This is a genomic window from Idiomarina sp. OXR-189, from assembly GCF_034373425.1.
Classification (GTDB): Bacteria; Pseudomonadota; Gammaproteobacteria; order Enterobacterales; family Alteromonadaceae; genus Idiomarina; species Idiomarina zobellii.
In genome coordinates this window covers 2529304-2586974 of sequence record NZ_CP139706.1, presented here as the reverse complement: position 1 = coordinate 2586974, position 57671 = coordinate 2529304, and the positions used below count along the sequence as shown (strand labels likewise).

The 57671-nt window shown below is 48.2% G+C and carries 48 protein-coding genes and 2 rRNA genes (2 of these 50 only partly in view); 29 read left to right on the top strand and 21 right to left on the bottom strand.

Translation table 11 applies throughout. The annotated features are described in order from the left end of the window. The 4 genes from UM402_RS12675 to UM402_RS12660 form a co-directional block, all read left to right on the top strand. Nucleotides 1-1679 (top strand): 23S ribosomal RNA (locus tag UM402_RS12675); it begins 1205 nt to the left of the window's first position. 108 nt (nt 1680-1787) lie between these two features. Next, nucleotides 1788-1903 (top strand): 5S ribosomal RNA (gene rrf / locus UM402_RS12670). A 364-nt stretch (nt 1904-2267) separates the two neighbouring features. Further along, nucleotides 2268-2816: a cytochrome b gene (locus UM402_RS12665; protein WP_058578610.1), complete on the top strand. Its 549-nt coding sequence runs from the start codon at nt 2268-2270 to the stop codon at nt 2814-2816. A gap of 2 nt (nt 2817-2818) precedes the next feature. Beyond that, nucleotides 2819-3400 carry a YceI family protein gene (locus tag UM402_RS12660; protein ID WP_058578609.1) on the top strand — a complete coding sequence of 194 codons (582 nt, stop codon included), beginning with the start codon at nt 2819-2821 and terminating at the stop codon, nt 3398-3400. Between the two features lie 15 nt (nt 3401-3415). Here UM402_RS12660 and UM402_RS12655 read toward each other — a convergent pair whose 3' ends face one another. Genes UM402_RS12655 through hemC form a run of 3 tightly spaced genes read right to left on the bottom strand, consistent with a single transcriptional unit; the run spans nt 3416 to nt 7393 of the window. Continuing rightward, on the bottom strand, nt 3416-4579 hold the full coding sequence (locus UM402_RS12655) for a heme biosynthesis HemY N-terminal domain-containing protein (RefSeq protein ID WP_058578608.1): 1164 nt from the start codon (nt 4577-4579) through the stop codon (nt 3416-3418). After that, the gene (locus tag UM402_RS12650) at nt 4576-6468 is read right to left on the bottom strand and encodes a uroporphyrinogen-III C-methyltransferase (RefSeq protein ID WP_322295355.1); all 1893 of its coding nucleotides are present in this window, start codon (nt 6466-6468) and stop codon (nt 4576-4578) included. The genes UM402_RS12655 and UM402_RS12650 overlap by 4 nt, the downstream gene beginning before the upstream one ends. After that, entirely contained in the window at nt 6455-7393 is a 939-nt protein-coding gene (gene hemC / locus UM402_RS12645; protein ID WP_058578607.1) for a hydroxymethylbilane synthase, read from the bottom strand. The genes UM402_RS12650 and hemC overlap by 14 nt, the downstream gene beginning before the upstream one ends. A gap of 90 nt (nt 7394-7483) precedes the next feature. Between hemC and lptM the strand changes: the two genes are divergently transcribed. The 8 genes from lptM (at nt 7484) to UM402_RS12605 (ending at nt 14785) form a co-directional block, all read left to right on the top strand. Beyond that, nucleotides 7484-7630, top strand: a complete 147-nt coding sequence (gene lptM, locus UM402_RS12640) for an LPS translocon maturation chaperone LptM (protein WP_273270352.1) — start codon at nt 7484-7486, stop codon at nt 7628-7630. After that, entirely contained in the window at nt 7627-8889 is a 1263-nt protein-coding gene (gene lysA / locus UM402_RS12635; RefSeq protein ID WP_058578606.1) for a diaminopimelate decarboxylase, read from the top strand. Before lptM ends, lysA begins: the two co-directional genes overlap by 4 nt. A 2-nt stretch (nt 8890-8891) precedes the next feature. Further along, on the top strand, nt 8892-9719 hold the full coding sequence (gene dapF / locus UM402_RS12630; RefSeq protein WP_058578605.1) for a diaminopimelate epimerase: 828 nt from the start codon (nt 8892-8894) through the stop codon (nt 9717-9719). Then, nucleotides 9716-10411 carry a DUF484 family protein gene (locus UM402_RS12625; protein WP_053953471.1) on the top strand — a complete coding sequence of 232 codons (696 nt, stop codon included), beginning with the start codon at nt 9716-9718 and terminating at the stop codon, nt 10409-10411. Before dapF ends, UM402_RS12625 begins: the two co-directional genes overlap by 4 nt. Beyond that, complete coding sequence (locus UM402_RS12620) at nt 10398-11294, top strand: tyrosine recombinase XerC (RefSeq protein ID WP_058578604.1); 897 nt, start codon at nt 10398-10400, stop codon at nt 11292-11294. The genes UM402_RS12625 and UM402_RS12620 overlap by 14 nt, the downstream gene beginning before the upstream one ends. Before the next feature lie 18 nt (nt 11295-11312). Further along, the gene (locus tag UM402_RS12615; RefSeq protein ID WP_058578603.1) at nt 11313-12023 is read left to right on the top strand and encodes an HAD-IA family hydrolase; all 711 of its coding nucleotides are present in this window, start codon (nt 11313-11315) and stop codon (nt 12021-12023) included. A 93-nt stretch (nt 12024-12116) separates the two neighbouring features. Next, nucleotides 12117-14288: a DNA helicase II gene (gene uvrD, locus UM402_RS12610; RefSeq protein ID WP_053953468.1), complete on the top strand. Its 2172-nt coding sequence runs from the start codon at nt 12117-12119 to the stop codon at nt 14286-14288. A 74-nt stretch (nt 14289-14362) separates the two neighbouring features. Beyond that, nucleotides 14363-14785, top strand: coding sequence for an OsmC family protein (locus UM402_RS12605; protein ID WP_058578602.1), 423 nt, complete (start codon nt 14363-14365; stop codon nt 14783-14785). Here UM402_RS12605 and rarD read toward each other — a convergent pair. After that, complete coding sequence (gene rarD / locus UM402_RS12600) at nt 14762-15694, bottom strand: EamA family transporter RarD (RefSeq protein WP_058578601.1); 933 nt, start codon at nt 15692-15694, stop codon at nt 14762-14764. The two genes, UM402_RS12605 and rarD, sit on opposite strands and share 24 nt — an antisense overlap. A 22-nt stretch (nt 15695-15716) precedes the next feature. After that, nucleotides 15717-16181, bottom strand: a complete 465-nt coding sequence (locus UM402_RS12595) for a thioesterase family protein (RefSeq protein ID WP_058578600.1) — start codon at nt 16179-16181, stop codon at nt 15717-15719. Nucleotides 16182-16240: 59 nt separating this feature from the next. On the opposite strand from UM402_RS12595, the gene recQ reads away from it, so the two are divergent. Genes recQ through UM402_RS12580 form a run of 3 tightly spaced genes read left to right on the top strand, consistent with a single transcriptional unit; the run spans nt 16241 to nt 21132 of the window. After that, on the top strand, nt 16241-18103 hold the full coding sequence (gene recQ, locus UM402_RS12590; protein ID WP_416182881.1) for a DNA helicase RecQ: 1863 nt from the start codon (nt 16241-16243) through the stop codon (nt 18101-18103). After that, a complete protein-coding gene (locus UM402_RS12585) occupies nt 18048-18368 on the top strand; it encodes a DUF3630 family protein (RefSeq protein WP_286911396.1) in 321 nt (106 codons plus the stop codon). The genes recQ and UM402_RS12585 overlap by 56 nt, the downstream gene beginning before the upstream one ends. Next, nucleotides 18352-21132 (top strand): EAL domain-containing protein, encoded by a 2781-nt coding sequence (locus UM402_RS12580; RefSeq protein ID WP_058578597.1) that lies wholly within the window; start codon nt 18352-18354, stop codon nt 21130-21132. The genes UM402_RS12585 and UM402_RS12580 overlap by 17 nt, the downstream gene beginning before the upstream one ends. Before the next feature lie 41 nt (nt 21133-21173). Here the strand turns inward: UM402_RS12580 and UM402_RS12575 are convergent, their stop codons facing one another. Continuing rightward, entirely contained in the window at nt 21174-21650 is a 477-nt protein-coding gene (locus UM402_RS12575; RefSeq protein ID WP_053953462.1) for an Hsp20 family protein, read from the bottom strand. Nucleotides 21651-21877: 227 nt separating this feature from the next. Between UM402_RS12575 and UM402_RS12570 the strand changes: the two genes are divergently transcribed. Then, nucleotides 21878-22885: a hypothetical protein gene (locus UM402_RS12570; RefSeq protein WP_058578596.1), complete on the top strand. Its 1008-nt coding sequence runs from the start codon at nt 21878-21880 to the stop codon at nt 22883-22885. An 11-nt stretch (nt 22886-22896) separates the two neighbouring features. Continuing rightward, nucleotides 22897-23724, top strand: a complete 828-nt coding sequence (locus UM402_RS12565) for a mechanosensitive ion channel family protein (RefSeq protein ID WP_058578595.1) — start codon at nt 22897-22899, stop codon at nt 23722-23724. 8 nt (nt 23725-23732) lie between these two features. On the opposite strand, the gene UM402_RS12560 is transcribed toward UM402_RS12565, so the two are convergent. Continuing rightward, nucleotides 23733-24803: a transporter substrate-binding domain-containing protein gene (locus UM402_RS12560; RefSeq protein WP_058578594.1), complete on the bottom strand. Its 1071-nt coding sequence runs from the start codon at nt 24801-24803 to the stop codon at nt 23733-23735. Nucleotides 24804-24922: 119 nt separating this feature from the next. On the opposite strand from UM402_RS12560, the gene UM402_RS12555 reads away from it, so the two are divergent. Further along, nucleotides 24923-25351 carry a DUF6746 family protein gene (locus UM402_RS12555; protein ID WP_058578593.1) on the top strand — a complete coding sequence of 143 codons (429 nt, stop codon included), beginning with the start codon at nt 24923-24925 and terminating at the stop codon, nt 25349-25351. On the opposite strand, the gene UM402_RS12550 is transcribed toward UM402_RS12555, so the two are convergent. Both UM402_RS12550 and UM402_RS12545 read right to left on the bottom strand, forming a co-directional pair. After that, a complete protein-coding gene (locus UM402_RS12550; protein WP_058578592.1) occupies nt 25348-26454 on the bottom strand; it encodes a threonine aldolase family protein in 1107 nt (368 codons plus the stop codon). The genes UM402_RS12555 and UM402_RS12550 overlap by 4 nt on opposite strands. Before the next feature lie 7 nt (nt 26455-26461). Further along, the gene (locus UM402_RS12545) at nt 26462-26713 is read right to left on the bottom strand and encodes a hypothetical protein (RefSeq protein WP_053953456.1); all 252 of its coding nucleotides are present in this window, start codon (nt 26711-26713) and stop codon (nt 26462-26464) included. A 94-nt stretch (nt 26714-26807) separates the two neighbouring features. On the opposite strand from UM402_RS12545, the gene UM402_RS12540 reads away from it, so the two are divergent. Beyond that, the gene (locus UM402_RS12540; protein ID WP_058578591.1) at nt 26808-28661 is read left to right on the top strand and encodes a DUF885 domain-containing protein; all 1854 of its coding nucleotides are present in this window, start codon (nt 26808-26810) and stop codon (nt 28659-28661) included. Nucleotides 28662-28663: 2 nt separating this feature from the next. On the opposite strand, the gene UM402_RS12535 is transcribed toward UM402_RS12540, so the two are convergent. Together UM402_RS12535 and UM402_RS12530 are read right to left on the bottom strand one after the other, a co-directional pair. Continuing rightward, complete coding sequence (locus tag UM402_RS12535) at nt 28664-29314, bottom strand: response regulator (RefSeq protein WP_058578590.1); 651 nt, start codon at nt 29312-29314, stop codon at nt 28664-28666. Beyond that, nucleotides 29311-30456, bottom strand: a complete 1146-nt coding sequence (locus tag UM402_RS12530) for a sensor histidine kinase (protein WP_058578589.1) — start codon at nt 30454-30456, stop codon at nt 29311-29313. The genes UM402_RS12535 and UM402_RS12530 overlap by 4 nt, the downstream gene beginning before the upstream one ends. A gap of 125 nt (nt 30457-30581) precedes the next feature. Between UM402_RS12530 and UM402_RS12525 the strand changes: the two genes are divergently transcribed. Both UM402_RS12525 and UM402_RS12520 read left to right on the top strand, forming a co-directional pair. Further along, nucleotides 30582-31328: a hypothetical protein gene (locus UM402_RS12525; RefSeq protein WP_058578588.1), complete on the top strand. Its 747-nt coding sequence runs from the start codon at nt 30582-30584 to the stop codon at nt 31326-31328. Next, complete coding sequence (locus tag UM402_RS12520) at nt 31325-32185, top strand: hypothetical protein (RefSeq protein ID WP_058578587.1); 861 nt, start codon at nt 31325-31327, stop codon at nt 32183-32185. Before UM402_RS12525 ends, UM402_RS12520 begins: the two co-directional genes overlap by 4 nt. A 2-nt stretch (nt 32186-32187) precedes the next feature. Here UM402_RS12520 and UM402_RS12515 read toward each other — a convergent pair whose 3' ends face one another. Both UM402_RS12515 and UM402_RS12510 read right to left on the bottom strand, forming a co-directional pair. Beyond that, a complete protein-coding gene (locus tag UM402_RS12515) occupies nt 32188-33297 on the bottom strand; it encodes a sensor domain-containing diguanylate cyclase (protein WP_058578586.1) in 1110 nt (369 codons plus the stop codon). 84 nt (nt 33298-33381) lie between these two features. Continuing rightward, entirely contained in the window at nt 33382-33996 is a 615-nt protein-coding gene (locus tag UM402_RS12510) for a LysE family translocator (protein ID WP_058578585.1), read from the bottom strand. Between the two features lie 107 nt (nt 33997-34103). Between UM402_RS12510 and recC the strand changes: the two genes are divergently transcribed. The 5 genes from recC to UM402_RS12485 are packed head-to-tail and all read left to right on the top strand — an operon-like array spanning nt 34104 to nt 46510. Further along, nucleotides 34104-37559 (top strand): exodeoxyribonuclease V subunit gamma, encoded by a 3456-nt coding sequence (recC, locus tag UM402_RS12505; protein ID WP_058578584.1) that lies wholly within the window; start codon nt 34104-34106, stop codon nt 37557-37559. Then, nucleotides 37556-41245: an exodeoxyribonuclease V subunit beta gene (recB, locus tag UM402_RS12500; RefSeq protein WP_058578583.1), complete on the top strand. Its 3690-nt coding sequence runs from the start codon at nt 37556-37558 to the stop codon at nt 41243-41245. Before recC ends, recB begins: the two co-directional genes overlap by 4 nt. Continuing rightward, nucleotides 41242-43176: an exodeoxyribonuclease V subunit alpha gene (recD, locus tag UM402_RS12495; protein ID WP_058578582.1), complete on the top strand. Its 1935-nt coding sequence runs from the start codon at nt 41242-41244 to the stop codon at nt 43174-43176. Before recB ends, recD begins: the two co-directional genes overlap by 4 nt. Further along, entirely contained in the window at nt 43169-46327 is a 3159-nt protein-coding gene (locus tag UM402_RS12490; RefSeq protein ID WP_058578581.1) for a DUF3427 domain-containing protein, read from the top strand. Before recD ends, UM402_RS12490 begins: the two co-directional genes overlap by 8 nt. A gap of 60 nt (nt 46328-46387) precedes the next feature. Next, nucleotides 46388-46510, top strand: a complete 123-nt coding sequence (locus UM402_RS12485) for a hypothetical protein (RefSeq protein ID WP_322295352.1) — start codon at nt 46388-46390, stop codon at nt 46508-46510. 16 nt (nt 46511-46526) lie between these two features. Here the strand turns inward: UM402_RS12485 and UM402_RS12480 are convergent, their stop codons facing one another. Together UM402_RS12480 and UM402_RS12475 are read right to left on the bottom strand one after the other, a co-directional pair. Beyond that, nucleotides 46527-46847, bottom strand: coding sequence for a helix-turn-helix domain-containing protein (locus tag UM402_RS12480; RefSeq protein ID WP_058578580.1), 321 nt, complete (start codon nt 46845-46847; stop codon nt 46527-46529). A 101-nt stretch (nt 46848-46948) separates the two neighbouring features. Further along, a complete protein-coding gene (locus UM402_RS12475) occupies nt 46949-47614 on the bottom strand; it encodes a hypothetical protein (protein ID WP_058578579.1) in 666 nt (221 codons plus the stop codon). A gap of 175 nt (nt 47615-47789) precedes the next feature. On the opposite strand from UM402_RS12475, the gene UM402_RS12470 reads away from it, so the two are divergent. Continuing rightward, complete coding sequence (locus UM402_RS12470; RefSeq protein WP_322295351.1) at nt 47790-49064, top strand: anti-phage deoxyguanosine triphosphatase; 1275 nt, start codon at nt 47790-47792, stop codon at nt 49062-49064. 60 nt (nt 49065-49124) lie between these two features. Here the strand turns inward: UM402_RS12470 and UM402_RS12465 are convergent, their stop codons facing one another. The 3 genes from UM402_RS12465 to vapB form a co-directional block, all read right to left on the bottom strand. Continuing rightward, on the bottom strand, nt 49125-51074 hold the full coding sequence (locus tag UM402_RS12465; protein ID WP_058578577.1) for a S8 family serine peptidase: 1950 nt from the start codon (nt 51072-51074) through the stop codon (nt 49125-49127). A 205-nt stretch (nt 51075-51279) separates the two neighbouring features. Further along, the gene (gene vapC / locus UM402_RS12460; protein ID WP_058578576.1) at nt 51280-51729 is read right to left on the bottom strand and encodes a type II toxin-antitoxin system tRNA(fMet)-specific endonuclease VapC; all 450 of its coding nucleotides are present in this window, start codon (nt 51727-51729) and stop codon (nt 51280-51282) included. Further along, the gene (vapB, locus tag UM402_RS12455; protein WP_058578575.1) at nt 51726-51956 is read right to left on the bottom strand and encodes a type II toxin-antitoxin system VapB family antitoxin; all 231 of its coding nucleotides are present in this window, start codon (nt 51954-51956) and stop codon (nt 51726-51728) included. The genes vapC and vapB overlap by 4 nt, the downstream gene beginning before the upstream one ends. A gap of 140 nt (nt 51957-52096) precedes the next feature. Between vapB and UM402_RS12450 the strand changes: the two genes are divergently transcribed. Next, nucleotides 52097-52753, top strand: coding sequence for an epoxyqueuosine reductase QueH (locus UM402_RS12450; protein WP_053953439.1), 657 nt, complete (start codon nt 52097-52099; stop codon nt 52751-52753). Between the two features lie 63 nt (nt 52754-52816). On the opposite strand, the gene UM402_RS12445 is transcribed toward UM402_RS12450, so the two are convergent. The 3 genes from UM402_RS12445 to UM402_RS12435 all read right to left on the bottom strand — a co-directional run bounded on the left by UM402_RS12445 (nt 52817) and on the right by UM402_RS12435 (nt 56662). Beyond that, the gene (locus UM402_RS12445; protein ID WP_058578574.1) at nt 52817-54976 is read right to left on the bottom strand and encodes a TonB-dependent siderophore receptor; all 2160 of its coding nucleotides are present in this window, start codon (nt 54974-54976) and stop codon (nt 52817-52819) included. 70 nt (nt 54977-55046) lie between these two features. Then, nucleotides 55047-55517: a hypothetical protein gene (locus tag UM402_RS12440; protein WP_058578573.1), complete on the bottom strand. Its 471-nt coding sequence runs from the start codon at nt 55515-55517 to the stop codon at nt 55047-55049. Further along, nucleotides 55517-56662 (bottom strand): PepSY-associated TM helix domain-containing protein, encoded by a 1146-nt coding sequence (locus UM402_RS12435; protein ID WP_058578572.1) that lies wholly within the window; start codon nt 56660-56662, stop codon nt 55517-55519. The genes UM402_RS12440 and UM402_RS12435 overlap by 1 nt, the downstream gene beginning before the upstream one ends. 113 nt (nt 56663-56775) lie before the next feature. Here UM402_RS12435 and UM402_RS12430 point away from each other — a divergent pair, with 113 nt between their 5' ends. Next, nucleotides 56776-57671 carry the start of a TonB-dependent siderophore receptor gene (locus UM402_RS12430; protein ID WP_058578571.1) on the top strand. Its footprint extends 1246 nt past the window's final position, so only the first 896 of its 2142 coding nucleotides appear in the window; the start codon lies at nt 56776-56778; its stop codon lies beyond the right edge, outside the window.

The window sequence follows — 57671 nt, the reverse complement described above, 5'->3', positions numbered from 1 at the left end:
GAGAGGACTGCTGGACGTATCAGAAGTGCGAATGCTGACATGAGTAACGATAATGGGAGTGAAAAACTCCCACGCCGGAAGACCAAGGTTTCCTATCCCATGCTAATCAGGGTAGGGTAAGTCGGCCCCTAAGGCGAGGCGGAAACGCGTAGTCGATGGAAAACAGGTTAATATTCCTGTACCGATGTTCATTGCGATGGGGGGACGGAGAAGGCTAGGTGAGCGCGGCGTTGGTAGTCCGCGTGAAAGTGCGTAGGCTGAGGGTTTAGGAAAATCCGGACCCTTAAGGCCGAGACACGAGACGAGCATCTACGGATGCGAAGTCATTGATGCCCTGCTTCCGGGAAAAGCCTCTAAGCTTCAGATGAACATTGACCGTACCCCAAACCGACACAGGTGGTCAGGTAGAGAATACTAAGGCGCTTGAGAGAACTCGGGTGAAGGAACTAGGCAAAATAGTACCGTAACTTCGGGAGAAGGTACGCCGCTGATGGTGATTGACTTCGCGTCATGAGCTGTTGGCGGTCGCAGTGACCAGGTGGCTGGGACTGTTTATTAAAAACACAGCACTGTGCTAACACGAAAGTGGACGTATACGGTGTGACACCTGCCCGGTGCCGGAAGGTTAATTGATGGGGTTAGCTTAGGCGAAGCTCTTGATCGAAGCCCCGGTAAACGGCGGCCGTAACTATAACGGTCCTAAGGTAGCGAAATTCCTTGTCGGGTAAGTTCCGACCTGCACGAATGGTGTAACCATGGCCACGCTGTCTCCACCCGAGACTCAGTGAAATTGAAATCGCAGTGAAGATGCTGTGTACCCGCGGCTAGACGGAAAGACCCCGTGAACCTTTACTACAGCTTGGCACTGAACATTGAACCTACATGTGTAGGATAGGTGGGAGGCTTTGAAGCATTGGCGCTAGTTGATGTGGAGCCATCCTTGAAATACCACCCTTGTATGTTTGATGTTCTAACATTGGCCCCTAATCGGGGTTGTGGACAGTGCCTGGTGGGTAGTTTGACTGGGGCGGTCTCCTCCCAAAGAGTAACGGAGGAGCACGAAGGTTGGCTAAGTACGGTCGGACATCGTACGGTTAGTGCAATGGCAGAAGCCAGCTTAACTGCGAGACAGACACGTCGAGCAGATACGAAAGTAGGTCATAGTGATCCGGTGGTTCTGAATGGAAGGGCCATCGCTCAACGGATAAAAGGTACTCCGGGGATAACAGGCTGATACCGCCCAAGAGTTCATATCGACGGCGGTGTTTGGCACCTCGATGTCGGCTCATCACATCCTGGGGCTGAAGTCGGTCCCAAGGGTATGGCTGTTCGCCATTTAAAGTGGTACGCGAGCTGGGTTTAGAACGTCGTGAGACAGTTCGGTCCCTATCTGCCGTGGGCGTTTGAGAGTTGAGAGGAGCTGCTCCTAGTACGAGAGGACCGGAGTGGACGAACCTCTGGTGTTCGGGTTGTCATGCCAATGGCACTGCCCGGTAGCTATGTTCGGAATCGATAACCGCTGAAAGCATCTAAGCGGGAAGCGAGCCTCGAGATAAGCTCTCACTAGCACTTTAAGTGCTCTGAAGGGTTGTTGAAGACGACGACGTTGATAGGCGGGGTGTGGAAGCGTAGTAATGCGTTGAGCTAACCCGTACTAATTGCCCGTGAGACTTAACCATACAACACCGAAGTTGTTTGAGACGTTACGCACAAGCGAGCGACTCTGCTAAGCGGCAAGAAGAGTGGCGATTACTTAGAATCAGTTTTTTATGTTGTGACAGTTTATGTCTGGCGGCCATAGCGGTGTGGCACCACCTGAATCCATCCCGAACTCAGCAGTGAAACACACCAGCGCCGATGGTAGTGTGGGGTCTCCCCATGCGAGAGTAGGACACCGCCAGACTTCAAATAAAAGAGCCCCAGCCGATTTTGGCTGGGGCTTTTTATTTTGTGTGTTGTGCTACTCGAGCATGGGCATGTGACAAAATCGCCGGGAGCGATTTTGAACGCACGTTAGTGCGGCCCGAAGGGCGGAGGGCAGGAAGCCCGGAGTAAAGTAGGACACCGCCAGACTTCAAATCTAAGAAGCCCTCAGCTGACGCTGGGGGCTTTTTTTATGCCCGTCCTCCCGGAACTGCCATCACACCTGATGCAATAGCATTAGGCTACTTCATTCGAATAAATCGAAGATCGCATCCCATTTATAATTAATTTCTAAAACGAAATATTGAACTAGACTATTTGTAAGTAAATAAGGAAAGGTCTCTATGTTTCGAAATACGTCAAAACGTTACGGACTAGTGTCTATTCTCATACACTGGCTATCTGCACTTATAGTTTTCGGGCTTTTTGCGCTTGGCTGGTGGATGTTGACGCTTACCTATTACGATCAGTGGTATCGTCTAGGGCCTTGGTGGCACAAGTCTTTTGGTACTTGCCTCCTTATTCTGACTGTTCTGCGAGTGTTGTGGGTGATGGCAAACCCAAAACCAGCGGCTTTAGGCAATAGAATAGAAGTCATCGGCGCTAAATTGGGTCATGCCCTACTCTATCTACTGTTATTTACGGTCATGATAAGCGGCTACTTAATTTCGACGGCTGATGGAAGCTCTATATCTGTATTTGACGTATTTTCTGTTCCGGCGACGTTAACGGACTTGCCAAGTCAGGAGGATATAGCCGGGGAAGTACATTGGTACTCTGCATTGGCGTTGGTCATTTTAGCCGGAGGGCATGGATTAGCCGCATTAAAGCACCACTTTATAAACCAAGACACGACTTTAGTTCGTATGTTTGGAAAAACTGAGAGGAAATAGATATGAAAAAGACATTATTAGCAGCTGCAATTGCAGGTACAGCGATGTTTAGTACGTCAGCTTTAGCTGCGGATTATAAAATTGATACTGAAGGGCAACACGCCTTTATTGAGTTTAAAATTAATCACTTGGGTTACAGCTGGCTCTACGGCCGTTTTAACGACTTCGAAGGCTCCTTTAGCTATGACGAAGACGCGCCTGAAAATGCATCAGTTAATGTAACCATTGATACAGCAAGCGTTGATACTAATCACGCCGAGCGAGACAAGCACTTACGCGGTGAAGACTTCTTAAATGTGTCTAAGTTTCCACAAGCGACCTTTAAAAGCACCAAGTATGTGCCCGATGACGATGATGAAGGTGAAGGCACACTGTACGGTGACTTTACCTTAAATGGCGTAACCAAGGAAATTGCAATTGAAGTTGAGCATGTGGGTGCTGGTGAAGATCCTTGGGGCGGTTTCCGTCGAGGCTTCTCCGGCGAGGTCGACTTAACCTTGGCTGACTACAATATCGACTACAACCTTGGTCCGGCAGCTAAAGAAGTCGAGCTGGAGCTCTCTATTGAAGGCGTTCGTCAATAAGGAACGCCCTTTCAGTCAGTCTGCTAACGCTTGTTTATAAGCGTTAGCAGCTAATTGACTATCCCCTAGTGCATAATAAGCATCGCCCAGTAGGCGGTATGCTTTATCGTTCGGTTGAATATCAATGAGTTTTTTCAGCGCTCGCTGAGCCAGAGAATAGTCCTGGTTATCTATTGCTATCAACGCAAAAGCGTATAAATAGTCTTTGTCATCCGGGTTTTGCTTCAACTTTTCTTGCACGAACTCCACAAGCTTTCCGTGCTTACCGTTGAATAACTTCAATGCGTTAACACCCGCTGGGTGTATATCTTCACGTTTAAGCCCTTTTAATATTACTTTTGCCGACAGCTCTTGCTCACCTAAATGTCGCAAAGCACTCGCATAGGCCAAACGAATGGTCGCATCGCTTCTCTGTTTACTGCTTAAACTTTGCCAAGCATCCTTTAGCGCGTCGTTGCCGTTACGGCCAACAGATACGAAGTAATCGAAATATACGTCGTACTCCAGGCGTTCGAATTGAGCTGGGCTTAACTCAGAGTGCTGCTTCAATTTAGGAAGCAGATCCTTTAGTGCTTTATAGTTTCCAGAGGCTTTAAACGCTGTTTTCGCTAAAAATGCAACATGGGCGGAGTCAGGGTGTTTGTTTAACAGCTCCTGAACGGCTTTATCGGCATTATGCGGGTCGTCGCTGACTTGCTGAGACACCTTAAGAATATTCAGCAATGTATCGGAGCCTTTAACAAAGCCTCCTGCTTCATCATGCCAGTACTGAGCTTTTCCTGTATCTTTGGCTAAACAGGCAGCTAAAGCGGCCATGGCTGCTGTTTCCTGAGCACCACGTTTTTTGTATGCAGCTGAAAACTTTAACGAGGCGTCTTCAGGGGAGTCATCCAGTAACAAACGAATACCTTCTTCGTAAAGCTGTTTGGCTTTTCTGTCTGAGCGATTCGAAAACCAAGCTGCGCCTTTTTGAGTTTTGTTCAATAGACGACGCAGGACAGATACGACCACGGTAGTAATTAAAGCGATAGCGACAAGGACAACGATAAGCCCTACAACAGTGGCTTCTATTGACCAACCTGCAAACTGGATGAGTACGTAACCGGCGTTACCAGACGCCGTAGGACCCAAAATAGCGCCAACAATTAGTAAAACAACGAGAGCAATTAACCACTTCATAGTGCATCCCCTTGCTCAATTGCCCGGCTTATAAAGTCTAACGACTCAAGTGCGTCGACTGTTAAGCGTGTTTTCGGAGTCTGTTCAAGGCTCTTAAGTCTTTCGACCACATCAGAGGTTGCGGCATTATCGCCTTTTACCAGCATAATTAACTGAGGCAACTGATTGACGTATCGTTTAAGCAGCTCATTATTTCCTTTAAGGGCAGCGTCTTGCGCTAACGTGAATGTCAGCGAGATACGTGCATTAATGGCCGCTCTGTGCGACTTGTTTAATAAGGGCTCTGGGTCTGCTTCGACAGGTTGAATGCGAATAAAGTTATCCAGAAAGTCATTCCAGTTCGACTTCAAATTGGCTTGCCAGTTGTCGCCAGTTGCCGAACTTTCGGAGTTTTCACCTTCAATACGGTATTCGTTGTTGATGTTGTCCGGTAATTTACTAATACGATCCTGCAAACCTATTAGCGTCATAACCACATCGGTGTTATTAACAGACGACAACGCGCTGACTTTTTCGATATCTTTTGCAAGCAGCTCGCGCGTGCGCAGAGCCTCGCGGCTGTCCATACCTGAAAGCTGATTATCAGCTAAGCGAAGCAGTTTGCCGGCTAAATCGTAATCTTCCTGTACCCACAACATACGAGCCGCTGTTGCGAGCATTTGTTTTACTTCCAGCAAGCGCCAGTGGGCAGCGCGATCCGCCGGACTTTGGCGCACTTCATCGCGCAGACTTTCTAAGTCAGAACGAAGTGCAACATAATCCTTGCGCAATTGTTGAGCTGAGTTAGATAGTTTGTTTAAGTCTTGAGAATTAGGCGTTTCCTGCAGCTGTTGTTCAAAACTGGTAAGCGACTGCTCCAGCTGTTGAAGCCTCGTTTCAAGTGGATCTTGCTTTTCTTCCGGTTCTGTCTTTGCCGGTTGCTGTTCAGACGACGTTACTTGTTGGTCATTGTTAGCTGAGAACAGTCCGGGGAAACGCGTATAGCCATAATAGGCCGCGGCGACAATCGCAATTAGTATAACAAGCCATAGCAACCGCTTGAAAAAGCGTCTGCTGCTTTTGTTAGCCGTGACGACCTCGTCTTTTTCCTGCTCAGCCTGTGGCTCTACATTATTATCTTGTGTCGTTTCTTCGCTGTTCATGTGTGCGTTTCCGTTTGCTACAAGCGCATCTAGAATAATAGCATCTGATGCGCTTTCTGTGACTTCGATACTGTCTGATTGTTTAATAGGAATCAAACTTTTCAGGCGTTCGCTGGGTACTACCCACTGGCAGTTTTCCAGCCACGGGTTTGCGGACTCTGGTAATTCCGATAAAAAATGATTCAGCTGTTCAGCGCTGGTGACAACAATGGTATCGACAGAGGAAACCCAGTTATCCACAATGGAAGAGTCTGTCAGCGGAATAGGTTGCCGCTCATAAACTTCCCAGTAACTGACATCCGCGTTATTTTTTTTGAGGTGCTCAGCAAGTACTTCGCGGCCCCCAACGCCTCTTATTATTAACCACTTTTGTTCATGTACATTGCTGAATTCTTCCAGTGCCAGCAGCCCTTCTGAACGGTGAGCAAAAGCCGGGCTGGTCACCGGCACTTTTAGTGTATCGGCGGCGTATCTGGCCGTACCTGAACCAACGGCAAAAAAGCGACTCTTTTTCGGTTTAAAACCGTTATCCAATGCGTAATCAACAGCGGCCTTACTCACCAGGATAATACCGTCCCAAGTGGTTTCGTTAACGCGCTGCACCTCACTTTTATCCACTTGCCTGGGTCTTACCCGTACAAAACTGTGAATAAAGTGAGTTATTCCCGCTTTTGTTAGCCCCTCAGATATGTGCTGCGCACGCTCTTCGGGACGTAACAATAAAACGGTCTTATTATTTTTCCGCATTGCTGTCATATACCGCTGACAAAATGTCACCTGCGCCTTTCTTAAGCAAGCGCTCAGCTAACTCTGTACCAAGAGCCTCTGCATCATTCGCAGGGCCTTCTATTTCGTCACGCAGTACTTGCTGCCCGTCAGGGTCTCCAACTAAGCCTCGCAGATAAACACTGTCACCTTTAAGTTCCGCATAGGCACCAATAGGCACCTGGCAACCGCCTTCTAAACGACGGTTCATGGCTCGCTCAGCCAGCACGCGTATACGAGTTTCCTGGCACTGCAGAGGCTGAAGCAGTTGTTTCATCGCATCATCATCACTGCGGCATTCAATACCTAAAGCGCCTTGTCCGTTTGCCGGTAATGACTGCTCTACCGGAATGAACGAAGTAATACGATCACCGAGTTCCAGACGAATAAGCCCAGATGCGGCTAAAATAATGGCATCAAACTCACCGTTGTCGAGTTTGCGTAACCGTGTTTGTACGTTACCGCGTAAGTCCTTAATTATCAGGTGCGGAAACTGCTCCATAACCTGACAACGGCGGCGCAAGCTACAAGTACCGACAACTGCCCCTTCGGGCATTTCATCTAAGTTGTTGTACTTACCAGACACAAAGGCATCGCGAGGATCTTCGCGCTCGCAAATGGTGTGCAGCTCCAAGCCGTCAGGAAACTCAACTGGCAGATCTTTCATGCTGTGAACGGCAATATCAGCTCGGCCTTCAAGCATCGCAACCTCTAACTCTTTGACAAACAATCCTTTACCACCAATTTTAGCCAGCGGTGTATCGAGAATAACGTCCCCTTTTGTGGACATAGGCACGAGCTCTACAGTGAGACCCGGATGCAGCTCTTCCAGCCGTTGCTGAATGTGCTCTGCCTGCCATAACGCCAGCTTACTTTTACGTGTTGCGATTCTTACAGTTTGAGTCATGGTTTTCCTTACAACGCTTAATGACTTTTTCGGGCTTGAGTGCGATGATAGACACTATAAAACCCTTAAGAGAATAGTCATAGTTTAGCGATGTTTAGTCGAATTGTAATCAAGACGCTGGTATTAACCGCGGTTTTTATGATTGTGGTCGGGTGTGGTCAAAAAGGGCCGCTTGAACCTGCGCCAATGCCTGAGAAAAATGACGTGGAAACGGTGCCAACGGATAAAGACGAATGAGTGAGTCTATTTCTTACAAAAATAATCAGCTTCATGTTGAAGATATCGGCTGCCAAAGCTTGGTAGAGCGTTTCGGTTCACCCTTGTATGTGTACTCGAAATCTCAGCTGGTGAATAATTGGCAGCAGTTTCAGCGGCATTGGCCGAGCCCCCATAAACTGTGTTACGCGGTTAAAGCCAATAGTAACCTTGCGGTGCTGCAAGTCTTGGCTCACCAGGGGGCCGGGTTTGATATTGTGTCGGGCGGCGAATTACAGCGTGTGCTGGCCGCCGGTGGTAAGCCGCAAAGCATTGTTTTCTCAGGTGTCGCTAAGTCAAAAGATGAAATTATATTGGCGTTGGAGACGGGCATTGGCTGCTTTAACGTAGAGTCTGAAGCTGAGCTGGAACGCATTCAGGATATTGCCGCCGCCATGAATAAGCAGGCGCCGGTATCGCTGCGCGTTAACCCAGATGTCGATGCGAAAACGCACCCTTATATCGCGACAGGTATGAAAGCCAACAAATTCGGTATTGGCATGGCGCAGTCAAAGGCAGTTTTCAAAAAGGCGGCTCAGTTGGCCAATATTCACCTTATTGGTGCGGACTGCCACATTGGCTCACAAATTATGACGCCCGAGCCATTTTTAGATGCCGCCAAGCGTATGTTCGAGCTGCTTGTCGACCTTAAGAAAGACGGTATTGAACTGACACACTTAGACTTAGGCGGCGGTTTTGGTGTGTCTTATAAAAACGAAACACCATTAGACAAAGCGCAGTATCTGACTGAGTTGGTCGAAATGGCCAAAGACTTTCCCAACGTTACTCTAATGTTAGAGCCCGGCAGAGCCATAGCTGCGAATGCGGGGGTTCTTTTAACCTCTGTCGAATATATTAAACCGTCGGAAGATAAGCGCTTTGTTCTTGTTGATGCTGGTATGAACGATATGTTGCGGCCTTCGCTGTATCAAGCTTGGCATGACATTGTTCCGGTCAAAGAGAAAACTGACGAAGCACCGCAAATTAGCGATATTGTCGGGCCTGTTTGTGAAACCGGTGATTTTCTGGGGCATGCGCGACATCTGAATGTTGCCCAAGACGATATTCTTGCGGTAAAACACGCCGGCGCTTATGGTTTCACTATGGCCTCCAATTATAATTCGCGTGGACGCCCTGCGGAGGTTATGGTCTCCGGGAGTGACGCACGTTTGGTCAGGGAACGTGAAAGCTTCGATGACCTTATTCGCGGCGAGCATTTGCTAGATAAGGATTACATCTAATTATGTTATTGCACTTTTCTAAAATGCACGGGCTCGGCAATGACTTTATGGTCGTCGACAATGTCACGCAGAACTTATACGTAAATCCTGATCAAATTCGCCAATGGGCAAGTCGCCATACCGGTGTGGGGTTTGATCAGCTGCTGTTGGTTGAGCCGCCATACGACCCGGATTTAGACTTTCATTACCGCATATTTAATGCCGATGGTAGCGAGGTGTCACAGTGTGGCAATGGCGCACGGTGCTTTGCGAAATTCGTGAAAGCCAAAGGGCTGAGCAACAAAAATCACCTAAAAGTCAGCACGAAAGCCGGGAAAATGGTTTTGCACTTGGAAAAAGACGGTCAGGTGACTGTCGATATGGGTGAGCCTTTATTTGAACCCGCCCAAGTGCCGTTTAAAGCGCAAAAAGCGGAACAGACCTATGTTCTTCGCGTGAATGATGAAACCGTAATGTGTGGTGTTGTTGGATTGGGTAATCCACATTGTGTTATTGCTGTTGGTAACGTCGATACAGCGCCAGTGGACACCCTAGGCGCAGCTGTCACTGCGCATGAACGTTTCCCGGAGAGTGTGAATGTTGGCTTTATGCAGCAGCTGTCAGCCGATGAAATAAAGCTTCGGGTATTTGAACGTGGGGTTGGCGAAACCCAGGCCTGTGGTAGCGGTGCTTGTGCCGCCGCCGTTGCAGGTATACAACAAGGCTTATTGAATGAGCGTGTAAAAGTATCACTGCCAGGTGGTGACTTACTGATTCGCTGGCAACAAGGACAGCCTGTTAAAATGACGGGCCCGGCAGAGCTGATTTACGATGGACAAATGGTGTTATGAGTAACGAATTGAACTCGATGTTAAACGAAAAAATTGATGACAGCCTGATACGCGAGTATTTGCAGGAAAACCCTGACTTTTTCACGCGTAATGAGGACCTGTTAGCGCAGCTGCAATTTCGTCATAGCGAGAAAGGTGCCGTGTCGTTAATTGAAAGACAGCAGCAAAAACTCAGACAGCGAGTTCAGCAGCTGGAAGAAGAAATTACCGAGTTGATGATTAATGCTCGCCGTAACGAGGCTATTTTTAACGCCTATAGCAACCTCTATGTTCAGTTACTGCGCTGCGACAGCCTGAGCGACGTGCTCTCACAATTGAAAAACACCTTTGAAAATGAACTCGATATGCCGGTGTTAACGCTCAAGTTTTTTGAAAGCCCGGTAGAGCTCGATGAACAATACACGTTTGCGTCTGATACTCATAAACAACTACTGAGCAAGCGTTTTAGTGACGAGTCCATCTACTTAGGACGGTTAACCGAGCAAGAACATAAGCTGCTGTTTAACGACGAAAGTATTCAGTCAGTAGCCCTGCTGTTACTGGGTGAAAACGGTGAGCTAGGCATGTTGGCCGTGGGAAGTAGCAGCGCGGGCCACTTTGAGCCGGCAATGGATAAGCTGCTTATTAAACAGCTGCAAGCGCTGCTGGGTGCGGTTTTGCCGGAGCTTATTAAACGCCATGACGCTGCTTGAGTGGCAAGATAAGTGGCTAAAGCAACTGCGCGGCGAGCGCGGTCTCGCCGAATTAACTCTTAAAAACTATCAACGCCTTATAGCGGCCGATCTTCAAGAGCTCGAGCAGCAAAAAATAACTGATGCTAAGCAACTGAGAGTGCCCGTCATAGAACGGTTGCTCGTCGGTTGGCGGCGTTCTGGTCTGGGCGAGCGCAGTATTGCGCTAAAATTGTCGGCGTGGCGCACGTTCTGCCAGTTCCTTGTAGAGTTGGATGCTTTAGACGACAACCCCGCAAGTTCAGTTTCTGCACCGAAAGTGCCGAAAAGACTACCTAAAAACCTTGATGTTGACAGTATCTCCCATTTACTGGATTTACCGGCTGACGATGAAATAGCCATTCGTGATGCGGCTATGATGGAGCTTTTATATGCCAGTGGTATTCGTTTGGCTGAGTTGGTGAGTCTGAACCGAGACGACATCGACCACCGTATGATGCAGTTAAGAGTGACTGGTAAAGGCAGTAAAACGCGTATTGTGCCTTTTGGTCGGTGTGCGGAGAAAGCACTGAAACAGTGGCTTAAAGTTCGCCAGGTGTGGCTCGCCGATAAACCCGAGTTGGCGCTATTTGTCAGTAAACGATTACAACGGATAAGCCCCAGAACGGTACAGCAACGGCTAAACTACTGGGGGAAGCAGCAGGGCATTGTCGGGGACTTACACCCTCATAAACTGCGTCACTCATTTGCATCGCACATGCTTGAAGCAAGCGGTGACTTACGTGCTGTGCAGGAAATGTTGGGTCATGCGAACTTATCCACAACTCAGGTGTATACGCACTTAGATTTTCAGCGACTGGCCAGCGTTTATGACAGTGCTCACCCAAGAGCCAGAAAGAAATAGTATTGGGAGTTTAACTTTATGCAGTTTTTCCGCCGTTGGCAGCCGCCTAAAATCATCAGCTTCGACCTGGATGACACGCTTTATGACAATGTACCGGTGATGCAAACCGCAGAGCATTCGGTTCAACAGTACATTGTGGATAAGTTTCCGGAAACCGCTGCGTGGGATGTCAGCCATTGGCGCCAGTTACGAGACAAAGTCAGCCAGAGTGACCCGGCGCTTGCCAGTGACATGACAGAGCTGCGCATTCGCACGTTAAAGCATGGCTTAGAGCAGTTTGGTGTGGTGAATGCAGCGACCCATGCACACGACATTATGGATCATTTTCTACTGCACAGAAGTAACTTCGAACCGCCAAAAGAAAGCCTTGAGCTATTACAGCAATTAGCCGAGAGATATGAACTTATTGCGTTGAGTAATGGCAATGTTGATACCGGTAAAATAGGTTTGTCGGATTACTTCAGCCTAATAGTTCAGCCAGGCAACGGTGTTCGCGGTAAGCCATTGCCGGATATGTTCCTTAAAGCACAACAACGGTTCCCGGCGGTTAAGCCAGAGGAGTTTCTCCATGTGGGTGACCACCCCTATTCCGATGTGCTTGGTGCGCAGCGGCATGGCTGGCAGTCAGTATGGCTGACGTCTGGTTTAGGACGACCACAACATCTGTCGATATTACCGACCGTCAAAATTGACCACTTAGCCCAGCTTAAGTCGTTGCTGCTTTGGTAAAAAGCCCTCACGCGACACTACTGGTTGCTTATACAGTGATTCATTATTACACTGGCGACAGATCTTTGAATTGAATACATCAGGTGAACGTTAATGAGTACACACCCTCTTCTGGCAGAACTGAATGAAAGGCAGCAGCAAGCTGTATCGGCACCCGACGGACATATGTTGGTGCTGGCTGGCGCCGGGAGTGGTAAAACTCGGGTGCTGGTGCACCGTATTGCCTGGCTCATTCAACAACAAAACTATTCTCCGTTCAGTATCTTAGCGGTCACTTTTACCAATAAAGCGGCGGCGGAAATGCGTGGCCGGGTTGAGCAGCTAGTGGGCAGCTCCGTGCGAGGCATGTGGATTGGTACCTTCCATGGTTTAGCGCATAGGTTGTTACGAGCGCATTATATGGATGTCGGGCTGCCACAGAACTTTCAAATACTCGACAGTGATGACCAGCAGCGACTGATTAAACGCCTGATAAAAAGCCTCAACTTAGACGACAAACGTTGGCCGGCAAAACAAGCGCAGTGGTACATCAACGGCAAGAAAGACGAAGGGTTACGAGCCGAGCATATCGAAACTTACGACCCAACCGAGCAGACACTGAAAGAAATTTACCAGCTGTACCAGGAAAGCTGTGACCGCGCTGGCTTGGTGGACTTTGCTGAGCTGCTGTTAAGGGCGCACGAGCTGCTGAGAAATAACCGTATTGTGCGAGAGCATTACCAGAACCGCTTTCGTCATATTTTGGTGGACGAATTTCAGGATACTAACTCCATTCAGTATGCCTGGGTGAGGCTGTTAGCAGGCGCGCAGAACAGCGTGACTATTGTTGGTGATGACGACCAGTCTATTTACGGCTGGCGCGGCGCCAAAGTCGAAAATATTCATCAGTTCTTAGAAGACTTTGCCGGCGCACAAACCATTCGTCTGGAGCAGAACTACCGCTCAACCAGCACTATTTTGAAAGCAGCAAACTCAGTCATTTCTAATAACTCGGGCCGCTTGGGCAAAGACTTATGGACGGAAGGGAACGAGGGTGAGCCCATTAGCCTTTATGCGGGCTTCAACGAAATGGATGAAGCTCGTTATATAGTATCGCAAATTGAAGATTGGCGAGATAATGGCAATTCGCTGCAAGATGTCGCTATTTTGTATCGAAGTAACGCACAATCGCGTATTTTAGAAGAAGCTTTGCTGCATGCAAGGCTGCCGTATCGTATTTATGGTGGTTTGCGCTTCTTCGAGCGTCAGGAAATTAAGGACGCGCTGGCTTACTTGAGAATTTTAGGTAATCGGGACGATGATGCTGCGCTTGAACGTGTCATTAATACCCCTGCCCGTGGTATTGGCGGGCGCACTATGGATATTATTCGTCAGGCATCACGGGAGCGCGCTGAGTCACTGTGGAATGCGGCTAAGTACATGGTGAACGAAAAGCAGTTAGCCGGACGTGCGCGAAACGCAGTAGGCAGCTTCCTCGACTTTATTGAAGAGCTTGATGATGAAACCGAAGAATTCAGCTTAGGCCGCTTAAGTGACGAAGTTATAAAGAAAAGCGGCTTAATGGCCATGTACGAGGCAGAAAAAGGCGAAAAAGCAGAAACACGGGTAGAAAACTTGAAAGAGCTGGTTACTGCGTGTGAAAACTTCACACTGGATGACGCTGAAGAGGAAATGACGCCACTTAATGCATTTCTGGCGCATGCAGCCTTAGAAGCGGGTGAAGAGCAAGCGGATGAGTATCAGGATGCAGTCCAGCTCATGACATTACACAGCGCCAAAGGTCTGGAATTTCCTTTGGTGTTCATGACGGGCGTTGAGGAAGGTATGTTCCCGTCGCAGCAGTCGATGGATGAGCCCGGCAGGCTCGAAGAAGAGCGTCGTCTTTGTTACGTCGGCATGACTCGGGCCATGCAAAAGTTAGTGCTTACTTACGCAGAGCAGCGCCGTATTTATGGACAGGAGTTGTTTCACAGAATCAGCCGGTTTATTGCGGAAATCCCACCCGACACGCTACACGAAGTTCGTGCGCAAACCAGTGTTGAAAAGCCCTCGAGCTATAGCCGTTTTAATAACGCGGCCAGCCATGAAGCTTTTGATCAGACCGGTTACACACTGGGTCAGCGCGTTCGCCACCCGAAATTTGGGGAAGGCACCGTGCTCAATTATGAAGGTACTGGTCCGCAGTCACGTGTTCAAATTAACTTCGACAATGTGGGCAGCAAGTGGCTAGTCGTTGCTTACGCCCGGTTGGATCCTGTGTTCTAAGTGTAAAGTAGTGATCAAAAAGTGCATTCTTCAACTATGTTTATAGTACATACATGAAAATTTGGAGGTGCTTAATGAAACGCACTGCAAATGCACAGTGGAAAGGCAGTATTAAAGAAGGATCAGGTGTTGTATCAACACAAAGCGGCATATTGGACAAAACCCAGTACTCGTTTAAAAGTCGCTTTGAAGACGGTAAAGGCACCAACCCCGAAGAGCTCATAGGTGCCGCTCATGCGGGCTGTTACGCCATGGCGTTTTCCTTAATGCTGGGAGAAGCGGGTTATGAGCCTGACAATATTGATGCAAAAGCAGAGGTCTCTCTGGTAGAACAAGACGGCGGCTTTGCGATTGATAAAATTCATCTGACGGTAAAAGCCAGTATTCCGGATATTAGCGAGGATAAGTTTCAGGAGTTGGCAAACAACGCGAAAGAAGGTTGTCCGGTCAGCAAGGTGCTAAACGCTGACATCTCAATGAATGCCAGCCTCAGCTGAAGCTAATTTCTTCGCTTTTCTATCTCGCTGGCGCTGTATAATAGAGTCAAAGCTATACAGTGCCAGTGCACTCCAGATAATAATAAATGTGACCAGCTTACTTTCCTCAAGAGGCTCGCCGTAAATAGCAACTGCTAGTATGAACATAAGCGTTGGCGCAATGTACTGAAAAAAGCCTAAGGTCGCATAACGGAGCCGTTGCGCAGCTGCGGTAAAGCAAAGCAGTGGAATGGTTGTCACTAAGCCGGCTGCTACCAGCAATAAATTTAGTGTCCATGGGTTGGCCGTTAAGTCACTGGACGCCGAGCTGGCAAATCCGAACAAATAAATCAGCATAACCGGCAGTAATATGGCGGTTTCCAGCCACAATCCACTAATTGAGTCGACAGGCAAACGCTTACGAATAGCGCCGTAAGTGGCAAAGCTGGAGGCCAATGCCAAAGCAACCCAAGGCACCGAACCGAAGGTAATAACCTGAATAGCCACACCAACCACGGCTAAACCAATAGCAACCAGTTGCAGGCGACGCATACGCTCTGAGAAGAAAATCATGCCTATGGCCACATTCAGCAATGGGTTTATGTAATAACCAAGGCTGGCGTCCAACATGTGGTCGCTGTTAACTGCCCAAATAAACAAGAACCAGTTACCACCGAGCAGACAAGTGGCCAGAGTGAGCCGAATGACGAGCTTGCGGCTTTTTAAAATGGGGCGAATGCGGTCTAGTCGCTTCATAGCAACAATTAACACAAAGACCATCAAAAAAGCCCAAATGATACGATGAGCGAGTATCTCAAAAGCCGGAACTTGCTTTACGAGTTTGAAGTAAACAGGTGCAACACCCCAAAATGTGTAGGCAGCAAGTGCGAAGAAAACGCCTTGCCGGGCCCGAACAGCGTCATCGGACATACTGGCTTTCCTTAATCAGAGCTTAACCGACCAGGTAGGTGCCGGTTCCAAAAGCGATGTGCGTGCCTTCTTCGTTATGCAGCTCCATACGAGCAACGGCCACTTTGTTTCCTGAACGAATAATAGTGGCACTGGCGATAAAGGTTTTACCCCGGCCTGGGCGAAGAAAATCAACACGCAAATCAATTGTACCACAACGACTAAGGCGCTCCATAAGGTAACTTTCACTGGGGTCTTCTAATCGGTCAACCATGCCTGCTATTGCAACCAGGCCACCGGCGGTATCTAACGCTGTTGCAGTGACACCACCGTGCAAAATACGTTGTGGAACATTACCTAATAACTCGTCTTTCCATTGGAACTTTAGCTCGCCCCGGGCCGGGTTAAACTCCGTAATTTCAAAGCCAAGTAACTGTTGAAACGGCACCCGCGTGTCCATAAAGTCGGAAACTTTTGTCAGTATTGTTTGTGTATCCATTTTGGGCATGGTTATTAATGAACAGGACGCTTACAATAAGAGGATGTTACTTAATAAGTCAATAAACGATGCCGACCATGAGTAGTAGCGCAGTCAGCACTGCAGAACAACTGTCGCCAAATCCGCTTCAGTCCAAGCTTGAATCTGTCTTTGGCTATCACGAATTTCGTGAAGGTCAGGAGGCGATTATGCAGGCGGCACTGGAAGGACGAGACTCGCTGGTGCTCATGCCAACGGGCGGTGGTAAGTCATTATGCTACCAGCTGCCGGCTATTTGCAGCGATGGCGTGGCTGTGGTTATTTCTCCGCTATTGTCGCTGATGCAGGATCAGGTCGAGGCATTAAACGCGCTGGATATAAAAGCAGCGACTTTGCATTCAGGCGTGTCATCAGAACAGTCGATGAATACATTGCAGGCGTTGCAACGAGGCGACATTAAGCTGCTTTACGTCAGCCCCGAACGCATATTACAGCCGAGTTTTATTGAGCGCTTACAAACCCTGAACCTGTCGTTTATTGCTGTTGACGAAGCGCATTGCATTAGCCAGTGGGGACATGACTTCCGGCCTGAGTACGGGCAGCTGGGTGTGTTACGCAGCTATTTGCCCAACACTCCTTTTATGGCGTTAACCGCCACAGCGGACTCAGCCACCCAGCACGACATTATTGAACGACTGCATTTGAATGCGCCATTGGTTCATCGCAGCTCGTTTGATCGCCCCAATATTCGCTATGTTGTTCAGGAAAAGTATAAGCCGCTAAAACAGGTTAAAGACTACGTCAAAAAGCAAAAAGGCGCGGCCGGTATTATTTATTGCGGTAGCCGAAAGAAGACTGAGGAATTGGCGGAAAGTTTGCAGCAGTCCGGTGTTCGGGCAGCACCTTACCATGCCGGCTTAGAACAAAAACTCAAAGAAACGACGCTACGGCAGTTCCTGCGTGACGATATTGATGTTGTTGTGGCGACGGTTGCGTTTGGTATGGGTATTAACAAGCCAAATATCCGTTTTGTCGTGCATTTCGACATTCCGCGCAGCGTCGAGTCTTACTATCAGGAAACCGGGCGTGCCGGGCGTGACGGCCTTCCTGCTGAAGCGATGATGCTTTACGATCCGCGAGATGCTCAGTGGATCCGGCGCATGATAGACGAGCACGATAATGAACAGCGTCGAGCCGTGGAAGCGCAGAAATTCTCAGCCATGCAGGCCATGGCGGAAGCTCAGACCTGCCGCCGCTTAGTAGTACTGAATTATTTTAATGAGTACTCCGACAAAGAGTGCGGAAACTGCGACTTGTGCTTGGACCAGCCGACTCGATACGAAGCACTTGAAGACGCCCAAAAAGCGCTCAGCTGTGTCTACCGGGTCGGACAACAGTTTGGTATTAACCATGTCGTTGAGGTACTGCGCGGCTCAAAGGCTCAACGGATTATCGAGTTAGGCCATGACCAATTAACAACCTACGGACTGGGGCGGTCAAAACCCCAAGAGCATTGGTTTTCGGTATTGCGGCAACTTATTCACCGCGGGCTTATTATTCAGGATATCCGCCGGTTTGCCGCTCTGCAGCTGACTGAGGCGGCACGACCTGTTTTAAAAGGTGAAGTGCCGTTAGAATTAGCCAAGCCAAGGCTAGAGCTGACCGCAACAAAAACCAGAATTACCGACCGTGGTGACTACAATAAAATACTGTTCAGGCGATTGCGGAAACTGCGCAAAGACATTGCCGACAAAGAGCAAGTGGCACCGTTTGTGGTATTCAGTGATGCCGCTTTGGTGGAAATGTGTGTCCATTACCCGACCACGGCCGATGATATGCTCGATATAAACGGTGTTGGTGACGTGAAACTGGCTCGGTATGGTCAGGAATTTATGAGTGCAATTGAAGCGTTTTTGTCAGGAGCAAGTGAGCGGCAGCTATTTAATGGATGAAGCAAACGACCAGTCAGTCATTACTTTAAACGGTAAACCGGCAGAGCAAGAGCTCGATAACTGGGTGGCTGCATTATGCGACACATTGGATGCTCGTATTCGCGAAAAAGAAATTGCGGCTGATCAGTTTTGTTGGCGCCTGACTATTAATAATCAGCACTGGCTATTATTCTATTCGGAAATCTGCGATGCGGTATGGCTGCAAGCGCTAGAAGAGATGAGCGAAGAGGTTATAAAGAACTTACGACATGCAGACTATATTTAAACACGCACTATGGCTGTTACTGTTGCTTCCGCTGTTAGCTGGTGCAGAAGTTCGCACGCCCGTTTCCGTGTCCGCTCAAACCTCGAAAGTTACCCTGAATCAGCACTTCAAATACCGCGTCGTCGATGCATCAGTGCCGGTAGACAGGCTTGCCGTTAATGAACCGTCGCGCTGGCTTAGCCCAGCCGAACTCAGTGAACATAACTACGCAGGCACTAAACCGAATATCTGGAGCAGTGTTCCGCTATATAACCGAAGTAACCGCTCACAAACTTTCTACGTAAAGTTTAGTGACCCGTTTTTACAATCGGTGAGCGTGTTTGTGCTCGACTCCGACGGTACGGTTCTGAGCCAATTGTCGAATAACTTTTCAACGCCTCTTATGCAGCGTCCGCATTTATCGCATGAGCATGTGCTGCCGGTAACACTGCCCTCGAACAAAACGGTTTGGCTGGTTACCGCAGTGCAACAATGGCCGGAGCAAATGCCGACTATTAGTTTGTGGCAGTCGACCGAACTAGAGTTGCGCCAACAGCAACAACAAACCGCATTGGGTGTTAACGCTGGTATCCTTATTCTGCTGGCTTTGGCTGCTTTTGTCTCCGCACAGCTTTTCAAAAGCCGGCTATTGCTGACGTTTGGGTGTGTCAGTACCGCATTTACCCTGTCGCTACTATTGCACAGCGGTGTGTGGATAACCTATTTCTCACCCTATACCCCAGATATCGCAGCGGCATTGAAAACTTACGTTAGTCAGCTGTTAGTACTGACGCTTTGCTGGTTTATTTGGGAATGGGGGCGCTTTCGTTTCCGGTTGTCCCGTTTTAACCGTATTGGTTACGTGGTTTTGGCGGCTGCTCTGGGTTTCACTATTGGTTTGCCGTGGTTGGGTGACCGTTGGCAGAGTGCGCTGATTATTGCCCAGGTTAACGGTTTGCTGATATGGGCGGCAGTTGTAGTGCTTAGAAGCATTCAGAAACAGCCAATTTCCGGCTTTCGTTGGCAAACATTCTTGCTGGCGGTAACGGTTATTGTCGCATGGCTTCTTATATCGCCACGCTATAACCCTATATGGGAAGGGGTGTCTGGCTTACTACTCTACAGTGCCATGACAATAACCACGATGATGTTTCTGCTGGCGCTGGAAAGACACCGACTGAACCGATTAATGCGCCGTATTGTCGGGCTTAAAAAGAATAGAAAGACGCTAAGAAGAAGGTTGTGGCAGTTGCTGCAACGTACGGGTGAGGGCTGGTTCCGACTTAATGACGATGGTTCGTTTAAACAGGTAAACCAGCAAATGTTAACGATTTTGGCGGCGCACTCGCTCGACCAGGTTAAAGCCCACTGGCCCAAAGGGTTTGTTATTGAGGGTAAGAGGCAGCTTACTTCTGTCGACCGGTTAGACGGTCGGAAAATTTGGCTCGATGTCGAATATTTTGGTGATAACACCGGCCGTATTTCTGATGTTACCAAGCGCATGGAAGCTGAAATTCACCTCGATTTTCTGGCTCACCATGATGCAGTAACCGGCTTATTAAATGTACGCGAGCTTAGGCGTTTATTGCAGTCTCGGCTCGACGCCCAAAAGGCGGCCTGCGTAACTATTATTAAGCTGTCTGGTTTGGAAGTTATTGCCGATCAGGCCGGTGCTGATGCCAAAGATCAAGCCATTTTGCAGCTTGCTATAAACCTGAAGAAAAAGGCGCCTAAGTACTCGCGCATTGCAAGGGTTAGCGAGCATGAGATTGCGCTGCTGAATACCGACGATGAACAGTCCGTCTTTGCGCAAGCGCATCGCTTAGTTCAGTACTGTAAAGAGTTTCGCTTCAACAGTGACAGACGTATTTATCAGATCACTGCCCATGCCGGCATCGCTTATTCGGACTCGTCTGAAGTGTCCGCCAGCACCTTACTAAGGCAAGCACGAGAGGCGTTAAAGCTTGCCATGCAGCAAGGTGACTACCGAGTGCATTCATACAGTGAGGCTGACCAGAAACGCTTATTGGGCGAAGCTGAGTTAGAGTGGGAGCAGAAGCTTAAGCAAGCATTAAGAGAGGAAAACTGGACGCTCTATGCCCAGCCCATAGTCAGTGCGGCGCGTAACGCCGACAAACACTGTATCGAGTTACTGCTCCGCTTGCCCGACTCGAATACAGATGAGCCTATAGCACCCCAGCAATTTTTGCGTGCTGCTCTTCGGGCAGGCGTCATGGGCAAGGCTGACCGCTGGCTAGTGCGAGAGGCCGTCGAGCATTTCAATGAGAACCCATTTGAGGCAACCCGAACCTGGCGTTGTCACATTAATTTGTCGACTCAGAGTCTTGAAGATGACGGTTTTATTCAATTCATTGAAGCGGCGCTTAAGAACTCGGTTATACAGCCTAATCAGTTGGTGTTTGAAGTATCTGAGCCCGATGTTTTCAAACATTTCGACCAAACGTATCAGTTGTTTAAAAACTTAAAAGAGCTGGGTATTGGTACGGCAATAGACCAGTTTGGCAGCAGCTATAACTCGTTTCAATTATTAAGGCAGTTACCGTTAACTCAAATAAAAGTGAATCGGTTCTGGGTTCAGAACATGCTTATCGACACTATAGATGCTGAGCTTGTCGCAAGTTGTGTTCGTTTAGCCAAAGCTTCGAATGTCGAGGTTTGTGCGGTTGGAGTGGAAAGTGACGAGATTCGAATTAAACTCACTCAGCTGGGCGTAGACTATATCCAGGGCTTTGTCTGTGGGCACCCAGTCGAGTGGCAACGTTAAAAAAGGGCGGTTATTCACCGCCCCTCATCCAGTGCATAAATTTACGCAGCACTTTCTTCTTTGCTTTTAGAACGATCTTCCAGCAGATCTTTGGTGGAACTGCCAATGCTAATGCGTTTTGGCTTCATGGCTTCAGGAATGTTCTTCACTAAGCCAATAGTCAACAGACCGTTTTTCAAAGCAGCGCCAGTGACTTCAATGTGTTCAGCTAAGCTGAACTTACGTTCGAAGGCACGGTTTGCTATGCCGCGGTGCAGAAATTCACGTTTCTCGTTTTCTTCGGCTTTTTTACCGGTCACACGAAGAACGCCGTTTTCTACTTCAATTTCTAAGTCGCTATCCTCGAAACCTGCAACCGCCAAGGTAATGGCGTATTGGTTCTCTGCTACCAATTCAATGTTGTAGGGAGGATACCCAGTTGCACCAGTATCTGAGCGTAGTGCCGAATCCAGCAAAGATGCCATACGGTCGAAACCTACACTGCTACGATATAGAGGGCTTAAGTCGATAGTTGCCATAGTCATTCTCCTTAGAAGCAATAACTGTTAAATGGTTAATAAATTGACACAGCGTGTGTCGTTACAAGGCGGCTCTCTTTGAGACACCAGCCTTACTCTTTATATGTGTACTGGCAAAATGGCTTTCAAGAGGCTTTTTGATATTTTTTCATTGGACTCTGCGCAAAGGCACTCTATTATCGACTGATAGGAAGTTATTTTCTGGCGAACTTAACAGGGAAACAACTATGGCTGAAGCGCCTAAAAAAGCCTGGCAATGGGTAACAGTTAACGAGTTTGAACGCCCTGCGGTTCCGACCGTTATTACTGTAAAAAAATGGTGGCAAAATTTTACCCATTGGTTATCTCCAGAATCAGAAAATGACGAACAAGACGAGCATGAAAACGCGTTCGAATTAAAGCTGGATGAGGCAATAAAGGAATTAGACAGCGTATTTTCAGACTGGCTGAATGACAAGGATGATAACAGTTTGCGCTGGGTTATTGCGCCGCCTCATTCCGGCGTTGCTGAAGCCATTCAGCACTGGGCGCAGCAGAACAACATGTCGACAATGAAACTGCCGGACAGAAACACGCTTTGCCAACCGAGTGATCCGCCCTCTCCTAAATTCACCAAAACCAAAGTGTGGCTTATGCCGCAATTGGCTCATACCTTTTTACGACAAACCAATGGGTTGCGCTGGACTCGTGAGTTTTTCGCAAAAGTTTTGTCGGGAGAAGCGGGTAAAGGCCTCATTGTTTGTGACAGCTGGGCATGGGCATTTTTAGAAAAAGTTTGGCCAGTGCCGGTTTCTGAACTGTGGACCTTGCAAGGGCTCGACGACCAGGCATTGGAACGAATAGGGCTGGCACGCGGCGAGGGGCGTTTACGGGCATTGGCAGCGCTCAGCCGAGGTAATCCGGGTATCGCCGCCGCATACTCTGATCGCTACCATCGCAATAGCGATAAAGCTTTTGAGCTGCCGCAGTTGCCACAAGAGGCGGAAGATGCCACTGCGTTCGTATGCTACGCCTTATTGGTTCATCATGGCCTAACCAGTAGTCAGCTTGCTCAAGTATTGCCTATCGTTTCTGCGAGCCAGCTGCAGATACAGCTGCAAATTTTGCAACAGCAGTCACTTATCTCAAAGCAGGACACTGCCTCTAAGGACAGCCTTTGGTACATAACTGCGCGAGGGTATCCGGTTGTTAGAGACTTTTTGGCCTCTCGTGGCTTTTGGCTTGATAAATTCTAGGGTGCTTAAAAATGGAAACTGAATCAGTCAAAAATGTTGCTGGCATATTTAAGTCGCTAGACACATTTGCCATTTTAGAAATTGTCATCATTATCGCCGTAGCCGTGGGCTTAGTATGGCTAACTCAGAAGTTGATACCCTGGGTCGCGTCGCACCTGCACGGCAAGCAAAGGCTTTATACCCTGGCACTGGTGCCTATGCTGCGAATTGTGATTTTGGTATTAGCCTTGGTCATGATAGTTCCGCTAGTTATAGAGCCGACATTACAAAATATGGTAGCGGTGTTAGGTGCCGCAGGCTTAGCCATTGGTTTTGCATTAAAGGATTATGTCAGTAGCCTCATTGCCGGTATCGTGGCTATTCACGAAATGCCCTACAGACCAGGAGACTGGATAGAAGTCGATGGCAGTTATGGTGAGGTTGTACACATAGGCATGCGTACGGTTGAACTGGTGACCAACGATGACACCGTTATTTGGGTGCCGCATCTTAAACTGTGGGATAACCTAATTCACAATGCCAATAATGGCGGTCCCAGTTTAATGTGTATTACTGAGTTTTATACCCAGCCAGAGGCAGATGCTTATCAAATTCGCGACGCGCTGGAAGAAGTTGCATTAACCAGCCCTTACCTGCAACTTGGTAAACCTATAGCGGTAACGGCCGCTGAACAGCCCTGGGGTACCAAGTACCGCTTAAAAGCCTACCCAATTGACCCCAGGCAGCAGTTTCAGTTTGTTACCGATATGACTGCCCGCGGAAAACGCCGATTGTTGGAACTGGGCGTTAAATTCGCAAAAGTGGAATCCGATGAAGCATTTGAGCTTAACTCTCCATAAGTATAAGGCTACTGACCTAGGTAGCGCTGTAATTCACTGCGCCATTGCGGCGATTGAATAACGTTTAAAAGCTCTCGGTTCAAAGGCTCTCGGAAAGAGCTGCCTTGCGGTAAAACAAAACCATAGTCTTGAGGTAACACTCGTTCTGGCAGTAAGCGAATATTGTTGAGAGCATTGGTTCGTAGCGAGTAGCGTAAAATAGGCTCGTCATAGACAACCGCATCAAGTTGACCGGCATTGAGCTTCCTCAGAGCCGCATTTAAGTCTGTGAAACTTTCATAGCCGATGTTTTGCTGCTCTAACCAGGCAGCCGTTGCTGAGTTACCAAGAGTAGCGACTCTTGCATTAGGAAGATCATTGGCGCTGGTCACTTTAGATTGAAACTGTGACACCGTTAGTGACGAAGCAATAGATGCCGTAAAACTGGATATAATAATTACACAAGTGAACATCCATATAAGGCTAACCGCACGTCCTCCTAAGCTTCGGGGTGACTTGTCACCGTAACCAACAGTGGTCATGGTAACGGCCGCCCACCAAAAACCCGATCCTAAGCCGTTAACGGGCTTCTCTGAAAACTCGTCAGGATTCTTTTTGCGCTCGAAGAACCAGACTAAAGCACCAGCGACAAAGAGAATGCCACCTAATACTAAAATGACCTTTAAGAACTCAAAGGACACGAAACGTTTTGTGACCGCCCACCAGGTTGACGTATTATTGCTTGGAACAGCAACGGCGAGGCCTGCATTATGAAAGGGTTGGCTGAAATCGATAACAGATTCTCGCTGAGACGTTATGGTTAGCGCTCCAATGCCAATATCGTATTCGCCATTTTCAACCCCAGTGAGTAAGTCATTTAATGGCATAGGATACAGCTCGTAAGGTTGTTCTAGCTCCATTGCGACATCGCGCCATAAGGTTATGGCTAATCCTTCAAACTCTCCGTTTTTTTCTAGAATAAACGGCGCATTAACCCTGACTGCTACTTTTAATGTATCTTCAGGTTTTGCGTTTGCGCTAAGCGTAAACAGCGATGATAAAGTGATTAGTAGTAGAGTGAGGCCAAAACGGAGCGTCATTGCGTATACCTATTGTAGATTGATGAGTATCAAAGGAATACTATCAGGTAACGAACGAATTGTTGACTAACCTTTGCTCATGCAAGAGAATGAGAATTATTGTTATTTTAGGAGGTTTTATGAAGCTATTTTATACGATCATTACGGCTCTTTTTTTAGCCATATCAATGCCGAGTTTTGCTGAAGAAGAACAACAGTATCAACACTTTAAGCCAGAGCCATCTGACAACTTGCATCAGGCAATTATGAACCTGACGAAGTACAATGCAGAGTTGCAGAAAATTATTGAAGGTGACATGCCGCCGGAAGATATGGCAAAAGTACATGAGCTGACATACACACTGGAAGTCGCTTTAGCACGTCTGAGTAAAGAGCTGGGCGTTGCAGCAAATTCGCTGGAAGAAGTGCATTTAGGCTCTGAGGCAATGAACAAACAACGTGTTGAAGGCTTTGGTAAAAGCTACCTTGAAACACTGAATCATGTGTTAGGTAAGCATGCTGAGCACCATGAAAACGGGCATGACGAAGAGCACGAGAATCACCATTAAAGTGTTTCTATAAACGCTTTAAAATGTCGTAGCCAGAAACTGTGGGGCTGCGACATTGCATTTCTCCCAATCGGTATTTCACAAATCGCTTCGCCGTTTAGTTCGGCTCGTGGCAGAGGCAAAATAACCACACCGGTGTTGCTGACGTAATCAATGACCTTTTGACTCAAGTCTTCTGCGTTTATAGCAAAGTGTAAGTGAAACATGGCTGTTTGCGGTTTTTCCGGGTTGACCCGAATTCCATCCAGCTCATTTAGCGCATCACCTAGCGCGCGAGAGTAATTCACGGCATCATCCATAAGCGGCAGGTTTTCTCGTAAGCCACGGCGTGCAGAGATTATCTGCGGATACTGAGTAATAACATTGCCGCCGGCTCGACGAGCCCAGACTTTAGCTTGTTCAATAAAAGCTTCAGAGCCCGCAAGTACAGCGCCAGAAATAGCACCTAAGTCTTTATAAAAACTGACGTAAACAGAGTCAAACAGCTCGCAAACCTCAGCTAATGAGCAGTCATAAGCAGTCGGCACTTGCCAAAGTCGGGCGCCGTCTAAATGCATGGCAATATCATTAGCTCTAGCCCACTCCGATTGCGAAACTAAGTCGTCCCAATTTGGCAGTTGACCGCCAATTTCGCGCATTGGCAGCTCTAGAAGCACGCTACCAAGGTCGGCAGTTTGGACGTTTTTTAAGTCTTCTGATGTGATTGGATTGCCTGCTTCACCTGTTGTTGTACCGTTAAGTCCCCACAGTGCTTCAAAGCCCATTTGCTCGTGTAGCATTAAATGCGAGGTCGGGTGTAAAGCAACGCCATTGCGTTGGCGTTGGTCAGCATGAATACGTAACGCCAGTGGCTGAGCTAAGGTCCCGGTTGGTAAGAACAAGGCGGCGGGCTTGCCCAGCAGTTTAGCCACCTCACCTTCAAAATCATTAATAAGCGCGCCACTACCGTAAACATCGCGTTTTTCGTTTTGCTCGACCTCATAGGCTAATAAGTGCAGTTCATCCGCCATACTCCGTTGTGGCTGACGCAGCAGAGACGAGCTTGCTTGCTCGGCCACTCGAGAATACGCGTGTTTAGTTTTTTCGGTAATAGAAGCTGTCATTATTCGCCTACTTTGAGTGAACTTTGCCGCCAATAATTTTGTAGGCAGGAGTACCGCGAATCATGGTCTCGCGTGCAAACTCCTGCCCACAACCGGGGCAATGGCACGGCTTAGTGGTGTGGTCTTCAACAATACGCTCAATAAAGCATTTTACCAAAGCGCCTTTACCACCCTTGCGATATTTAAATATGGGCGTTTTGCACTGCAGACAAGAAATCTGCACGGTGCGAACCGGCCCTTTCTTGTTGGGTTTCGCCATAAAACAGTCGGTTACAATTTAAGCATTTCCATTAGTGTAACAAGCACGCTATAGTTTTTCTTCCTGTATGAAAAGAAGAATAAAGGACACTGCTATGCGTTATTCCATTGTTGCCCTGGCTGTTTTGGGCTTATTAACGGCCTGCGGACAACCGCAGCAAAACAATTCTGAACAAAATTCACAAACGGCGGTTGAGCAAACGGCGCAGTCGGAAACTGAGCGCCTGAACCAGTGGTTTGAAGAAAAGTACGAAGAACAGCTTCAACAAAGCCCTATTCAAATGACCTTCCTGGGCCGTAAAGATCGCTACGGCGACATTGATGACATGACCGTCGCTGCTGAGAAAAAGCAGCTCGAATGGCTGGAAGGCACGGTTGAAGAGCTGAAAGCGAACTTTGACTACGACAAGCTGAACCTCGAAGCTCAGACGTCGTATGACGTTTGGGTTTACCAATACGAACAAGCCAAGCGTAATGCGGAATTCCGTGGCATGGATTACGTGTTTGACCAAATGCGTGGTGCGCACACTTTCCTACCGCAGTTTTTAATCAACTTCCATCGAGTGGATGACTCGGAAGATATGGAAGCCTACATTTCTCGTATTAAGGGTGGCGCAACGGCTATTGAGCAATTATTGCAGCGCGCGAAGAAGCAGGTTGAGAACGGCGTTCGTGCTCCCCGATTTGCGTATGAGCAGGTTATTAAAGAGGCAAAAGGCCTGACTTCAGGTGCCCCTTTTGATGAAGAAGGTGACTCAAGCTTACTGGAAGATGCTAAAAACAAGCTCAGTGCGCTTCAGGAAAATGATGCGATCTCCGCTGAACAAGCCGACAAATACGAAAAAGAAGTGCGTAAAGCGCTATTGGAGCGTTTTCGCCCAAGTTACGAAGCCTTAATCAGCTTTTTGGAAAGTGACATTGAAAATACCGACGAAGTCGCCACCGGCGTGCATCGTCTGGAAAACGGTGAGGCTTACTATAACGCCCGCTTAGCTAACTACACGACGACTGACTTAACCGCTGATGAAATTCATGAGATAGGCCTTAGCGAAGTCGAGCGACTGACTAATGAAATGATCGCGATTAAAGAGAAAGTTGAATTTGATGGCGATTTGCAGGACTTCTTTGATTATATCCGTACCGAAGAGCGCTTCTTCTATCCGAACAACGACGAAGGCGCGGAAATGTATCTGGAAGACTCTCGTGAATACCTAGCGTACATTAATGAAAAACTGCCTGAATATTTTGGCATTTTGCCAAAAGCCGATTTGATAGTGAAACGCGTCGAGCCTTTCCGTGAACAAGATGGCGCAGCCCAGCATTATTACCCTGGTTCGCCTGACGGTGAGCGTCCGGGCATTTACTACGCGCATCTGTCGGACATGAGCTCCATGCCGAAAAATGAGATGGAAGCCATTGCCTATCATGAGGGTAACCCGGGTCATCATATGCAAATTTCTATTGCTCAGGAACTGGAGTCGGTACCAGAGTTTCGCACTCAGGCTGGCTTTACGGTTTACAGCGAAGGCTGGGGCTTGTATTCAGAGCAATTAGCCAAGGAAATGGGGGCCTATGAAGACCCTTATTCTGATTTTGGTCGCTTAACCACCGAAATTTGGCGTGCGGTGCGCTTGGTTGTGGATACCGGCATGCACGCCAAAGGCTGGACTGAAGAGGAAGCGGTTAAATACTTCCAGGAGCACACGCCGATTGCTGAAGGCGCGGTGCGTTCAGAAGTTCGTCGCTATCTGGTTATGCCGGGTCAGGCAACGGCCTACAAAATTGGCATGATCCGCATTCTGGAACTGCGTGAAGAAGCCAAAGAAGCATTAGGCGATAAGTTTGATATCCGTGGCTTCCACGACACCATTCTGGGAGGTGGTGCATTACCACTGCACATTCTGGAGCGTCGCGTTAACCAGTGGGTTGAGAAGCAGAAGCAAGCCTAGTTTTACAGTAAGCCAATATCAATGGCTTTAAGCACAGCTCGGGTGCGGTCACGCACCCCGAGCTTGGCCATCAGCGACGAGACTTGATTCTTGACCGTCCCGGTTGATTTAAACAAGCTTTCTGCAATTTCGTGATTACTTAATCCCGCTGCAATCAGTCTCAATACGGCAATTTCTTTATCTGTCAGGGGCTCCACAAGCGTTTTATCGTCAGTGCTCTCTGTGCTCTTGTTGTTTTTTAAACCGGTTAGAATGCGCTCCGTAATGGCCGGTTGCAGCCATGTTTTTCCTTGAGACAGCGCGGCAATTGCGTCAACCAGCATCTCCAGAGAGACATCTTTTAGCAGATACCCTTCTGCACCCGCTTGAATCGCTCTCATAATGGACTCGTGGTCATCAAACGTCGTGAGCATTAACACGGGAGTCTGGCAACCGCCACTTCTTAATGTTTCTACCGCCTCTATACCATCCATGTCGGGCATGCGAATATCCATCAAAATAACGTCAATGGAGTGTTGGGCATTTTTCTCAAGAGCCTCCTTGCCTGAGCTCGCTTGCGCAACAACGGTCACATTGTCCGATAGCGATAAGAGTGAGCTAAGACCCTCCCGAACTAATGTTTGGTCGTCAACTAACAGAACATTAATGCTCATACATTATCCTCAAGCGTGAGTTGAAGATTAAAGCCTTTGCCTTTTGCTTCTACGATGAGTTCTGCACCGAGGTCATTAGCACGCTCTTGCATACCCGTCAGTCCATTTCCTTCCTTAAAGTGCTGAGCAGACCCGTTATCTTCAATAAAAAGACAAAGCGTATTACCTTGGCGAGACAACGAAATACTTTGTCGATTGCCATTGGAGTGTTTCAGGAAGTTTGTCACGGCTTCTTGCGATATCCTCAAAACCGCCTCGGCAATATCAATGGCTTGAATACCGAGGTTTTTCTGACACCTAACCTCAACTTGTTTATCTGCTGAGCGATAAGCCAGCGACTGCAATGCGTTTTCAATGTCCAGTACGGCCGAGTCGCGTAAGTCGGAAACCGCTTCACGAACATCGGAGAGCAATAACTTGGTAATACTCTGGCTCTTTTCTAACGTCGGCTTTAGATCGTCGCCGGCTTTTCGGGAAGCCACCTGTAAGTTAATGGACAACGCCGTTAAGTGGTGGCCTATTAAATCGTGAATATTGCGAGCTATTCTTGTCCGTTCATTCTGTTTACTGGCTTCTTCCAGCAGCATTTGTGTTGCGCGAAGCTCCCGGTTTATTGCCAGCTCGCGCTCTAATGCTTCTGTCTCTCTCAGGCGGGTGCCCATGGTCACTATGGCGAATAAATTAAATGCCCAGAACAGAATGGCGGATACCCAAGCATAACTGTCGCCCCAGCCAAACTGGTAAATCAACCATAATGGCACCGATAGCGGAATAGAGATAAGAACAGAGTTTCGAATACTGGTGTAATAAGGCAGCTGCGCCACGCAAATGGTCATCAATATGGCGACAACACTATAGGGTATTAAGTAATACAAACTGAAAATAGCCACCAATTGAACAAAGACAAGGCTGAGACGTAGCCAGGGCTCGTTTTTGTAGGGCTGTTCTCGGGTCGCAATTGTGAAGCACACCATGAAAACCACAAAGAATACGGCGGCAATGATCCAGTGCGAGCTAAAAAACGGTGTTTGCTCTCTTTGACCCAGTAAGTAAAGACAAAACGAGGACAGCAGCGCCCAGGACAGTACCGCAACCCACTGCTCTTGATCGATGTATTTGGATGTAACTGATTTTATATTCATGCGTTCAGTATGCCTGCAGAGTGGTGTTTGACAATAGGCCAAAAGTCACGTTTGAGAAAGTGACTTCTTGCACTCACTGACACCGTTGAACCGCTCTAACCTGTATAAAAACAGGAGGGCTTTTTATGTTGACGCTACACAGCTTTTTACTCTATTTACATATCGTGTTTGGGGCCATAGCAATGGCATTATTCTGGATACCGGTAGTGACAAAAAAGGGAGGTTTAAATCATCGCCGATTTGGTAAGGCGTATGTCTGGATCATGAATACGGTTGCTGTTTCGGCCATAGTTATGTCCGTTATGGTGTTAGTTGCTCCCGAATACTTCAAAGCGAATATCATTCAAAACAGCCAGCGTCCCGAGGCGGTTACCGAAGGTATTCGGTTCTTTTGGACTCTACTGTTGTTCCTGTCTGTATTTACCTTTGCCTCGGTTCGGAACGCAATGGTGGTTTTGCGGTCGAAACGAAGTCGCGATAATTTGCGTACATTCAGTTATTTATCGATGATTGCCTGTTTAGCGGTGATGTCTCTGGTGCTGCTATGGCAGAGCATGAATACGCCTGCTATTCAGTTTGTCAGCCCTTGGTTACACATTATTTTTGGCATTTTAGGGTTAGTGAACGTGTATCAAATGTTGCGTTTTGCGTTTTCGCCCTCAGTTAAGAAGAATGCCTGGCTGATAGAGCACTTAAGTTCCATGTGTGGTTCAGGTATAGCGGTTTATACGGCGTTTTTTGCCTTTGGCGCGCGTCATGTGCTGGCTCACTTGGGGCAGTGGCAATTGTTATTCTGGGTAGTGCCGGGTGTTGTAGGTACGGTGCTTATATTTTTATGGTCACAAAAATACGAACAAGGAGAGCTCTCGTGAGGTGGCTTTTATTCTTACTTACAACATTAATTTTTGCGCCCGGCGTTTATGCCGAGGTGGAAACGAAGCAGGTTATTCAGCAGCAGTTGGCTGATGGCTCACTCGATAGTGCTGAAGACAGCGTTGAAGAATGGGTAAAAAAAGAACCGAAAAACGCTGAAGCTTGGCACACGCGCGGCGTGGTTATGGCGCAACAGGCGCAAAATGCCTTTTTCAGTGCGATGAGCTATGCCGGCAAATCGGTAGAGTCCTTTGAGAAAGCGGTTGAGCTGGCGCCTGACAGTATTAAATATCGCAGAGCCTTAATGCAGTTTTATTTAATGGCGCCCTCTATTGCCGGCGGTGATGACGAGAAAGCATTGGCTCAAATTGAGAAAATGATGGCGTTAGACCCGGCACAAGGCGCGCTCGCTAAAGTTGGTTATTTTCGTAAGCATGAAAAGATGACAGAAGCAGAATCGCTGCTGGAAGAAACCATAGCAGCACACCCTGATAATGCGGATGTTTTGCTTTATGCCGGTCTACAGAAACAGCGCGCAGAAGAATTTGATACGGCTCTCAAGCTGTTTGGCAGAGCGGTAAATGGCATCTCAGATGACGGTTCTGCAGTCAGTATGGCGTTGTATCAGATAGGAAAGACCGCCGTTTTAGCCGAGAGTCATATTGATGCAGGCATTGATGCCCTTAATAATTATTTGGAGAAAGCGTCGTTGGAGAACTTGCCGGAGCCTCACTGGGCACAGTTCAGAAAAGCACAGTTATTAGCGTTAAAGGGCGATACAGAAACGTCAGAACAACTGCTGGCAGAACTTAAAAACGTTAATGACGAAGAGCTTCAGGAGCAGTTAGCACAATAACGCTAGTCGTCTAAATACCCTCTGTTACGACCATCGGACTTGGCGCGATAAAGCGCTGAGTCTGCTTTGGCTATCATTTTATCAATGAGTGAGTCGATGCTTTCATCGGTTTTAGGTGTATGAAGGTAGCCGCCAATGCTCACTGTTAAATAGGGGGCTATTTCTGAGTTCTCATGGGGAATTTGTAGTGCTCGAATTGATTCAAGCAGATGATGGATACTGGCTTCCGTTTTTTCTTTATTTGTTGCTGAAATAACAGCGACAAACTCTTCTCCACCATAACGAGCAACAAAGTCCGTGTTGCGCTGAAACAGATCGAATAAAGCATTAGCAACAGACTTTAGTGCTTGATCACCTTGCAGGTGACCATAGTGGTCATTATAAGGTTTAAAATGATCGATATCGATAATCAGTAAGCTTAGTGGCGACTGTTCTCGCATTGAGCGTTGGATTTCATTGTGGATACGCTCGTCAAAAGCACGGCGATTAGCAATGCCGGTTAAACCATCCTGAGAAACCTGTGCGTGAAGCAAGCGGTTAGCCTTTTCCAGTTCGCGTTGAGTGTGAATGAGTTCGGCGTACGTTCGCTGCCGTTCCATAGTATTCGCAATAATATTGGCGACCAGTTTTAAACAGCGGATTTCTTCTGGAGTCCAACGGTGTTTTTCCTGAACTCGATCACAGCCGACAAAACCAAGCAATTGGTGCTTGGCTACTATACCCACACAGATAACGGACTTAATGTGTTCTCGTTTGAATTCTTGTTTTTCAGCCTCGGCTTCGGGTGGAAGTAATTCGACATCGTTAACAATGAAGAGTTGGTGTGTCTTTATTTCATTGAAAAACCATGGAAGGTCGTTAATACCAACAGACTGAAGGTCGTCAATGTGTGCGTCAAATCCATCGCGCACCCACTCGTGTGTGTTTGTCATGTTGGCAACGGCATCGTCAAACTCGAACACATAGCAACGGTCAGCACCGGCAAAGCTGCCAAAAGCTTCGATGACCTCCTCGATGCACTCGTAGGTTTCAGCGGGTTCGCTGTTGATCAAACGAGACGAAAGCTCAGATATTAATTGATTAAACGTAACTTGAGTATTTATGGCGTCCATGATTCCATCCGACTGTTTACAATTCTAGTTAAGCACAGACGCAACACAAGGTAAATGTTATTTTAGTGTTATTTGAAGGTCTATTCAGTTCGTGTAAAACGTCCAAATATCGTATACGACGGGTAATACTGAAAAGACTAATAAAAGCGCCATTGAAACATTAAAGATGCGCTGTGCTGTGTGGTTGGTCAGTAGTTGACGCAAGCCGGCACCGGCAACCAGCCATACGCCAACACAGGGAAAAGCAACTGCTAAAAACGCCGCCGTAATTTCAAGAACTTCTAGCCAAAGAGAACCTGCGACTGTAGTAAAAGCGGCCACGGCACCCGTTGCCATCACCCAAGCTTTGCCGTTTACCCACTGAAAAAGCACCGCCTGCCAAAACGTCAGTGGTTTACGGTCGCCCTTTTCTATTGCTTTGGGCGTTTGCGAACCAATAACCCAGGCGAGCCAAAGCAAATAGAGAGTACCGGCAATTTTTATCATTTGGTGCAGCAACGGGAATTGTTCCAGTACGGAACCAAAACCCATACCGACCACCAGCACCATAGCCGGGAAGCCAAAGCAAATGCCGAGAAAGTGCGGCAAACTCGACTTTACGCCGTAATTAACACCAGAAGACATGATCATTATATTGTTTGGACCTGGCGTAATCGTGGTTGAAAACGCAAAGAAAAATACCGCGATAAAAATTTCCATAGCATTCCTTGTGCGACATAAATTGACGCATAACGTCTTATACTGGTGTCTTTAAAAATATACGATACCATGGAATTTCATGGAACCGGTTTTAAGGAGAGCAGCGAGTGAGTGAATTAACCCCCGGCTTTATTGTCGCGCACGGACACCGTTTGGAAGACTTAACGGATGTGGCCGTCAAATTCACTCAAAATTATCCGCTGGCGCCGCTGGAGCAGGAAACGGTGCTGGTGCAGAGCAATGGTATTGCGCAGTGGCTTAAAATTAACTTAGCACAAGCCAGCGGCATTGCTGCCATGGTCGATGTGACCCTGCCTGCGCGCTTTCAGTGGCAGGCCTATCGTGCCGTACTGGGTGATGACATACCCAAAACCTCTCCGTTTGATAAAGACCGGCTGACCTGGCGTTTAATGCGCTTATTACCCGATCTTATTGCCGAAAACCCACACTTTGCGCCGCTGAAGCACTACACTTCGGACGATAATGACGGGCGCAAGCTCTATCAGCTCAGTGGACGTTTAGCCGATTTGTTTGATCAATACGCGGTGTATCGCGCTGACTGGCTCGACAGCTGGGTTAAAGGCCATGACGTTTTGGAAAACAATGAGCCGCTTGAAGCGGAGCAATTGTGGCAGCCGGAACTCTGGCGCGCTGTCAGTAATGATATTGGTATAGACGACTACTGGAACAATCGGGCCGAGTTACACCAGCGTTTTATTGATACCGCAAAAAATTTGTCTCAACGTCCTGCCGGTATACCCCCTCGCGTGGTTGTTTTTGGTATCTCATCATTGCCGCAGCAAATGTTGCAAGTGCTGGATGCCATAAAAGGCTACACGCAGATTTTGTTATGTGTGCACAACCCGTCGCAGTTTCATTGGGCCGACATTGTTGACGGCAAAGAAGCGCTGCGCGAGGCGGTAAAAGCTTCTTCTCGACTGAAACATAAGCCTGATCTGCCTGAGCAGCCAGACGATGATGAACTGCATCAGCTGGCGCACCCGCTGCTGGCGTCCTGGGGCAAGCAGGGACGAGACTATATTCGCTTGCTGGACTTATACGACGAAACGTTCGCCAAGCAGGAAGCCTTTAATACCGTAAAGCTGGAATTATTCGAGCCTCACGACACTCATCACCTGTTAGGTCAGTTACAAGACGATATCTTAAATCTGCGACCAGTTCAGGAAACGCGGGAGCACTGGTCGACACCGGCTAAAACGGACAAGTCGTTGCAGTTTCATGTCTGCCATAGCCCACAGCGCGAGTTGGAAGTGTTGCATGATCAGTTATTGGACGCGTTCGCTCGCGATCCGGATTTAAAGCCCCGGGACGTTATGGTCATGCTGCCCGATGTGAACACCTACGCGCCTTACATTGACGCGGTATTTGGACGCTACCATCAACGCCCGGGCGAGCGTGATCCGCGCGCCATTCCTTATACCATCGCAGACCAGGGGGAGCGCCATCAGCGACCATTAATGATAGCGCTAGAATTGTTGTTGCAGGCAGACCAGCTGCGCTTTACCCAAACGGATTTGTTCAATTTATTGTCGGTGCCCGCTGTACAGCAGCGCTTCGACATTCATGACGACGACCTGCCGCAGTTGAAACGCTGGGTCAGAGAGGCCGGTGCGCGATGGGGCCTGAACAGTCAGCAGCGTGAACAGTTTTATATGCCTCCGGCGGAGGAAAGAAACAGCTGGTGGTTTGCGCTTAAACGCATGATTGCAGGCTATGCCATTGGTGAGCTTGAAGCAGACCATTCATCCCCCTGGGCTGAGGTTGAGCCTTATCCGGAAGTATCGGGCCTTAGCGCTGCTCTCGTCGGTTGTCTGGCGGATGTAGTACGCGCGCTCGAGTCATGGTGGCAGCGCACCCAAACTGCGCAGCCATTGACGGACTGGGTGCTGCATGGCGAGTGGCTGTTACAGCAATTCTTCGAGACCGAAGACGATAGTGATCACTTACTGTTAGCTAAGCTTAGTGATGAGCTGTATCAGTTACGGGATATTGGTGTTGAAGCCGACAATGAGTCATTGTTGCGGTTACCGATATTTAAAGATGCGTGGCTCGAACGCGTTGACCAGCAAAACCTTAACCAACGGTTTTTAGCCGGCGCAGTGAATTTTGCCACGCTTATGCCTATGCGTGCCATTCCTTTTAAATACGTTTGTGTTTTGGGAATGAACGAAAGTGACTATCCGCGCTCGGTACCTCGGGTGGACTTCGACTTAATGACAGACCGTTACCGTCCGGGCGATCGCTCCCGCCGCGACGATGACCGTTATTTGTTTTTGGAAGCGATGCTGTCGGCGCGGGACTGTTTTTACGTCAGCTGGGTGGGGTACAGCGCTAAAGATAACAGTGAGCGCACACCGTCGGTATTAGTCGCGCAGCTGCGCGACCATCTTCAGCAAGGCTGGGGTGTTGACGTTAAAAACCTGACTGTAGAACATAAGCTGCAACCCTTTAACACGGCTTACTTTAGCCAGGAGCAGCCGGGGTATTTCACTTACGCCAGTGAGTGGGCGCTGGCGCATGGTGGTGCTAAAAACAACCACTCAACAGCGTCTCAGCATAGACCGGAAAGTGTCGAACGCACCCTCAGCATTAACGACATAAAACGTTTTATCGAAGAGCCCGCGCGGCTTTATTTTAACTGGCATCTCGATACCTATTTCGGCAGCGACAGCGAAGACCTGGATGACAGTGAAGCCTTCGTTATGGATAACCTGCAAAGCTGGACGCTTATTACTCGCTTGGTTGAATGTGGTAAGCGCGCCTTGTTGCAAGGCGGGGGCACGGAAGCGGCCTTGTTAAAAGAGCTGAATCGAATCAACCGCGAGGGCGCGCTAGGTATAGGCGCTATTGCCGAGCAAAATGGTCTGGAAATGCTTGAACAAGCCGACAAAATACTGGGCTCTTATCAGCAGGGTATTACCGGCTACAGCCAGTTTAACGAGTTCCCCATTGAGGTAGGCTTCGAGCATAACGGCCTGATTATCGACGAAACCATTACCGGCTTACACACCAATGAACAGGGCGAGCGGCTGTGGGTAGTGACCTCTGCGAGTAAAATAGCAAAAAATACTAAAAAAGGCGGTGTCGAAGACGGTGGCTGGAAACATATCAGTGCGTATTACATCGGCTTAATGCTGCTGAATTTGCAGCAACCCACTCGTTTACTCATTGTTTCCAAAGGCGGTTGTCAGTTGCCGGTCGCGGCGATACCAGCAGAGCTGGCGCTGCAACAGCTCGAACAACTGCTTGAACTGGTGGCATTGTCGGTGCAGCAACCACAACCCATGCATTTGGATATTGCCTTAACCTGGCTGAACGCCCTGGATAAAAAAGACAACGACGAAGCGTTGGCGCACGAGGCAGCCCGGCAGAAATACGAAGAAGATCAGCATAAAAGACCGGCCATAGTGACAAAAAGTGATTACTGCGGCCGGGTTGCCGACACTTACGAGGCCATTATGACGTCGCCTCATTTCCGCCGGTTTCTGAATGAACTCTACGATCCGCTGCGTTTAACCATGGTGCCGGAGGACAAGTCATGAGCCAATCGACGACGCATACTTTGGAGAACCCGCTCGACTTTCCGCTGAATAGCAGCCGCCTGATTGAAGCGAGCGCCGGTACAGGTAAAACTTACACCATTGCCGCACTGTATGTGCGTTTAGTCATTGGTCACGGCACGCAGGACACCGCCTTTGAGCGTGAGCTTGTACCCAAGAATATTCTGGTCATGACCTTTACCAAAGCCGCGACAGAAGAGCTGAGTGACCGCATTCGCGCACGCTTAGCCGAAGCCGCGGCTTATTTTCGTGACCCGGACTCGGTCGACAGTGACCCGTTCTTAGCCAGTTTGCGCGAAGACTGCGTAGCGAAAGAACAGAACTTAAAACACTTAGCGCGGTTACTGGACTTAGCGTCGCAGTCGATGGACGAAGCGGCGGTTAAGACCATCCATGGTTGGTGTCAGTCGATGCTAAAAGAGCACGCTTTCGCCAGCGGCAGCTTATTCAGTCAGGACGTAGAAACCGATAATGAGGAATTGCGTTTACAAGCCGCCGAGGATTATTTCCGCCGCTATATCTACCCGGCCGATGCCGAGTTGAGTGAAAAATTGCTGGCAGACTTTACCTCGCCTGAAGCCTTATTAGGTTTGACCTACAGCTTAAGTAAAAGCGGGCAGGCACCGGTTGAGGGAGACCTGCAAACTCTATTAACTGAGGCGGAAAATGGGCATAAGCAACGAATAGCCGCGATAAAGCAAGAAGTTGCGCCTATTGTTAATGAAGTGGTTGATAAGACATCGCAAGCCAAAGGCACTGCTACCAAACTTAAGCAATTTCAGAAATTTGCCGACTGGTGCGCGGATGCTGAGTTGGTTGAACCGGACGTCACGGCAGCAAACTGGAAAAACATCCGTACAGATGAGTTACAAAAGTTTGCTGAGAGTAAGCTGGGCGGCATGCCGGACAGTTGGAACGTCTTAGGTCAGTTGCAGGAGCGCCTAAAACAAAGCAAAGTCCAGCAACAGCAAGAACTGGCTAAGATAAAACAACACGCCGCATTTGGGGTGAACAAACGTTTTGCTGAATTGCAAAATCAGCGTGCAGAAATGGGGCATGACGACATGCTCACACGCTTACGCGATGCGTTAAAAGGTCCCAGTGGCGAAGCGTTGGCGGCCGCTATTCGTAAGCAATACCCCATAGCCATGGTGGATGAGTTTCAGGACACCGACCCTGTGCAGTATGAGATATTCAACCGCATTTATAATCTGGCAGAGCCGCACACCGGCACCGGCATTTTCCTGATTGGCGACCCGAAGCAGGCCATATACAGCTTCCGAAATGCCGATATTTATACCTATTTAAAAGCCCGGCGAGACACCGAAGGGCGGCACTATAACCTGGCGAAAAACTTCCGCTCGTCGCAGGCAATGGTGGACAGCGTAAATGCACTGTTTGAGCGTGCAGAGGAGCTACCGCGCGGCGCTTTTTTGTTCAAAACCGAAGACGACAACCAACTGCCCTTTAACCGCGTGGCTGCCAATGGACTGAAGCGTACGTTCAAACACTGCTTATTATCCAGCAATGTAAAAACCGCTCCGGCGCTTCTGTGGTCGGTATCGAGTGAAGAAAAACGCAATAAAGATACCGTATTCAGGGCAGCGGCGAATCACCATGCCAACCTAATAGCGTCGTTACTGAATGATCCGCAAGCGGGCTATTACAATGAAGACGACGTGCTGGAGCAGCGTGTTAAAACCAGCGACATTGCTGTGCTGGTGAATAACTTCAGCGAAGCCAATGCTATAAAGAAAGCACTGAGTGACCGTGGCCTCAAAAGCGTTTATTTGTCAGACCGAGAGTCGGTATTTGCGCAGCGTGTAGCTAAAGACTTGCTGGCACTGGTCAGCGCCTGTGCGGAACCTCGTGATCCTTCGCTTATTCGCAGTGCCTTAGCAACGCAATTGCTCGCCTTACCGTTTGTTGAATTAGAGTATATTCACAGTAACGAGCAAGCGTGGGAAGCGCGTGTCGAGCAGTTTTTAAGTTATCACGATCAATGGTTGCGCCAGGGCGTATTGGCTATGCTGCACAATGTGTTGCACGACCATCAGGTACCAGCGACGTTACTGGAAGATCGCATTCATGGCGAACGACAGCTATCAGACGTGCTTCATATTGCCGAATTACTGCAACAACAAAGTCTGGTTTTAGACGGCATTCCGGCGTTAGTGAACCATTTTGCCGAGCAAGTGAATGAACGCCACGGTTTTGGTAGCAACAGCCGCACACAAAGTGACGAGCAGCAGCTACGCCTGGAAAGTGACGATGAACTGATAAAAATTATCACCATTCATAAGTCTAAAGGTTTGCAGTACCCGCTGGTGTTCATGCCCTTTGTGGCTTATACCCAGTCGGAGACCCACCGCATAAAGCCACCAGCGGTTTATCACGATGAAAAGGGCGAGCTGCAAGTGCTCTGGTCCAAAGACGACGACAATAAACAGCGTTTAAGCGACGAAATTCTCGCAGAAGATTTACGCAAAATGTACGTCGCAGTAACCCGTGCACAGTACGCCACCTTCATTGCGCTGGAGGCCATGAGCGAGCATCGTAATAATCCGTTGTTTTACTTATTGAACGGCGGTGAGGCGTTGTCTGACGAGCTTTACAAGGTCGTTAATGAGCGTTGGCAGCAGAGCGCGCATACTCAGGTTACGCGCCTGGAAGATGATGAGCCGCTGGTTCGTGCTCTAGAGCAGGAGCAGCAAACGCCTAAGTTGACGCCTAAAACGATGCCGGCAGGCCGAAAACTTGAACGTTGGTGGGTGGCTAGTTATAGCGCGCTTAAGTATGAAGGCGCGGTCACGAAAAGTGCACAGGCACCGCAGTCGCCCGACGAAATGAACTTGCTGGATGAGCGAGAAGACGAGGACGAGCAAGTCGCCAGTGCGGCAGAGCCGAGTGCGGACAGCATTCACCACTTACCTAAAGGCGCTGGTCCGGGTACCTTTTTGCATAACTTACTGGAAGAGTCGGCGAATCGGGGCTTTGAGGTAATCGCTCACGATGCTTCCGAGCGCACTGAGCTCGTACAGCGTTTTTGTGTCAGCCCTTTGTGGCAGGAGCATGAGCAGAGCATTGCACAATGGCTGAATGCGTACCTAGAAACCGAGTTTGCGCTGAACGCTAACGGCGACAAAATTAGCCTGAGCCAGTTGCAGCAGTACAAAGCCGAACCCGAGTTTTGGTTTGGCGCTAGTGGTGTTAACGCACAAACGTTGGACAATCTGGTGCAACAACACACATTACCCGGCCATGAGCGCCCTGCACTAGAGCCTAACCTGCTGAATGGCATGTTAAAGGGCTTTATCGACTTGGTCTTTGAGCATAACGGTAAATACTACGTTGCGGACTACAAGTCGAACTGGCTGGGTGAGGACGACCACGCATACAGCGAGGAGGCCATGCGCGAGAAAATACTGCACAGCCGTTATGACCTGCAATACGTGATTTATACGCTGGCATTGCACCGCCTGCTAAAAGCTCGGCTGGGCGATGAATACGATTACGACACCCACGTTGGCGGCGCGGTTTATCTCTTTTTACGCGGGCACAGAGCCGAAACTGGCGGCGCATTTTGTGACAGGCCACCGAGAGAGCTGATAGAGCAGCTGGACAGCCTGTTTGCCGGAGAAAGCGTCAAAGACAAGGAGTCAGTATGAGCAATGTAACTATCCACACCCTGTTCGAAGCTCTGAGTCAGTGGCGGGATGCCGGCTGGATACGCTCTATTGATTTGGCGTTTGTCGAGTTTCTGCAGCAAGCGGGCGAGCGCAGCGATGCGGTGTTACTCGCCGCCTGCTGTGTGTCGCATCAAGCCGGGCGTGGGCATACGCAAGTTGATCTAAAGGCTTTGATGGATGCCCCGGAAACGCTGCTGAACCTGCCACCGGAGAACCGTCATGCCGCGGACTGCGCCTTACCAAGTGAGCTTTTTAAGCAATACGGATTAGACCTGACCGACGCACTGGCAGCCAGTCAATGCGTCGATGTGAATGGCCACGGAACCGAGCCGTTGGTGCTCAGCGAACACACCTTGTATTTACGCCGCTATTGGCAGTACGAAACCTTTATTGAGCAAAGTGTTCAGGCGCGCATGCAAGACCGGCCGGTTATTAACGACGAGCTACTAAAGAGTACGTTGGCTAAGCTGTTTGCGCCGACCGAAAATGGCGATATTAACTGGCAGCGTGTCGCTTGTGCCAATACCGTGCGGAATCGGTTTAGTGTCATTACGGGGGGGCCTGGTACCGGTAAAACCTATACCGTAGTGCGCTTGTTGACGGCATTGCAGCATCAGGCGTTAACGCTCGGTTTGCCGCCGCTGCGGGTTTCACTGGCGGCACCGACCGGCAAAGCTGCAGCGCGCCTGACTGAGTCCATTGAAAATGAGCTGGAGCAATTGGTTCAGAATGACAAACTATCCAGTCTGAAGGACGCATTACTTTCGATTCAGTCCGAAGGGAAAACGCTGCATCGACTATTGGGTGTGAAACCCAATTCCCGCGCCTTTAAACACAATGCAGAAAACCCGCTGCGAACGGATGTGGTGATTGTCGATGAAGCCTCAATGATAGACATTGAAATGATGACCGCATTGTTGAAAGCGACACCGAAACACGCGCGGTTGGTACTCATTGGCGACAAAGACCAGTTGGCATCGGTCGAAGCTGGCGCCGTGCTTGGTAACTTATGCGCAGGTGCCGACGAAGGACATTACCACAGCGACACCGCCAGGTGGCTGCAAGACATTGCTGACACACCAACATTTCCGTCAGAGCTTATCAATGACAATGGCGAGCAGCGCCTGCAACACGTGGTTAAATTCCGCAAAAGCTACCGCTTTAAAGGCCCTATTGCGGACTTGGCAAACGCCATTAATCGCCAGGATGATGCCGCCACACAGCAGGAAATTGAAAAGGCCAAAGCCGCTGAAAGCGAGCATCCGGTCAGTGTTTACGAAGTCGACAGTTTAGACGACTCAAGCTTTGAAGCCTTGATTCGCCGTAACCTGACAACATCGGGTAGCCTGACGTTACACGTCAGGAGCAATGCAGCCGTCAACGACAATGCTACTACAAACATCGACGCTGGTTCCGCCGACAAACTCGCCCTGGAAGCGCTGCAAAACCTAAGCAACTTTCAAATTCTGACAGCCCTGCGCGAAGGCCCCTGGGGTATGAAAGCCGTTAACCAAAAAGTGGGCGACATACTCGGCGTAAACGCCAACAGCTGGTACGAAGGCCGCCCCGTTATGGTCACCAAAAACGACTACGGATTAAAGCTCAACAACGGCGACATTGGCATCGCCCTAAAAGACCCGGAACACGGACACCTGCGCGTCGCCTTTCCGGACCAGGAGCACGGCGTACGCTGGATACTCCCCAGCCGTCTCACTCACATAGAAACCGTGTACGCCATGACCGTCCACAAATCCCAAGGCTCGGAGTTCAAACACACCGTGATGGTACTGCCCGACCATGACAGCCCCGTGATGAGCAAAGAGCTGCTATACACCGGTATTACCAGGGCTAAGGAGCGGTTGAGTTTGGTGGGGAATAGACAGTTCAGTAAGGGAGGTAAGCGTGTCTAACTTGCACAGAGGCCTCTATGATTTGCTGAAAACCTCAGCAGTTCAACAAGAGCTTTCAACGCAGGATGAAAATCTCGTCGCCGATCTGGAAAACCTAAGTGTTGAAAGTAGTCATGAACGATTAGTGGACGCTTTAACCGAGCAGTTATCTCAGTTACTAGCAGCCGTTGGTGAGGGTGAAAAGCTTTCAGATAACGATAAGCTTTTGGCCCAAGTCGACTTATTGAATAATCTACTCAAGCACGCGCGACAGCAGCTAAAAGAGAACACAGCAGAAGCACTTATCGACGAAATCGCAGCACCACCGAAGGTGTTACGCTCGATTTATCGCCAAGGCGAGCAGCCAGAGTTGCCTCAAATTGGCTTATCGCAACCGTGGCTATTTACTGCGGGTAAAGACTCACCAGCGTTACTCAACGAATTAATCTCAGAGCTCTCTAGCTGTGATCACGTCGACATTTTAGTGAGTTTTATCACGGTTTCTGGTGTTCGGAAAATTTACGACATACTAAAGCAAATTACCGCAGCCGATGCTGATGGCCATAGTAAAACATCCATTCGAGTGCTGACGACAACTTACATTGGCGCAACAGAGAAAAATGCGTTGGATATGCTAGCCCGACTCCCGAATTGTGAGGTGCGCGTATCATTAGATGGGCGCCGAACGCGACTGCATGCGAAAGCTTGGATGTTTGAGCGAAAAACCGGGTTCGGCAGTGCTTATGTTGGTAGTGCGAATTTATCGGGTGCCGCTTTAATGGGAGGCTTGGAGTGGACGGTTAAGTTTACCGAACACGGGCAACAAAACTTGTATGCACGTGCTAAAGCACATTTTGAAACGTTGTGGGAAGACGGTGAATTCCAACCGTATGATCCGAACGACAGTCAACATGTTGCAGCATTGAGAGATGCGTTAAGCCGGGAGTCTGGCGGAAGAGTTTTACCTGAGCATGTCACTACAACTTTCTTCGATATTACACCCAAACCGTTTCAGGCGGACATTCTTGAACAGCTAGATAATGAGCGAGCCCACGGACGCTTTAAAAATTTACTGGTAGCGGCAACGGGCACCGGGAAAACCGTTATGGCAGCCTTTGACTACCGACGTATTTGTGAGCGGGAAAAAGGACAGCCGCGACTACTTTTTATCGCACATCGCGAGGAAATTTTAAGTCAGTCGCTGAATACATATCGACAGATTCTAAAAGACGCAAATTTTGGCGACTTGCTTACAGGACGTCACGAACCTAAGCAATATGATCATGTGTTTGCAACGGTGCAAAGTGTTCGTTCACAAAAGCTGTTAGAACGCTACCCGGAAAATCACTGGCAAGTTGTGGTGGTTGATGAATGTCACCACATAGCGGCGCAAAGTTTTGATGAGGTTGTTACTCGTGCAGAGCCTAAATATTTGTTGGGTCTGACGGCCACACCTGAACGAGCAGATAATAAAAATATTCTAGTCTATTTTGATGCTCGTCCCGATGGTTCGCCATCGGTGCAAATGCGGCTATGGAATGCGCTTGATCAGCAACTACTTGCACCCTTTGAATACTATGCGTGTGACGACGGCCAGGATTACCGGAAAGTTAACTGGAAAAATGGCGATGGCCGGAGCGACCTTCACGACATTCTCTCTGCGAATGATGCTCGTGCACGTAACGTGGTGAGGGCTTGGGATGAAGTCGTTAACAATATAAAAGAATCTCGCGCATTGGCTTTCTGTGTCGACGTTGATCACGCACGCTTTATGACCCAAAAGTTTAACGAAGCGAATATTCCAGCGGCATTGATTTATGGAGAAAGCTCACGTGAGGAACGGGTGTCTCTGCCTAGAAAATTAGCGAATAAAGAAATTAATGTGCTAGTTACGGTCGACCTATATAACGAAGGTGTTGATTTGCCTTTTGTCGACACACTGCTGCTATTAAGACCAACGCAAAGCGTTACGCTGTTTCAGCAACAAATTGGTCGAGGTCTGCGCCTACACCCAGAAAAGGAAAGTTGTTTAGTACTCGATTTTATCGGCCAACATCGTGCAGGTTTTCGTTTTGATGTGCTGTACAGTGCAATAACAGGATTAACCCGTAAAGAAGTTTACGACGGTGTGAATAATGGTTTTGGTAAGTTACCGAGTGGTTGCTACTTGCAGCTTCAAAAGGAAGCCCGCGAGTCGATACTGGGAAGTCTACAACAGGCGATCAATCAACGCTGGGATCAACTGCGCAATGAGTTGAGTCATTTCGCTCGAATAAAAGGTAACAATAACGTCTCATTATCAGAGTTTATTAGTGAACAGCAGCTTGAACTGACGGATGTTTACCGTGGAAATGGTAATAACACCGGCTGGACCAATTTAAAGCGTGCAGCTCAGTTGATTGCTGGTGATGCGACGGAACAGGAAACCTACCTAAGCAAGCGCTTTATGAGCCTACTGCATATTGATGATTCTGATTATCTGCAACTCATTCAAAAAGCGACAAGTGGCGATTTAAGTGACGCTTGGACGATGAGTGATAAGCAATATGCGCAAATGTTGGCGTATCAAATTGACCATCAGAACGAGCGTGTGGGTAGCGGTGTTGAGTTTATTGAAGCCTTGAAGCAGGAACCTGAAGCACTCACTGAGCTCAATGAACTTGCGCGTTTATTAGATGCTAAAACAAATTATGTTTTTGAGCCTTTGCCTGGGCTCGAAGATACACCTTTGAAACTTCATGCGTCTTATCAAATACGTGAAATTTTGACTGCAGTTGGTTTTTTGAATGAGCAGGAACGTCGAGTATTTCGAGAGGGCGTGCTCCGTTTTCAAGATAAGAAGCTTGAGTTATTGTTCGTGACGCTGGATAAAGCTGACGCAGTACACGAAGGTGTTGCCTACAATGACTACGCGATCAGTCGAGAGAAGTTCCATTGGCAATCACAGAATACGGCTTCCCCAAATACGCCTACCGGGCGTCGCTATATCGAGAGCAACACCAATGGTTGGCAGTTCCAGCTTTTTGTTAGAGAAAACAAGCAATCAGCTTATAAAGCCTGCGGGCCAGTGACTTTTATTAGCAGTCATGGTGAACGGCCTATGAATGTGACTTGGAAACTGGGGAGCAAATTGCCAACCAGGCTTTATCAGTCATTTAATATTTTGCGATAAGGTTGAGTGAAAGAAGACCAGAGGGTTAGCTTTTGGAACAGCCTGGCTACCGTGTATTCAATGAATGATGACACGGAAAGTGCGCTTCAGGCATCGAATAAAGCGTTAAAGCTGGCTCGCCAGCATCAGTCCAAATACCTCAGTGAAATAGAAGCGCAGAATGGTGAGCTGACCATGGACTAAATCGAAAGCTATGGCTTTAACAAGGCATCTTAGTTTGCTGCACTACGTCGACTCGGAGTGTTTGTTTCTCGTATTTTGGCCTTAATACAAATCCAAGCTGCCCAAGACATTTTAGTAAGCGATCCGACCGAAACTTTTCTATACGACCATTAACTAAATCGCTGACTTGTGGTTGGGTTAGTCCAAGCTTTTCTCCAGCTGTTTTCTGAGGCCAGCGCTTATCTGCGATAATGTTTTTTAAAACAAGCATAAGATCAGACCGAGTTTGCAACTCTAAAGCCTCCTCCGGCTTGTCCTCTAAACCAACCGAAAATATGTTGTTATATTTTAATGTCATCGCTCGAAACCTTTCTTAATTAACTATCGGTCATATTATATCAGTACTGATATATTTGCGAGTTTTAGATTTTTTAAGACCAACTTGCAGGTTAAGGATTACTAAACCCGCCGCAGCACATCCAGTATTCCCTGGTCTCGGGCTTTTTGATCGGCGGGCACGTTAAAGTATTCGTTAGCCTTTACTCGTTCTTCCCAAAATTTTACAAAGTCCATTGGCTCGCTGGGATCGACTTGTTGTGACTCGGGGGTATGGGTTTTGTAGAAGTGTGTTTTCACGAACTGAAAGCTCATGCGGCTGCGCTGTTCCCATGATATTACGCCTGCTTCGTGGAGGTCTTTTGCCAACAAACTCATGTCATCGGGGGAGATTGCCCGAGGGTCATATTTATTGGCGATTTCCGTGGGAATGCCCTTGCTGGTAACGGAGGGCTGACTCGAATTACCTTCCTCAGCCTGACGGCGCATGGCTTCTTCAAACAATTGATCACGGGCTTTCATCAGGCTTTCAAGCTTGTCTTTTTCGTCTTTTGTCAGGCTAGACTTACTCTCCAGCTCTTCAATTTTCTGCTCTATTTCTTCAAGTTGTTCGGTATCCACACCCATGCGGTTAAGCACCAAGCTGCGGTAGGCTTTATCGATAAAGGTTTCATCATTGCCTAGTGTCGCTTGTTTCGCCTCGGGTGCTGGCGGCTGCTCCGCCTGACGGGTTTGTTGTGACGAACCTGCTTGGCTCGTTGCTGTGTTAAGTAATGTGCTGACGTTCATGTCCCCTCCTAGTCCGTTAGCGGCAAAAAACGGCAATGACTTGCCGAGATTCTCGGGTATTGGATTACTATGAGTTAACCCAGCAAGGGATGTGCCAGTTCATTTGAACTTTCACTGGGCAAATGGCTGAAAATTTGTTTTGCTGTGGGTTAGTTACTAGCAACTGACTGCCAACATGAATAAAACCATGCTTCAACGACGTTCAGGAAAGACCACGCCGTTTAATGCCGCAACGCCGGACAGTGATGCGCAGCGAGATCGTGCTCGAATCATCCACTCTTCGGCGTTCCGCAGGCTGCAGTCGAAAACTCAGGTGTTGGGTGTGGGCGACAATGACTTCTATCGCACGCGGCTAACCCATTCGATGGAAGTGGCGCAAATTGGTTCGGGTATTTGCGAGCATTTAAAGCGAACTTATGCTGGTAATGGCGATATTTCGCAGCAGATACCGTCGTTTTTTCAAATTGAAGCCACTTGTTTGGCGCATGATTTGGGACATCCGCCGTTCGGTCATGGCGGCGAGGTTGCGCTTAACTATCACATGCTGGGTCACGGCGGCTTTGAGGGAAACGGACAGACGTTACGCATTTTAAGCAAGTTGGGCGAGTATTCTGAACAGCATGGTCTGGACGTAACCCGCCGCACGTTGTTGGGTGTTTTGAAGTATCCGGTGTTGCACAGCGAAGTACAGCCAACCGATTTAACTAAGGATTCTCCGCTAAAAGCGTTTAAACCACCCAAATCGATTCATGACGATGAAAAAGACGTCTTGGAATGGGTTTTAGAAGAGTTTTCGCAGCACGATAGCGACAAGTTCAGAACAAAAACGGAGAAAGACGGCAAGCGACGCTCGCAATTCAAAGCCTTCGATACCTCAATTATGGAACTAGCCGACGATATTTCTTACGGCGTGCATGATTTAGAGGATGCGCTGGCGCTGGGCTTGGTGACAGAAAGGCAGTGGCGCAAGGATGTGTTGCAACAGGCGCATAAGGACAGCCCGCTGATAACCGAGGCGGAATTTTATAACGACAAACTCTTCTCACCTGATAGCCGTGACCGTAAACACGCCATTAGCAAACTGATTGGCTATTTAGTGCCGCAAATATCGGTCGAGCAGCAACAACAGTTTGAACACCCGCAACTGGATTTACAGGCAACACTACCGGCAGAGGCAGAGCACACGCTAGAACTACTCAAAAGTTTTGTCTTCAAGCACGTCATTCGGAGTGCTGAGGTAAAAGCCATGGAGTTTAAAGGTCAGCGCATCATTATGGCGCTGTTTGAAGCGTTGAGCGATACGCCTGAGCAGCTCCTGCAGCCTTCGACATTGCACAAATATCAGCAGGCAAGTAACCCAAGACGAGTTATTTGTGATTATATTTCCGGTATGACCGACCATTATGCTCGTAAGCAATATAGCCAGTTGTTTGGTGCAGAAAGCGAATAAAAAGGGCGCCAATTTGGCGCCCTTTTGAGTTTAACGAGTAGTTTCATTCAATGGAGAAACTTATTCCCATTCAGCAAATAGGTCTACGCCTGAGTAAGCACGGTAACCTTTAATGCTGATGTACCAACGGTCTTCTGCTGGGTTATCAATTTCACAAGTTTCGTTGTTACCTGAACGGTATGGACGGCACTCGTAGTTTGACTCAGTAGGCTCGCTACCACGGCGAACATAAAGGTCAGCATCGCCGCTACCGCCAGATATATTCACTTTCAACGATGACATGCCAGCAGGAATATCCAGCCAGTAATGTGTCCATTCGTTGCTCGCGCCAGACAAGTTGTCTGCACTCGCTGAACCACCTTGACCACCGTCTGTTGGTGCAGTGAATGAACCAGTTAGGTTAACGCCGTCAAAACTTGAGTAAGCGTTAAGCATAACGTGGTAAGTACCGGCTTGTACGTTAGAAATAGTACAAGTTTCAGTGTTACCGGTGCGGTATGGGCGACAGTCATAGTTAGACTGGGTTGGGTCCGCACCAAAGCGCACGTACAGGTCAGCGTCGCCAGATCCACCGTTAATGTTGAAGCTTAAGTCAGTTGCTCCTGCTGGAACGTCTAACGTGTAGTATAACGAACTACCAGTAGATGCAGATAAGTTACCGACTGTTTGGCCGTTCGTCAGCTCACCACCTGTTGGCGGCTCAGGATCAGGACCCGGTCCTCCGGTTCCGTCACAGCCGTTTGCATCAATGTAGTCAATAGCGTCTTTAGATTGCGCTAAACCATAACCAAACTTAACGTCGCGACCATAGTCGCCTAAGTCTTGAGCTGTGTTGTTGAGCACGCTACGAATTTCCTGAGCACTACAGGTTGGGTGATGTGACCAAACCAAAGCAGCAACACCAGCAACGTGTGGTGATGCCATAGAGGTACCGCTCATGGTGCCGTAGTTGCCTTGCTGACCAGTGCCTTCAGGATAGGTTGAAAGAACATCAACACCCGGACCAGCAATTTCAACTTGGCTGTTTTTCTGTGAGAAAGACGCCAGGTTTTTGCTGCTATCGACAGCCGCAACGGACATAACCGCGTTGTAAGACGCTGGGTAAGACATTGGGTCAGTTGAGCTGTATGCAGAACCGTCGTTACCGGCTGCCGCAACCAGTAAAACGCCCTGGTTGAACAGGTTTTGCATTGCGTTGGCTTCGGTTTGGCTTGAACCGCCGCCGCCCAGGCTCATGTTAACAACATCAGCGCCGTTGTCGGCACAAGTTTCAATAGCAGAAACCAGTGAAGACGAATAGCCCCAACCACTTGAGTTGAATACTTTGACAATATGCAGGTTAGGATCGCTACCAATAACGCCACGAACGCCAAAACCGTTATCGAGTGCAGCAATGGTACCGGCAACGTGCGTACCGTGTGGACCGCCGTTGTCATGCCAGTTGCCTGTGCCGCTATCATTCGTGCCGTTAATAGTACCGCCTAAGGTACCCATATCTTCGTGTGGTAACTCTAAACCAGAGTCGATAACACACACTTTTTTACCGCCAGCAGATGCTGATGCAACGCTGTCGTCAACTAAGTCAGCTTGTACTTGGCTAATACCGTAAGGCACGTCTTGCGCCATAAAACGACGAATACGGTCAACTTCAACGTATTCAATGTTTGGGTTTTTCTCAAGACGCTTTTTCTGCTTTTCAGTCAGTTCGGCCGCTACCGCCAGGTTATGGCGCATGCTGAGTTTTACTTTACCACCCGCTTTTCTGACCATGTTGTTTGCGCGCGAAAGGGCCAGCTCAGAACGTCCTCTGTTGCCCATTTTGTTAACAGCGTTACCGTTGTTTTTAAACTTGATGATGTAACGCTGAGGCGCAGAACTATCCACTTGCGCTTGAATTTGAGCCTGCTCTTTTACCAGCGGCTGCGCTTGTGAATGGTCCGGAGGCTTAGCAAAAGCCGATGAAACTGATACTGCCAGAGCAGTCAGCGTAAGATATTGAATTTTTTTCATACCAGATTTGTCTCTTTTTGTTTTTTATCTGTGGCTGTTAAAAGCCATGAATGACGCAGCAGGGGATACGACGTTTGGCTGCCTGAAAATGACGTCGTTTGACATCATTTGCAACATTCAATAACAAAAAATGAACAATTTAAAGGATGAAAACGTAAAGATTGTTTAAATTTTTAACAGAAAAGATACAAAAGTTAACCAGAAGTTAGCGATAGGAGGGGCTTGGTTCGTTCACTGAGCTTTGCGGAGGTTGCTGCAACCAGTTCTCTGAAATTAAGCCAGGGACGCGTTCAAACTCGCTTGTATTGTTAGTTACAACTGTTAGGCCATGGCATTTGGCGTGTCCAGCTATCATTTGATCATAAGGGCCAATGGGCGTGCCTTTCTCTTTTAAATGATGTCGGATAAGAGCCGTATGATAGGCCGCATCGGCATCGTAGTTAAGGATGTTTAAACGAGCTAAAAAGCTGTCGAGTTTGTCGGCATTAGTAACGCGTTGTTGAGAGTTTTCGACACCGTATTGAAGCTCCATGACAGTCACTGAGCTTACACAGAGTTCGCGAGAGTGCTCATCAAAAATAGGCGCTAAATAAGCCGGTCGGTTCTTCATAATGTAAATACAGATATTGGTATCCAGCATATATCGTAAATTCATAGTTGCTCGCGCTCTTGCTCTCCAGGCTGCTCGCGATCAACCATAAAATCGTCACTGGCAGGCTCACCACTAAACCAAGAAGCCCAACTGGTTCTCGCCGGAGTAATAATTCGGCTTTCACCAACGACTAACACTTCAACTTCTTTTACATCTTCAGAAAAAGCGACGTCTTTTGGCAACCGAACCGCTTGCGTTTTATTGCTTTTGAAAAGTGTTGTTTTGGTCATAACTTACTTTGTATATCCAATTTGAATATACATATTTTAGTTGAGCTATATGAGCTGTCAAATGTGTTACTTAGGTTTGTGGTTTTTGCGCTTACTCATTTCCGCTATACTCTGCTTAAATTCAGTAGTGCAGAAAAGTTATGTCCAAGAAAAAACAAGAGTCGATTGTACTCGAAACGCCAACAGGCTCGGACCACGTTTTATTACACTCCTGCTGTGCGCCGTGCTCTGGGGAAGTTATGGAACGTATGGCAGAAGCAGGCATCAAGTTTACGATTTTCTTCTATAACCCGAATATTCATCCCGAAAAAGAGTATTTGCTGCGTAAAGAAGAGAATATCCGCTTCGCTGAAAAGCTTGGCGTGGACTTTATTGACTGTGACTACGACACTAAGAACTGGTTTGAAAGAGTAAAAGGTCTCGAGTGGGAACCGGAACGAGGTGAGCGCTGCACGGTTTGTTTTGATATGCGCTTTGAGCGCACAGCGTTATATGCGTATGAAAACGGCTTTGACACCATTACCAGTTGCTTGGGTATTTCACGCTGGAAAAATATGCAGCAAATAAATGACTGTGGTCAGCGTGCGGTTGCACGTTATCCCGGATTGCATTACTGGACGTTTAACTGGCGTAAAAAAGGCGGCTCTGCCCGTATGGTGGAAATTGCCAAGCGAGAACGTTTTTATCAGCAGGAGTATTGTGGTTGTGTTTATTCGCTTCGCGATACCAACCGCTGGCGCCTGCAGAACGGGCGAGATCGCATTAAAATTGGTGTGGAATATTATTCCGCCGACTAAAAAAGCCCCAGACGCTGGGAAGAAAGACGTCCGGGGCTGCACGTGAAAGCGTTAATTTATGCTTTAGAAGTTATAGCGGAAGTTCGCCATAATAGTTCGCTGCTGACCGTAGAAGCAGTCACCGCGAGCCAGACATGACGTTAATACCGTTTTGTCGGTTAGGTTGTCGACATCTAGGCTGACGCTGTAGTTGTCCCAGTCGTAACCGATCATGGCATCAAAGACGGTGTAGCTTGGAGTTTCTAGCGGGTCATTAAGTACTACACCGTTTTGCTCAACGTAAGCACTGCCATCGGACGTATTACCTACGTAGCGAACGCCAGCACCAATTTTGAAACCATTCCAGTTTTCGGGACGATATGTTGCCCAAACAGACGCTTGCTGGTCAGGTGTGGCAGAAAGCGTAGCGCCTTCTTCTCCTACGGTATTACTTTCACTGACTACAGCATCGGTGTACGCGTAGCTGGCGTAAACGTCCAGAGAGTCCCAGGCAAGTTGAGCTTCTAATTCAACACCTTCTATCTCAACTTCTCCGGTTTGCACCTGCCCATTAGGGTCAACAATGTCTGGATCTGTCGCTTGTTCTGCGTTAACACTGGTTGTGCGGTTTTCTTCAGTTATTTTGTAAACAGACGCAGTTAACAAATGCTCTGTACCTTCGGGCTGGTATTTAACACCAGCTTCCCACTGTTTTCCTTCTAATGGTACATATGGATTGTCATAAGCATCTCGGCCAATGAGTGTAGAGAATGATTCGCTGTAACTAATATAGGGAGAAATTCCGCCATCCATTAGATACATAAAGCCTAAGCGTCCGGTGGTTGCGTATTGTTCTGTTACGGTGCCATCTTCAGGGTTGTTCGTAGCGCGATCTCTACGTAAAGCGGCAGAAATTAGCCATTTGTCATAGACACGCATATTATCTTGGACATAAAGACCCAGTTGGTGATTGGTTAATGATGGATCGTTTGGTAGTTCTGCTGAAGTTGGTAAGTCTGTAACTAGACCGTATTCTGGGTCATAGAGGTCGATATAGCCACCGTGACCACTAACGACATCTGAATCTGTTTTTGCATCTTGGAAATCAACCCCGAAGACTAAAGCGTGAGAAACGGGTCCAGTGGATAATGAACCATGTAACTGAAAATCGCTTGTCCAACTTTGGCTGTCGTTATCGTAGATGTAAGCGTAGCGTTCAAAACGCCTGTTATCGTCCTCAAATTGCGGCGGCCAATTAAGTGAATACATTGTGTTGTAGTCGCCTCGGCTATCAACATAGCGGCTGGCCAGACGCAGACTCCAGTCCAGATTAATATCGTGCTCAACAATAGCGGTTAGTGCGTTTTGCTCAGTATCGTATTTATCAAAGCCGGGTTCTGAGACAAAAGTGGAGCTGTCAATTTGGCCAAATTCGTTTGGAAGAATAGTGCCTTTCCATGGGAAAAACTGAGTGCTGGAGCCTGATTCATTGCGCTGAATGTTACCGATTAAGGTAATTTTTGTGTCTTCAGAAGCATGCCAACTTAAGGAAGGATTGAGCACCAGGCTGTTGTCCGGAACGTAATCGGTTTGTGTATCGCTGTCGCGGTATAAGCCTACTAAGCGGCCGGTTAACGAAGCATCATCGTTCAATGCGCCAGTAATATCGCCGGCAACTTGCTTACGGGAGTAATTACCTAATTGCGCCCAGAACTGACCTTCAGTTTCTGCCTTCGGGCGTTTACTGACTAGGTTGATGATACCGCCTGTTGAGCCTTGACCGTACAAGACAGAACTTGGTCCTTTAAGAATTTCGATTTGACCCAGTGAATAAGGGTTCACGCGAACGTTATTGTAGTTGCCAAACAGGGACTTTAAGCCATCCAGATACTGAACCGGCGACACACCGCGTATTTGAGCCCAGTCGCCGCGAGTATCGACACCGTAAGGGCCGTTATACAAACCAGCAACATAGCCAATGGCGTCCTGAACCGTTACCGCGCCGAGATCTTCAATGCGTGCTTCTGTTAATACGGACACGGATAGAGGTGTTTCAATGATGGGTGTGTCAGACTTTGAGCCGGTCGCACTGACGTAAGAGATCAAACCACGAGAGCTTACCTCGATGGTTTCCATCATTTCTTCTTTTTCTTTTCGGGTTTGCTGAGGCTCTTCAGCCAAAGCTGCTGTGCTGGTTAGAGCGGCCAAAACGCTGACCGCTAATAGAGACTTCTGGATTTTCATAACTCCCCTCAAAATCACAAGCGTTTATGTTGAGGTGGATCCTAAATGAAAATGATTCGTGTTTAAAGTTTTATTTTAGCCAATTTTCAGGAATCTTCCATGAAGCCTTATGCACATTGCCGTCCCAGGTCTGCAATGTCACCCAAACGCGGTGTTCAGGTTGATATTGTTGTGGCGCAATAGCGTGTACATGTTGCAGTAATTCACTGCCATGCATAATGCCAACGTCACCACTTTGAAGTGTCTCTAATGGCATTGGCTCTTCGCCAATATTGACGTATCCCTGACGAATATCGGCGACTTTGCCTTCATTAACATAAGCAGAAAAGTCCTTTACCCAGTCCTCGTGGTGAGCATACGGTGCATCATTATTTAAAGGTTGTATGGCAACCTCAAAAGGCCCTACTTGCTTTTCTTCCCATACGTCAGGGAATACCGGCGGCTGCAGCTGATCGTACAAAAAGTAGATGGGCAGAATAAGAATTAAGCCACTCAGTTTAAACTTATTACGGTTCCAAAATGTATTCTTACGGCGCGCCATTAGTTCGCTCCCTCACTTTGCAGAGACTCACGCAGTGGTGTCTTCTTTTCTTTTGCGGCTTTTACGGTTCGCGATCCCCAAATCAAGAAACCGGTAATGGACATGGCAGACAGGATCAGTCCGAAAATAAACCAGATGGCTTTGGTCCAGATGCCGCCAATAGTGCCGTAGTGCAGGGGATCAATAATATGCTGGATGGTTTGCAGCGTATTCATGTTTTCCGGTGAAACGGCACGGGCTATTTCGCCGTTCCACGGGTTAATATCAAGCCGATAGGAGTACTGATCGTAAAAGATAAAGTCGCCGCCACCCATAATTTTGAACATGTCGCGGTTGTGCTCCGGCATCATAATAAAGCTGGGCCTTATATCCGGGAAACGCTGCTCAGTAATTGTCAGGGCTTGTTCAAAGGAAACCGGTGGCTGTGCTTTTTCACCCATGGGAATGTCAGATACTTCCACTAACGGTGCATGCCCTTCAATATCGATATCGGCATGCCAAAGCACTTGCTGAGTGAAGTACCAAAGACCAGTCAGGCTCATGACAATAAGAAACCAGATTGACCACACGCCGCCGTGCTTATGTAAGTCAGTTAATAGTGTTTTCTTGCCCTGCTTAGCGCGAACTTTAGGTTGTGTATAGGCACGCCAGAATTTTTTGTAAATAACCAGCCCGGTAACTAACGCACCTATCATGACAAATGACATGGCCGAAACTAAATAGTAGCCAACGCTATAGCCTTCTTGCCAGGGGAATAGCAGCCAGCTATGCAACGAGCGCATAAAGTTAATAAAGGTAATTCCCTGGTTCACTTCCTGAATTTCGCCGGTGTACTGGTTTACGTAAGCAATGCCATTCGGAATATTCTCGGCCGAGAAGATAACCGCATTAATAAGGTAAGGCTCAAAAGTCATTACTGTAGTGACGTTGGCGGTCGGGAACTGGCTTTTAACTGCAGCAACAAGTTCTGAAACAGGCTGAGCCGGCAAGCTGTCTGGGTTGACGGCGCGTGCATTCTCGTTAAATAGCCAGGTTAATTCGTGGCTGAACACCGCTATCGTTCCCGTAATGCAAATAAAACAAAACAGGATCCAAATAGGTAATGAGCACCATCCGTGCAGTTTGAACCATTGCCGTTGAGTCATTCTTTTCTACTCTCTAAAAAACTTTCCGCAAATGATATTGATAATAGGAACGATTATCAAATACAATTACAAAAAGAAATAGTTCTCATTTGTGATTTAGAGTGGATTGTTAAATGAATCAGTTTATAAAAAGTTCTTTGGCGTTAGCAATTGCGTCAATCATGCTCACATCGGCTGCTATTGCGCAGGAAAATGACGGCGCAGAGTCGGAAAAGTCAGAGGGTCAACAAAAGGAAAAAATTTTTGAACACATTAAGGTGACTGGAAGTCCGCTTGACCGTGCGACAACAGCGACAGGGTTGCCGTTAACCTTGCGTCAGACGCCTCAGTCTATTTCGGTGATTGATCGCGAATTTATTGATGGCTTCGCATTAGACACGGTAGCCGATGTTATGCAGTTTGCGCCGGGTATTCAGGCGCAGCAGGCTGAAACGGACCGCTTTTTCTTCCGCTCTCGCGGGCGTGACGTAACTAACTTCCAGTTCGACGGTGTACCCATTGCTTATAACAGTTTCTTTAGTGAAGCCTTAGCCGACTCGGTAGTATTTGAGCGAGTGGAAATTGTGCGCGGCGCAACCGGCTTGTTAACGGGTGCTGGGGAACCTTCTGCAGCAATTAACCTGATTCGTAAGCGCCCAAAAACAGAAGATGGCGGCTATGCGAGTGTTGGTATTGGCTCCTGGAGTAATTATCGCTTCGAGGCTGACCATTCTCAGACATTGACCGAAGACGGTAATGTGAAAGCGCGAGTGGCCATGGCCTATGAAGAAGGCGAAAGCTACGTCGACCTGTCGGAAAAAGAAAACGCACAAATTTACGCGGTAGTAACGGCCGATTTAACGACCCAAACGCGCTTGACGGTAGGTACAGACTACAGTGAGCGGAACCCCAAAGGCAGCATGTGGGGTGCATTGCCGCTGTTTTATGACGACGGCACTCAGGCGGATGATCTACCTGTGAGTACGACAACCGCTTCGCCATGGAACAGATGGGACAGAGAAAGCACTAA

Excerpts from the sequence above, each read along its gene's own strand:
- dapF (WP_058578605.1), top strand. The coding sequence starts at position 8,892 with ATGTTATTGCACTTTTCTAAAATGCACGGGCTCGGCAATGACTTTATG.
- UM402_RS12625 (WP_053953471.1), top strand. The coding sequence starts at position 9,716 with ATGAGTAACGAATTGAACTCGATGTTAAACGAAAAAATTGATGACAGC.
- UM402_RS12510 (WP_058578585.1), bottom strand. The coding sequence starts at position 33,996 with ATGGAAATTTTTATCGCGGTATTTTTCTTTGCGTTTTCAACCACGATT.
- recD (WP_058578582.1), top strand. The coding sequence starts at position 41,242 with ATGAGCAATGTAACTATCCACACCCTGTTCGAAGCTCTGAGTCAGTGG.
- UM402_RS12465 (WP_058578577.1), bottom strand. The coding sequence starts at position 51,074 with ATGAAAAAAATTCAATATCTTACGCTGACTGCTCTGGCAGTATCAGTT.
- UM402_RS12550 (WP_058578592.1), bottom strand. The coding sequence starts at position 26,454 with ATGACAGCTTCTATTACCGAAAAAACTAAACACGCGTATTCTCGAGTG.
- vapC (WP_058578576.1), bottom strand. The coding sequence starts at position 51,729 with ATGAATTTACGATATATGCTGGATACCAATATCTGTATTTACATTATG.
- rarD (WP_058578601.1), bottom strand. The coding sequence starts at position 15,694 with ATGTCCGATGACGCTGTTCGGGCCCGGCAAGGCGTTTTCTTCGCACTT.
- UM402_RS12555 (WP_058578593.1), top strand. The coding sequence starts at position 24,923 with ATGAAGCTATTTTATACGATCATTACGGCTCTTTTTTTAGCCATATCA.
- UM402_RS12445 (WP_058578574.1), bottom strand. The coding sequence starts at position 54,976 with ATGAAAATCCAGAAGTCTCTATTAGCGGTCAGCGTTTTGGCCGCTCTA.
- UM402_RS12565 (WP_058578595.1), top strand. The coding sequence starts at position 22,897 with ATGGAAACTGAATCAGTCAAAAATGTTGCTGGCATATTTAAGTCGCTA.
- UM402_RS12470 (WP_322295351.1), top strand. The coding sequence starts at position 47,790 with ATGAATAAAACCATGCTTCAACGACGTTCAGGAAAGACCACGCCGTTT.
- UM402_RS12660 (WP_058578609.1), top strand. The coding sequence starts at position 2,819 with ATGAAAAAGACATTATTAGCAGCTGCAATTGCAGGTACAGCGATGTTT.
- UM402_RS12540 (WP_058578591.1), top strand. The coding sequence starts at position 26,808 with ATGCGTTATTCCATTGTTGCCCTGGCTGTTTTGGGCTTATTAACGGCC.
- UM402_RS12530 (WP_058578589.1), bottom strand. The coding sequence starts at position 30,456 with ATGAATATAAAATCAGTTACATCCAAATACATCGATCAAGAGCAGTGG.
- uvrD (WP_053953468.1), top strand. The coding sequence starts at position 12,117 with ATGAGTACACACCCTCTTCTGGCAGAACTGAATGAAAGGCAGCAGCAA.
- UM402_RS12525 (WP_058578588.1), top strand. The coding sequence starts at position 30,582 with ATGTTGACGCTACACAGCTTTTTACTCTATTTACATATCGTGTTTGGG.
- UM402_RS12485 (WP_322295352.1), top strand. The coding sequence starts at position 46,388 with ATGAATGATGACACGGAAAGTGCGCTTCAGGCATCGAATAAAGCGTTA.
- UM402_RS12515 (WP_058578586.1), bottom strand. The coding sequence starts at position 33,297 with ATGGACGCCATAAATACTCAAGTTACGTTTAATCAATTAATATCTGAG.
- UM402_RS12575 (WP_053953462.1), bottom strand. The coding sequence starts at position 21,650 with ATGGCAACTATCGACTTAAGCCCTCTATATCGTAGCAGTGTAGGTTTC.
- UM402_RS12570 (WP_058578596.1), top strand. The coding sequence starts at position 21,878 with ATGGCTGAAGCGCCTAAAAAAGCCTGGCAATGGGTAACAGTTAACGAG.
- hemC (WP_058578607.1), bottom strand. The coding sequence starts at position 7,393 with ATGACTCAAACTGTAAGAATCGCAACACGTAAAAGTAAGCTGGCGTTA.
- UM402_RS12535 (WP_058578590.1), bottom strand. The coding sequence starts at position 29,314 with ATGAGCATTAATGTTCTGTTAGTTGACGACCAAACATTAGTTCGGGAG.
- lysA (WP_058578606.1), top strand. The coding sequence starts at position 7,627 with ATGAGTGAGTCTATTTCTTACAAAAATAATCAGCTTCATGTTGAAGAT.
- recQ (WP_416182881.1), top strand. The coding sequence starts at position 16,241 with ATGCCGACCATGAGTAGTAGCGCAGTCAGCACTGCAGAACAACTGTCG.
- recB (WP_058578583.1), top strand. The coding sequence starts at position 37,556 with ATGAGCCAATCGACGACGCATACTTTGGAGAACCCGCTCGACTTTCCG.
- UM402_RS12480 (WP_058578580.1), bottom strand. The coding sequence starts at position 46,847 with ATGACATTAAAATATAACAACATATTTTCGGTTGGTTTAGAGGACAAG.
- UM402_RS12615 (WP_058578603.1), top strand. The coding sequence starts at position 11,313 with ATGCAGTTTTTCCGCCGTTGGCAGCCGCCTAAAATCATCAGCTTCGAC.
- UM402_RS12475 (WP_058578579.1), bottom strand. The coding sequence starts at position 47,614 with ATGAACGTCAGCACATTACTTAACACAGCAACGAGCCAAGCAGGTTCG.
- UM402_RS12650 (WP_322295355.1), bottom strand. The coding sequence starts at position 6,468 with ATGCGGAAAAATAATAAGACCGTTTTATTGTTACGTCCCGAAGAGCGT.
- UM402_RS12545 (WP_053953456.1), bottom strand. The coding sequence starts at position 26,713 with ATGGCGAAACCCAACAAGAAAGGGCCGGTTCGCACCGTGCAGATTTCT.
- UM402_RS12605 (WP_058578602.1), top strand. The coding sequence starts at position 14,363 with ATGAAACGCACTGCAAATGCACAGTGGAAAGGCAGTATTAAAGAAGGA.
- UM402_RS12580 (WP_058578597.1), top strand. The coding sequence starts at position 18,352 with ATGCAGACTATATTTAAACACGCACTATGGCTGTTACTGTTGCTTCCG.
- UM402_RS12560 (WP_058578594.1), bottom strand. The coding sequence starts at position 24,803 with ATGACGCTCCGTTTTGGCCTCACTCTACTACTAATCACTTTATCATCG.
- UM402_RS12665 (WP_058578610.1), top strand. The coding sequence starts at position 2,268 with ATGTTTCGAAATACGTCAAAACGTTACGGACTAGTGTCTATTCTCATA.
- lptM (WP_273270352.1), top strand. The coding sequence starts at position 7,484 with ATGTTTAGTCGAATTGTAATCAAGACGCTGGTATTAACCGCGGTTTTT.
- UM402_RS12620 (WP_058578604.1), top strand. The coding sequence starts at position 10,398 with ATGACGCTGCTTGAGTGGCAAGATAAGTGGCTAAAGCAACTGCGCGGC.
- UM402_RS12440 (WP_058578573.1), bottom strand. The coding sequence starts at position 55,517 with ATGGCGCGCCGTAAGAATACATTTTGGAACCGTAATAAGTTTAAACTG.
- UM402_RS12655 (WP_058578608.1), bottom strand. The coding sequence starts at position 4,579 with ATGAAGTGGTTAATTGCTCTCGTTGTTTTACTAATTGTTGGCGCTATT.
- UM402_RS12450 (WP_053953439.1), top strand. The coding sequence starts at position 52,097 with ATGTCCAAGAAAAAACAAGAGTCGATTGTACTCGAAACGCCAACAGGC.
- UM402_RS12595 (WP_058578600.1), bottom strand. The coding sequence starts at position 16,181 with ATGCCCAAAATGGATACACAAACAATACTGACAAAAGTTTCCGACTTT.
- vapB (WP_058578575.1), bottom strand. The coding sequence starts at position 51,956 with ATGACCAAAACAACACTTTTCAAAAGCAATAAAACGCAAGCGGTTCGG.
- UM402_RS12435 (WP_058578572.1), bottom strand. The coding sequence starts at position 56,662 with ATGACTCAACGGCAATGGTTCAAACTGCACGGATGGTGCTCATTACCT.